Source organism: Carboxylicivirga fragile (assembly GCF_050589805.1).
GTDB lineage: Bacteria > Bacteroidota > Bacteroidia > Bacteroidales > Marinilabiliaceae > Carboxylicivirga > Carboxylicivirga fragile.
Window position 1 is genome coordinate 57,672 of sequence record NZ_JBNGOY010000010.1, and the last position, 57,671, is coordinate 115,342.

Annotated in this window: 45 protein-coding genes (1 of these 45 only partly in view); 28 read left to right on the plus strand and 17 right to left on the minus strand. The window is 38.3% G+C overall.

Translation table 11 applies throughout. The features are described from left to right. On the minus strand, positions 1-1,195 hold the 5' portion of the coding sequence (locus ACRD7B_RS05885) for a TonB-dependent receptor (protein WP_430823549.1). Its footprint begins 1,118 nt before the window's first position; 1,195 of the gene's 2,313 nt are visible here — the first part of the coding sequence; its start codon is at positions 1,193-1,195; its stop codon lies off the left edge, out of view. A 479-nt stretch (positions 1,196-1,674) separates the two neighbouring features. On the opposite strand from ACRD7B_RS05885, the gene ACRD7B_RS05890 reads away from it, so the two are divergent. The 3 genes from ACRD7B_RS05890 (at position 1,675) to ACRD7B_RS05900 (ending at position 5,244) form a co-directional block, all read left to right on the plus strand. Then, positions 1,675-1,890, plus strand: a complete 216-nt coding sequence (locus ACRD7B_RS05890; protein ID WP_430823550.1) for a hypothetical protein — start codon at positions 1,675-1,677, stop codon at positions 1,888-1,890. 146 nt (positions 1,891-2,036) lie between these two features. After that, positions 2,037-3,722 (plus strand): gamma-glutamyltransferase, encoded by a 1,686-nt coding sequence (gene ggt, locus ACRD7B_RS05895; protein ID WP_430823551.1) that lies wholly within the window; start codon positions 2,037-2,039, stop codon positions 3,720-3,722. A 133-nt stretch (positions 3,723-3,855) separates the two neighbouring features. Beyond that, positions 3,856-5,244: a sensor histidine kinase gene (locus ACRD7B_RS05900; protein WP_430823552.1), complete on the plus strand. Its 1,389-nt coding sequence runs from the start codon at positions 3,856-3,858 to the stop codon at positions 5,242-5,244. Here the strand turns inward: ACRD7B_RS05900 and ACRD7B_RS05905 are convergent. The 4 genes from ACRD7B_RS05905 to porW all read right to left on the minus strand — a co-directional run bounded on the left by ACRD7B_RS05905 (position 5,241) and on the right by porW (position 11,988). After that, the gene (locus tag ACRD7B_RS05905; protein WP_430823553.1) at positions 5,241-6,452 is read right to left on the minus strand and encodes an alanine dehydrogenase; all 1,212 of its coding nucleotides are present in this window, start codon (positions 6,450-6,452) and stop codon (positions 5,241-5,243) included. The two genes, ACRD7B_RS05900 and ACRD7B_RS05905, sit on opposite strands and share 4 nt — an antisense overlap. An 80-nt stretch (positions 6,453-6,532) precedes the next feature. Beyond that, positions 6,533-6,955 (minus strand): tRNA (adenosine(37)-N6)-threonylcarbamoyltransferase complex ATPase subunit type 1 TsaE, encoded by a 423-nt coding sequence (gene tsaE / locus ACRD7B_RS05910; protein WP_430823554.1) that lies wholly within the window; start codon positions 6,953-6,955, stop codon positions 6,533-6,535. 52 nt (positions 6,956-7,007) lie between these two features. Next, positions 7,008-8,561: a T9SS response regulator signal transducer PorX gene (porX, locus tag ACRD7B_RS05915; protein ID WP_430823555.1), complete on the minus strand. Its 1,554-nt coding sequence runs from the start codon at positions 8,559-8,561 to the stop codon at positions 7,008-7,010. A gap of 25 nt (positions 8,562-8,586) precedes the next feature. After that, complete coding sequence (gene porW / locus ACRD7B_RS05920) at positions 8,587-11,988, minus strand: type IX secretion system periplasmic lipoprotein PorW/SprE (protein ID WP_430823556.1); 3,402 nt, start codon at positions 11,986-11,988, stop codon at positions 8,587-8,589. A 175-nt stretch (positions 11,989-12,163) separates the two neighbouring features. On the opposite strand from porW, the gene ACRD7B_RS05925 reads away from it, so the two are divergent. The 7 genes from ACRD7B_RS05925 (at position 12,164) to ACRD7B_RS05955 (ending at position 22,618) form a co-directional block, all read left to right on the plus strand. After that, positions 12,164-13,507, plus strand: coding sequence for a sigma-54-dependent transcriptional regulator (locus tag ACRD7B_RS05925; protein ID WP_430823557.1), 1,344 nt, complete (start codon positions 12,164-12,166; stop codon positions 13,505-13,507). 34 nt (positions 13,508-13,541) lie between these two features. Beyond that, on the plus strand, positions 13,542-13,976 hold the full coding sequence (locus ACRD7B_RS05930; RefSeq protein WP_430823558.1) for an SRPBCC family protein: 435 nt from the start codon (positions 13,542-13,544) through the stop codon (positions 13,974-13,976). A gap of 4 nt (positions 13,977-13,980) precedes the next feature. Beyond that, positions 13,981-14,997, plus strand: a complete 1,017-nt coding sequence (locus ACRD7B_RS05935; RefSeq protein WP_430823559.1) for an AbiH family protein — start codon at positions 13,981-13,983, stop codon at positions 14,995-14,997. 480 nt (positions 14,998-15,477) lie between these two features. After that, positions 15,478-17,112, plus strand: a complete 1,635-nt coding sequence (locus ACRD7B_RS05940; protein ID WP_430823560.1) for a patatin-like phospholipase family protein — start codon at positions 15,478-15,480, stop codon at positions 17,110-17,112. 162 nt (positions 17,113-17,274) lie between these two features. Next, positions 17,275-20,058, plus strand: a complete 2,784-nt coding sequence (gene leuS / locus ACRD7B_RS05945) for a leucine--tRNA ligase (protein ID WP_430823561.1) — start codon at positions 17,275-17,277, stop codon at positions 20,056-20,058. Between the two features lie 283 nt (positions 20,059-20,341). Continuing rightward, entirely contained in the window at positions 20,342-21,211 is an 870-nt protein-coding gene (locus ACRD7B_RS05950) for a YitT family protein (RefSeq protein WP_430823562.1), read from the plus strand. Positions 21,212-21,349: 138 nt separating this feature from the next. Next, positions 21,350-22,618, plus strand: a complete 1,269-nt coding sequence (locus tag ACRD7B_RS05955) for a M23 family metallopeptidase (protein WP_430823563.1) — start codon at positions 21,350-21,352, stop codon at positions 22,616-22,618. Here ACRD7B_RS05955 and ACRD7B_RS05960 read toward each other — a convergent pair. From ACRD7B_RS05960 to purN, 3 genes are all read right to left on the minus strand, one after another. Continuing rightward, positions 22,615-23,514, minus strand: a complete 900-nt coding sequence (locus ACRD7B_RS05960) for a cation efflux transmembrane domain-containing protein (RefSeq protein WP_430823564.1) — start codon at positions 23,512-23,514, stop codon at positions 22,615-22,617. The genes ACRD7B_RS05955 and ACRD7B_RS05960 overlap by 4 nt on opposite strands. A 115-nt stretch (positions 23,515-23,629) precedes the next feature. Next, positions 23,630-24,193 (minus strand): DUF4136 domain-containing protein, encoded by a 564-nt coding sequence (locus ACRD7B_RS05965; RefSeq protein WP_430823565.1) that lies wholly within the window; start codon positions 24,191-24,193, stop codon positions 23,630-23,632. A gap of 111 nt (positions 24,194-24,304) precedes the next feature. Next, complete coding sequence (purN, locus tag ACRD7B_RS05970) at positions 24,305-24,868, minus strand: phosphoribosylglycinamide formyltransferase (RefSeq protein WP_430823567.1); 564 nt, start codon at positions 24,866-24,868, stop codon at positions 24,305-24,307. Between the two features lie 176 nt (positions 24,869-25,044). On the opposite strand from purN, the gene ACRD7B_RS05975 reads away from it, so the two are divergent. The 11 genes from ACRD7B_RS05975 (at position 25,045) to glgP (ending at position 40,325) form a co-directional block, all read left to right on the plus strand. Beyond that, the gene (locus ACRD7B_RS05975) at positions 25,045-25,281 is read left to right on the plus strand and encodes an acyl carrier protein (protein ID WP_430823568.1); all 237 of its coding nucleotides are present in this window, start codon (positions 25,045-25,047) and stop codon (positions 25,279-25,281) included. Between the two features lie 28 nt (positions 25,282-25,309). Then, the gene (gene fabF / locus ACRD7B_RS05980; RefSeq protein WP_430823569.1) at positions 25,310-26,557 is read left to right on the plus strand and encodes a beta-ketoacyl-ACP synthase II; all 1,248 of its coding nucleotides are present in this window, start codon (positions 25,310-25,312) and stop codon (positions 26,555-26,557) included. Between the two features lie 10 nt (positions 26,558-26,567). Continuing rightward, positions 26,568-27,299 carry a ribonuclease III gene (rnc, locus tag ACRD7B_RS05985; RefSeq protein ID WP_430823570.1) on the plus strand — a complete coding sequence of 244 codons (732 nt, stop codon included), beginning with the start codon at positions 26,568-26,570 and terminating at the stop codon, positions 27,297-27,299. A gap of 302 nt (positions 27,300-27,601) precedes the next feature. Further along, the gene (locus ACRD7B_RS05990; protein WP_430823571.1) at positions 27,602-29,158 is read left to right on the plus strand and encodes a sensor histidine kinase; all 1,557 of its coding nucleotides are present in this window, start codon (positions 27,602-27,604) and stop codon (positions 29,156-29,158) included. Positions 29,159-29,161: 3 nt separating this feature from the next. Further along, on the plus strand, positions 29,162-29,845 hold the full coding sequence (gene rprY, locus ACRD7B_RS05995) for a response regulator transcription factor RprY (RefSeq protein ID WP_430823572.1): 684 nt from the start codon (positions 29,162-29,164) through the stop codon (positions 29,843-29,845). 112 nt (positions 29,846-29,957) lie between these two features. Beyond that, positions 29,958-30,938, plus strand: a complete 981-nt coding sequence (locus tag ACRD7B_RS06000) for a GSCFA domain-containing protein (protein ID WP_430823573.1) — start codon at positions 29,958-29,960, stop codon at positions 30,936-30,938. 201 nt (positions 30,939-31,139) lie between these two features. Beyond that, positions 31,140-33,068, plus strand: coding sequence for a glycogen debranching enzyme N-terminal domain-containing protein (locus tag ACRD7B_RS06005; RefSeq protein ID WP_430823574.1), 1,929 nt, complete (start codon positions 31,140-31,142; stop codon positions 33,066-33,068). 10 nt (positions 33,069-33,078) lie between these two features. Further along, entirely contained in the window at positions 33,079-34,365 is a 1,287-nt protein-coding gene (locus ACRD7B_RS06010) for a glycosyltransferase (protein WP_430823575.1), read from the plus strand. Positions 34,366-34,380: 15 nt separating this feature from the next. Beyond that, complete coding sequence (locus ACRD7B_RS06015; protein ID WP_430823576.1) at positions 34,381-35,676, plus strand: glycoside hydrolase family 57 protein; 1,296 nt, start codon at positions 34,381-34,383, stop codon at positions 35,674-35,676. A gap of 53 nt (positions 35,677-35,729) precedes the next feature. After that, positions 35,730-36,044, plus strand: a complete 315-nt coding sequence (locus tag ACRD7B_RS06020; RefSeq protein WP_430823577.1) for an isoamylase early set domain-containing protein — start codon at positions 35,730-35,732, stop codon at positions 36,042-36,044. Between the two features lie 45 nt (positions 36,045-36,089). Then, positions 36,090-40,325, plus strand: coding sequence for an alpha-glucan family phosphorylase (gene glgP, locus ACRD7B_RS06025; protein ID WP_430823578.1), 4,236 nt, complete (start codon positions 36,090-36,092; stop codon positions 40,323-40,325). A 693-nt stretch (positions 40,326-41,018) separates the two neighbouring features. Here glgP and ACRD7B_RS06030 read toward each other — a convergent pair. The 4 genes from ACRD7B_RS06030 to kdsB form a co-directional block, all read right to left on the minus strand. Continuing rightward, positions 41,019-41,477 carry a hypothetical protein gene (locus ACRD7B_RS06030; RefSeq protein WP_430823579.1) on the minus strand — a complete coding sequence of 153 codons (459 nt, stop codon included), beginning with the start codon at positions 41,475-41,477 and terminating at the stop codon, positions 41,019-41,021. 62 nt (positions 41,478-41,539) lie between these two features. Beyond that, positions 41,540-42,094 carry an REP-associated tyrosine transposase gene (locus tag ACRD7B_RS06035; RefSeq protein WP_430823580.1) on the minus strand — a complete coding sequence of 185 codons (555 nt, stop codon included), beginning with the start codon at positions 42,092-42,094 and terminating at the stop codon, positions 41,540-41,542. A 124-nt stretch (positions 42,095-42,218) separates the two neighbouring features. Beyond that, positions 42,219-44,225 carry an alpha-amylase family glycosyl hydrolase gene (locus ACRD7B_RS06040; protein ID WP_430823581.1) on the minus strand — a complete coding sequence of 669 codons (2,007 nt, stop codon included), beginning with the start codon at positions 44,223-44,225 and terminating at the stop codon, positions 42,219-42,221. Between the two features lie 6 nt (positions 44,226-44,231). Next, positions 44,232-44,990 (minus strand): 3-deoxy-manno-octulosonate cytidylyltransferase, encoded by a 759-nt coding sequence (gene kdsB / locus ACRD7B_RS06045; protein ID WP_430823582.1) that lies wholly within the window; start codon positions 44,988-44,990, stop codon positions 44,232-44,234. Positions 44,991-45,164: 174 nt separating this feature from the next. Between kdsB and ACRD7B_RS06050 the strand changes: the two genes are divergently transcribed. The 7 genes from ACRD7B_RS06050 (at position 45,165) to lepA (ending at position 52,928) form a co-directional block, all read left to right on the plus strand. Further along, positions 45,165-46,415, plus strand: coding sequence for a sigma-54 interaction domain-containing protein (locus ACRD7B_RS06050; RefSeq protein WP_430823583.1), 1,251 nt, complete (start codon positions 45,165-45,167; stop codon positions 46,413-46,415). 47 nt (positions 46,416-46,462) lie between these two features. After that, complete coding sequence (locus ACRD7B_RS06055; protein WP_430823584.1) at positions 46,463-46,972, plus strand: LptE family protein; 510 nt, start codon at positions 46,463-46,465, stop codon at positions 46,970-46,972. 8 nt (positions 46,973-46,980) lie between these two features. Continuing rightward, positions 46,981-47,934 carry a tetratricopeptide repeat protein gene (locus tag ACRD7B_RS06060; protein WP_430823585.1) on the plus strand — a complete coding sequence of 318 codons (954 nt, stop codon included), beginning with the start codon at positions 46,981-46,983 and terminating at the stop codon, positions 47,932-47,934. A gap of 9 nt (positions 47,935-47,943) precedes the next feature. Then, positions 47,944-48,291 (plus strand): preprotein translocase subunit SecG, encoded by a 348-nt coding sequence (gene secG, locus ACRD7B_RS06065; RefSeq protein WP_430823586.1) that lies wholly within the window; start codon positions 47,944-47,946, stop codon positions 48,289-48,291. 358 nt (positions 48,292-48,649) lie between these two features. Beyond that, positions 48,650-48,928 carry a co-chaperone GroES gene (locus tag ACRD7B_RS06070; RefSeq protein ID WP_430823587.1) on the plus strand — a complete coding sequence of 93 codons (279 nt, stop codon included), beginning with the start codon at positions 48,650-48,652 and terminating at the stop codon, positions 48,926-48,928. A 122-nt stretch (positions 48,929-49,050) separates the two neighbouring features. Next, the gene (gene groL, locus ACRD7B_RS06075) at positions 49,051-50,694 is read left to right on the plus strand and encodes a chaperonin GroEL (RefSeq protein ID WP_430823588.1); all 1,644 of its coding nucleotides are present in this window, start codon (positions 49,051-49,053) and stop codon (positions 50,692-50,694) included. Positions 50,695-51,140: 446 nt separating this feature from the next. Further along, entirely contained in the window at positions 51,141-52,928 is a 1,788-nt protein-coding gene (lepA, locus tag ACRD7B_RS06080; RefSeq protein ID WP_430823589.1) for a translation elongation factor 4, read from the plus strand. An 83-nt stretch (positions 52,929-53,011) separates the two neighbouring features. Here the strand turns inward: lepA and aspA are convergent, their stop codons facing one another. The 5 genes from aspA to ACRD7B_RS06105 all read right to left on the minus strand — a co-directional run bounded on the left by aspA (position 53,012) and on the right by ACRD7B_RS06105 (position 57,568). After that, positions 53,012-54,418: an aspartate ammonia-lyase gene (aspA, locus tag ACRD7B_RS06085; protein ID WP_430823591.1), complete on the minus strand. Its 1,407-nt coding sequence runs from the start codon at positions 54,416-54,418 to the stop codon at positions 53,012-53,014. Positions 54,419-54,930: 512 nt separating this feature from the next. Next, positions 54,931-55,599 carry a tetratricopeptide repeat protein gene (locus ACRD7B_RS06090; protein WP_430823592.1) on the minus strand — a complete coding sequence of 223 codons (669 nt, stop codon included), beginning with the start codon at positions 55,597-55,599 and terminating at the stop codon, positions 54,931-54,933. A 67-nt stretch (positions 55,600-55,666) separates the two neighbouring features. Continuing rightward, complete coding sequence (gene queG / locus ACRD7B_RS06095; RefSeq protein ID WP_430823593.1) at positions 55,667-56,596, minus strand: tRNA epoxyqueuosine(34) reductase QueG; 930 nt, start codon at positions 56,594-56,596, stop codon at positions 55,667-55,669. Positions 56,597-56,617: 21 nt separating this feature from the next. Next, complete coding sequence (locus ACRD7B_RS06100) at positions 56,618-57,067, minus strand: hypothetical protein (RefSeq protein ID WP_430823594.1); 450 nt, start codon at positions 57,065-57,067, stop codon at positions 56,618-56,620. Between the two features lie 183 nt (positions 57,068-57,250). After that, positions 57,251-57,568, minus strand: coding sequence for an iron-sulfur cluster assembly protein (locus tag ACRD7B_RS06105; RefSeq protein WP_430823595.1), 318 nt, complete (start codon positions 57,566-57,568; stop codon positions 57,251-57,253). Positions 57,569-57,671: the final 103 nt, after the last annotated feature.

Consider the following 57,671-nt stretch of genomic DNA (forward strand, 5'->3'; position numbering starts at 1 on the left):
CATCGGATCCAAATTTCATAGTATTGTTAGCATTGGCATATAAAGTGAAGTCTAGTTTTAATCCGTAATCTTTAATGCCCGAAGACATACTTCCCTTATCTCCAAAATTAAAACCGTAATTGTAATTGCTGTAGATAAATGTTGCATTAAAAAATAGCTTATTACTGAATAAATGGTTCCATCGTAGTGTGCCAGTTGTATTGCCCCAGTTCATCCCCATGTCCTCAAAGCCAAAGTCGTCGAGGCCAAAATAGCCTGAAAGAAACAATCTGTTTTTATCATTTATTTTGTAATTAAGTTTGGCATTTAAATCGTAAAAATAAAGATCAGCACCCGATTCGATAATGCCGGCTGATTTGGCCGCTATGTCGGCATAACTGCGGCGACCCGATACAATAAACGAAACTTTGTCTTCTACGATGGGGCCTTCAAGGGTTAAGCGAGATGAGATTAAACCGATGCCGCCCGATGCTGAGAAATTTTTACTGTTTCCATCGCGCATGGTTATGTCGAGCACCGATGCGGCTCTACCACCATAATTAGCTGGGATACCTCCTTTATAAACTGTCATTCCTTTGATCGCATCCGGATTGAAAACGGAGAAGAAACCCATCAAATGCGATGCGCTATAAACCGGAGCTTCATCTAATAAAATCAGGTTTTGGTCGATGGAGCCACCGCGCACGCTAAAACCATTACCACCTTCCGATACAGTGCTTATGCCTGGTAGAAGTTGGATGGTTTTTAGTACATCTCGCTCACCAAATAAAACAGGTAATTTACCAACATCTTTCATGTCAAGCTTTTCGACACCCATTTTCGTTGCACTTAAGTTCTCATCTTTCTTTTCGGCCTTAACAACTACCTCGTTAAGTTTTGTATCGGCATTGCCTAGTTCAACATTGATTTGTTGGTTGCTGGTTAGGCTAATGCTTATAGTTTGTGTTTGATAACCAATGAAACTAAAAAGAATTTGATAATCACCTTCGGGTAGTGTCAAAGAGTAGAATCCATAAGTATTAGTCATTGTTCCGTTGGCTTGATCGGAAGTGTATATGGTTACACCTATTAAATCTTCACCAGTATCAGCTTCGCTAACCCTTCCGCTAATTGTGAATTTGTTTTGGGCATTTGCTATGAATGAAAGGCAGGTAAATAATGTGAGTAAGAAAAAAGAATGTGTTGTTATGCGCATCGCTATATGTATTGTATAAGGTGTGCAAATGTACTTTTATAATGCTATTTCTTCTAATTCGTCATGGCGAAACAGTAATTTAATGTAATGAAATCATGATTTTGGCTAACCAATCAGGAACAAATTTAGAAATCGCATTGGAGTAATTGTTGTTTTTTATTGATAAAACCACGTAACCTTGAGGTGAATCTATGGTCAAGGTATGTATATAAATAAATGAATATGTGGTTATGTATCTGATATCAAGGCGTTAGGATTGCATTTTTGCCCATATTGGCTTCGTTTATCATTGTTTTTAGGGTGTTTATGTAAGTGCGTTTATTTTTATCTACATGAACAGTTTATTTGTCACCTCAATGTCCTGAACTCGTGTAATAGCCTCTCTTTTGCTTGGTTACAGTCGTGATCTGTTCTACTTTTACATCGAACAAAAAACAAAACAGTGGACGGTTTTATACAATCAAAAAAATAGGGGAAAGATGGTTTTACAATTGATTGCAGCACTGGGGGAAATAAGAACACACAACAAAGTAGGAAGTATTGACTTTCCGAAGAAAAACGAATTGCAAATTTCTTTTAAAGACACATTTGTAGATTTGGTGATACCAATCCGACCGGATATGGATAGTCATTTATTAGTAGGGATTTTTTATAATTACATAAATCGTCCTGAAAGTAAGTTAGCGAGAGCATAAGTGGTTGATTCTTATGATATGAAACTGCAGAAGAAAAGTGATTGGACTTTTTCTTCTGCAGTTTTTTTATACTTTTAAAGAAGAATATATTTGTGTTTAATGGATTGTAATTTTGTTGTCCATAAATCCGCATAAATTAACTCGCTATGAAACTCACATTATTGCTTTTTTTAAGTTTGACGATTGCTAACCAACTGTTTTCTCAAGATCGTATAACAGGTAAGAATTTTGCTACGCGAAGTGAGGTGATTGCTAAAAATGGGATGGTCTGTTCCTCGCAGCCTTTGGCAACACAGATTGGCTTAGATATTCTTAAACGTGGTGGTACAGCCGTAGATGCTGCCATTGCAACTAATGCAGCATTAGGCCTGATGGAGCCAACAGGTTCAGGAATTGGGGGTGATATATTTGCCATAGTGTGGGATGCAAAAACACAACAATTGTATGGTTTAAACGGCAGTGGTCGATCACCAATGGCACTTACATTGGATTATTTTAAGAAGGAGGGGTATTCCAAGATTCCTGCTTTTGGACCATTGCCAGTAAGTGTGCCAGGCTGTGTTGATGGATGGTTTGAATTACACGATAAGTTTGGATCAATGCCAATGGCCGATATTTTGGCCCCAGCTATTGATTACGCTGAGCAAGGATTTCCTTTATCTGAACTTATCGCCTACTATTGGGGACGATCATTTGAGAAGTTTAAAGACTATCCTAATGTTGTTGAAACATATGGAATTGATGGGCAAGCTCCGGAAAAGGGTGAGCTCTTTAAAAATAAAGGATTAGCAAATACGTATCGATTACTTGCTAAAGATGGTCGCGATGCTTTTTATAAGGGCGAAATAGCCAAGCTTATTGAAGACTTCATGGAGGAGCAGGGCGGTTTTCTTTCCAGGGAAGATTTAAAACGACATAAAAGTGAATGGGTGACACCTGTTTCAGTTAACTATCGCGGCTACGATGTATGGGAATTGCCACCAAACGGACAAGGTATTACTGCGCTTCAGATGTTGAGTATCCTAAAAGGGTATGAGTTTGAAGAGCATGAATATGGAACAGCTCGCCACCTTCATTTGGCAACTGAAGCTAAGAAATTGGCTTTTGAGGATAGAGCCAAATATTATGCTGACATGAACTTTGCGAATGTGCCAGTTGATGAATTAATTTCAGATGCTTATGGAGAAACCAGGCGGCAATTGATTGATGAAAATAAGGCAGCTTTTTATGATGCCGGAAGTATAAGTAAAGGTGAAACCGTTTATTTAACGGTAGCTGATCAATGGGGAAATATGGTGTCGCTGATACAAAGTAATTACAGAGGCATGGGTTCGGGAATGGTGCCTTCGGGTTTGGGTTTTATGTTGCAAGATAGAGGTGAGCTTTTTTCTTTAAATGAAGGAGATGCCAATGTATATGCACCTGGCAAAAGACCATTTCATACAATTATTCCAGCCTTTGTTACGAAAGATAATAAGCCTGTGATGAGTTTTGGAGTGATGGGCGGTGATTTTCAGCCTCAGGGGCATACGCAGATTATCATGAATATATTAGATTTTGGTATGAATGTGCAAGAAGCTGGTGATGCGCCGAGGTACAGTCATGATGGCTCATCCAAGCCAACAGGCGAGGCTAAAAAGGGAAAGGGAGAAATACACATTGAAACAGGCTTTGATGCTCAGCAGATTTTAGAATTGACCAAAATGGGGCATCGCGTTTGCTTTTCACCTGGCGAATATGGCGGTTATCAGGCTATTTGGTACGATGCTAAAAATGGCGTTTACGTAGGAGCATCAGAGTCGAGAAAGGATGGTCAAGCGGCTGGTTACTAAATAAGTTTTCCAAATCTTATGATTCATTTATGGTTAAGAATAAGGCGTCAGACTAGCAATTTAAACAACTGGTCAAAAAAACTTTGGTAGCTAATGTCTTTTACCTAATTTCTCGGATAATTAATGATTAAGAATGAGTTGGAAGAAGTGGTTTTATAAGAAAGAAACAGCCTTGAAAAGATTTCAAGCAGTTGAGTCAACTGTTTATGAAATTTTTGCACCTAATAATAGGTACATCGGAAGGCAGTTCTTTCAGCACATCGCACCTCGCTTGTGTGAATTGACCGGCGCCAATTATGTTTTAATCGGAAAATATCTTAAGAATACCAATCAGGTATCAACTTTGGTATTTGCCAATGGTAAACTGTTAAAAGAAAATTTCATTTACGATCTTTCTGATAGTCCTTGTGAACGTGTGATTGGCAAGAAGACTTGTAGTTTTCCAAAGTCGGTTGCTCAATTGTTTCCAAAAGATAGGGCTCTTGCTAAAAATGGAGTGGAGGGATATATTGGTGTTCCGCTTTTTAATTCAAGTTATGAGCCTAATGGCATATTAGTTGCGCTTTTCAAAAAGCCATTGAATAAAAAGCTGGTGAAAACCATTGAGTCACTGATGTACTTGTATACAGCCAGAATGAGTACAGAGATCGAGCATTTATCAGCAAAAGATGAAGTTGAAAAGCGCAATATCGAGCTGGAATTAATGCATCGTGCGCTTAAAGAGAAGAATAAAAAGCTGGATGAATCACTAGGTGAACTCAATCGAATTCAATTGAAATCGCAGGAGTATGATCAGTTAAAGTCCACCTTCTTGGCTAATTTGAGTCATGAGCTTCGAACTCCTATGAATGTTATTCTTGGATTCTTAGAGTTGCTTCGATCAGAAGAATTAAGTTCCGAAGAGCGCGAAGAATATATTAATATCATTAATGTTAATGGACTTCAGTTGCTTAAGGTGATGGATAACTTGATTGATATATCCAAATTACAGACACGCCTACTACAAGAAGGCCCAAGTAGGTTTAGTTTGAAAGATTTAATGACTCAGCTGTTGATTCATTATAGAAATGAGGCAAATACGCTTCAGAAAAATGTGAGAATTGAGTTTACTGAGGAATCGCTTGAGAAAGTAAAAGAGGTATATACTGATCAGGATGCTTTATTAAAGGTGTTAAATCACTTATTGGATAACGCTTTGAAATTTACCAGTACTGGTGATATTAGTTTCGGATGTTCGTATGAAGCCGATTACTTACATTTCTATGTTAAGGATACGGGTATTGGTGTACCTGAAGGTAAAGAGAGTGTTATATTTGATATGTTCAGACAGGTTTCTACAAGCTATAATCCTGAGTTTGGTGGAAATGGCCTTGGTTTGGCTATCTCCAAAAAATACATTGATACACTTGGTGGTCAAATTTGGTTAGATAAAAACTATACGAAAGGTGCCTGTTTCCGATTTACCATTCCCTACGAGGTAGTTCGGGTAAAATCGGAGGTGTCCAATGCTGCATTAGATTAAAACGCAGCCATTAATAAGCCAATGTCTTTCGACGGTATGTTAAATCGATTCCCAATTAAATCGTTGGTTAATATTCCTTTGTAGATATAAATACCATGGCTTACTCCAACTTCCTCTTTAATAAGGTTTTGAATGCCACCTACTTCACCTAAGCGTAAAAGGATGGGTGTAAAAATATTACTCAATGCAATGGAAGCTGTTTTTGAAACACGAGAAGCAATGTTTGGTACGCAATAGTGAATGACACCATGCTTATTAAAAGTTGGTCTGTCATAGTTTGTACACTTACTGGTTTCAATGCAACCGCCTTGATCCATACTTAAATCAATAATGATAGATCCCTTTTTCATTTGTGAAACTTGCTCTTCGCTTACCATAAAAGTATGTCCACGCTGGAGATAACGAAGGCTGCCAATAACTGCATCTGCACTTTGCAAGGCTTTGGTAAGTGACTGAGGGTGTAAGACTGAAGTGAATATGCGCTGTCCCAAATTTCGTTCTAACTCTCGTAGCTTGTGGTACGAATTGTCAAATACCTTAACGGTAGCTCCTAAGCCAAGAGCGGCCCGGGCGGCAAACTCTCCAGCAGTACCTGCGCCTAATATTACTAATTCCGATGGAGATATTCCAGTGACTCCGCCTAACAGTACTCCTTTCCCATTAAAGGCTTTACTTAAATATTCACTTGCTATCATTACAGATGCAGCTCCCTCTATTTCACTCATGCTACGTACTACAGGGAAGCAATCAAAGGCATCTTTTAGTATTTCAAAACCAATGGCATTAACGCGTTTGTCCATTAAATGTTGAATGGTTTCACGCGATTGATTATACATGTGTAACAAGGAGATCACAACCTGGTTGGGTTGTAAAAAGTCAATTTCCTCACTCGTTAGAGCTGATACCTTTAGAATAATATCAGCTTTGAAAACTTCTGTTTTTTTAGATATGATTGCACCACATTCTGAAAAGTCATGGTCAAAAAAATGGCTACGATCACCAGCCCCCGATTCCAAATATATGGTATGCCCATTTTCGGTTAGCAATTCTACGCCTTGAGGTGTAAGCGGAACGCGGTTTTCGAAAGTAGAAGAGTCTTTAGGTATTCCAATTGTTACCTTTTTCTTTCTTCTTCCTGTCTCCAACATTTCTTCCCTTGGTAAAAGGTGAGTCTGACTCATTGGAAAATAAGGTGATTTTTCGCCCATCTGGATATCTAATTCGTATAAAACCTTTCCTAGTTATGCGTTTCAATATAGTGAAAAAAAACTTGAAATATTACAACGGTTTATTGTTTAGTAACAGTTAGTTTGCGTCTGCCATCACTTTCTTCAGTTAAGTGCAAATCAAGTCTTCCGTTTGGTAGTAAAGAGCTTATCTTTTCGGGCCATTCAATCATGCAGAAGTGACCTGAATATAAATAATCTTCGTAACCCATATCGTAGGCTTCACTTTCTTCCTTTAAACGATAGAAATCAAAGTGATAAACAATATCTTCTTCTGGAGTATGGTACTCATTAACAATCGCAAAACTTGGACTGTTAACCGTGTCTTCTACTTGTAAATTTTTGCACAATGATTTGATGAAGGTGGTTTTGCCAACTCCCATCTCACCATAAAAAGCAATCACTTTTTCATTTTTATAATGCGCTAGGAATTCTTTAGCTACCTCATCAATGGTTTCAAGTGAATCGATGTAAAATGTATTCATGTTTAATAATTATATGCTGCAAAAATAACAGAAGCCAGCGAAATTTCATCTATTAATTACGACCTTTTAATGTCACGCAAGGAATAATCATCTCCTCAAGTGAAACGCCACCATGTTGAAAGGTGTCGCGATAATAGCTGACGTAATAGTTATAATTATTTGGATATGCGAAAAAATCGTTGTTGCAAGCAAAGATGTAAGAGCTAGAAACGTTTGGCCTTGGCAAGAATGCTTTTTTAGGATCCTTTATCTCAAATACCTCTTTTGCTTTGTAATTTAAGTTTTTACCCTGCTTGTAACGTAGGTTGGTATTCACATTGCGATCACCAATTACCTTCACTGCATTTTGAACCCGAGTAGTACCATGATCGGTGGTTAATACAATTGTAACGTCTTCCGATTTTAAGCGTTGCAATAATTCGTGAAGAGGCGAATGGTTATACCACGATTGTGTGAGAGAACGATAAGCTGCTTCATCACGCGCCAGTTCTTTTATCATCTTCACTTCGGTGCGGGCATGCGATAACATATCTACAAAATTAAAGACAACCGCATTTAAATCATTATTCATCAGCTCGTGTAAGTTGTCGAGTAAGTTTTTACCACCAGCGCTGTCCGATATCTTGTGATAGCTATAATTTACTTTCTTGCGAAAGCGATCGAATAAGGTGCCAAGCAATTCTGATTCATACATGTTTTTACCTTCTTCCTGATCGTCGTCGACCCAAAATTGAGGGAACATTTCTTTTATCTGAGAGGGTAGTAGGCCTGAGAATATTGAGTTTCGGGCGTATTGTGTTGCCGTTGGTAATATGCTGAAGTAGGGATTGTCATCTTCAATCAGGTAATCTGCCGAAATGACTTTTTTCAATACTTCCCATTGGTCGTATCGAAAATTGTCGATCACGATAAAGAATACTTTCTTTTTTTGCTCAAGCAAAGGTAAAACGGATTGCTTTACCAGTTGATGCGATAAGAGAGGTGCATCTTCACCAGCAAGCCAATCTAAATAGTTATTCTTTATAAATCGCGTAAAGCTTTGGTTGGCCTCAGCTTTCTGCATGCGCAATACTTCATCCATTGCGCCATCGCCTTGTTCCAGTTCCAATTCCCAATATACCAAACGCTTGTAAACTTCTACCCAATCTTTGTGAGTAAATGAGTCGTTTATTTTAAGGGCGATTTGCCCGAATTGCGATTGATAACCAGAGGTGGTTGTTTTGGTAACCAATTCCTTTGTATCCAGATTCTTTTTAATGGAAAGCAAAATTTGTCTTGGGTTGACAGGCTTGATGAGGTAATCGGCAATTTTATTACCAATGGCCTGATCCATGATGTCTTCTTCTTCGCTCTTGGTGATCATGATGACCGGTATCTCGGACCGCATCTCTTTCAAATGATTCAGTGTTTCAAGCCCAGATAGTCCCGGCATGTTTTCATCCAAAAATATTAAATCGTAAAACGATGTTTCAACCATCGATAGAGCATCTTGTCCATTCGTAGCTGTTTCAACATTATATCCTTTCTCCTTCAGAAACAGAATGTGCGCACGCAAATGTTCTATCTCATCATCTACCCATAAAATCTTAATGTTGCTATCGCTCATGTATAAGATACTTGAAGATTAATAATTACTTGTAATTGCTTTTGTAAAAGTTGTCGTATTCTTTAACAAGAGATTTAGTCATTAGGTTTTGTAAGTTATCAGATGAGACAGGCCATAGGTAATGTTCTTTACGAATTATGTCTCTCGTTAAGAAACTATTGTTTTTAACATCGGAGATATAGGCCGTTGCTTCGTTAGCGTTTTTAAAACCATCTACCTGAATCGCCCGGTAATCCTCACCAATATCAACCATAGTAACACTTAGTTTGTCACCATAATCGTTTCGTGTAAAATTGGTAAATATAGTTTGAAAACGCTTGTAGTCCATGCGTGTTTTTTTAACTACAATTAAAGCGTGATGTGCTTGCTCTGCATTATATGTATATAAAGGCGCTTCTTCAACCTTTTCAACAACAGGTTCGATAGCTTCCTCCCTTTGAACACTGTTTTCCTGAACATTTTGGTCTACTTCTGCCTTTTCAGGTCTTGTTTCTTCAATGACTTCGGCCTCAACAGGATCAGGTACATTAGCAACTGGTTCTATCGTTTCAGGAACGGCCTCGCTCTGTTCTAATTCCGCAGTGCTTGTAGCTTGTTCCTTTGTTGGTTCTGCAAATACCTCATCTGGTTTTTGGGTCTCCTCAGGTTTAACGCTAACCTTTTCCAGCTCTGATTTTTCAACAGGTGCCAAATAATAGGTCGCAAAGAAGAGTGTGTATTCTTTGATTAAACCCGACAGATAGAATTTGTTCTGATTCGAAGTTGATATCGCAAGAATATTGTCCTTAAAGAAATCAAATTTGAAAAACTCAGGGCGCTCGCGCAATGAATAGAAGTAATCCATTGCTTCCGACTTGTTCTTGAATCCAGAAATGACAATCGCTGTTTCTCCATTGATAAGTACTTTTTCACTAATGCCAAAATCGTGTAATAGATAACGCGAGAAGTTGTAGTCAGCCACATTATATATGGCTCTGTTAAGGTTCGTTTTATCAATAGATAATACCACTATGTCGTAGGCTTCATTCTCAACATAAACAAAGCCTTCACTCGAAATGTCTCCTTCGCTTTCGTCGGAGGTATCATCTTTAGTTAATGATTTCTGACTGGTGCTTGGAACACTTGAATAGGTAGTGCCTTGAACCGGTTGCATACCATCCGCTAGTAGCTTAAGTAATTGGCTTGCAAGAGCGGCTTCTTCACTGTTCTCATCTCTTCCTACAATGGTTTCCAAATCTGCTTTGAATGCTTCGTTATTGCCTGTTTTACCTTCAGACAAGGCACGAATTAATAAATACTTGTCGGTAAGAGGGTTTTCTTTATCAGTAAGAACTATTTCGTTGGCCTCATTTATTACCTCATTGTATTTTCCAAATAAGAAATTCTCATATGTATTCTCATAGGCTAATTCCTGTTGTTTCTTCATTTCAATCATCTTATTGAAGAAATCAGGATCGTTAAGTGAAGCTACAAATCGACTGTCAGGGAATTCTTGTTCTAATCGGTTTCGGGCAGAGGTCATTCCTCCCGTATCGTTATTAAGGCGATAGGCATTGTATAAGGCTACCAAAACTTGCTCACGCGATTTGGCTTGTGGATAGCGGGATAATAAATCTTCGAAGGACTCAATGGATTTAGGATAATTTTCTAATCCATCCATAAATATAAGTCCCATTTCCATTAACGAATTTTCGGTCAGCTCATCTGATGCCACTCGTTGTTCTTCCGTTTGCGGAATATCAGCTAATAGTTGCGCTCGTGTTGGAATTGCAGTTGCATTATTTGCTGGTACATCCACTTTGTTTGCTGGTTCATCGGCAGATTTAGTGTCTTGCTCCGGACTGTTTAAATCAGGCAAAGCTGATGGATCCCCAAAATCATCTTCCTCTTCTTGAACCTTGCTTTTATCACTTCGCCTCCAATTATCTTCAAGTTTACGCTTACCCCATCGTTTCTGGAACTCCATTTTTCCCATTCCCATGGAGGCTTGATTGTAGAAATACCATTTGCCACCACTCTGATTCATGGCAGAATTACTTCCTGAATTTTGATAGAAAAAAGGATCGTTGAAATTATCTTCTTCTTCGCGCTCTTTGGCCAAACGCTGTTCTTCTTCCTTGGTTTCGATTATGCCATCGAGATAGGCCAATAAAACAGGTTCGCTCATATCTGCCAATCGCTGCAAACTGTCTTCGCGTTGTACAATCAAAATGTGATCAACAAGACCGCTCAATCCGTTATGGCGCTCCTCAAGTTGGTCGTACAACTCGTAATCCTGATCAATTACTGTTAGGGCGCTATCGTAATAAAAGTAGGCATTAGGGAAGTCCATTCTGTCATAATAAATCTCACCAGCCTCTCTGTATGAAATACCTTTTTGGTTTTCATTGTCAACACTGCTTGCTACAGATTTTTTATAATAATGTAGTGCTTCGTCAGTATTTCCTTCACCTTCAAAAACTTGTCCGAAAGCCCAATAAATACGATCTAAATAGTCCTTGTTCTTCTTGTCTTTTCTCAGCTTGTGCAGTTGCTTTTTTACTTCTTCAATGTTGGCATCTTCATAAATAATTGATGCGCGATTGACTTTTGCATTAAAAGTCATTTCATAATCGGTACTAACTTTGGCAACATAAGCAAAGGCTTCAGTGGCTTGCGACTTTTGATTGTTGGCAGCATAGAGTTGGCCAAGAATGTAGTTGAAGCGAACACGTCTGTGTTTTTTTGCTGTTGTCAGGCTGTTCTTAATGTAGGGAATCGCATCAGCGTATTTTTCTTGTTTAAGAAGAAGATTGGCATAAACGGCCATGAATTCACCGTATAGTTCTTCGGGCGCATTGCCGCCTAAATCGTAACTCTCCAAAGCCGAGAGTGCCCCAATGTAATCGTTGTATTCGGTATAGGTTCGAGCTAACCAAATAAGCGCCTCGTACTGTGCAGGTGTATTATTAAACTCTCGGGCAACATATTGAAACGTTCGGATGGCAGGTAAAAATTCATGCTTGTAAAGCTGAGCTTTACCAATCATCAGATAGGCATTGTCAACCCAGTCATTGTATTCTTTGCGATTATAAAATTCGGCAGACCGACTGTTTTTTGATCCTGATCGTTTTTTAGGTTTGGCCGTAATGGAATGTTTCTTGATTAATTTTGTTCCTTTCTCGATAGCCCTATCCATATCGCCAGTTGCAATCGAAATGGCATCAGCATCCGACGATTCAAAAAGTGGTAGAATGTCAGAATAGTCGTTCTGACAATTATCTTGAATGGCTTTAACTCCGTTTTTAAGACTTTCACGGCCGTTGTAGTAGACATTATAGTAGGCGGTCAGATTATGATAGTTGCGACTTAGCCAAGTGTTTTTTTTTGTGCTACACCCAACCAAAAGAACCAAACTAAGTATTATAGTAATTTTTCGAAAAATCATGGAATATCAACGTAATTCTTAATCAAGATATAAAACTCATTTCGGCTAAAAATATTTCATAAATCATTAAAAATAGCCTTATAGAGTTAAAACAATTTTTAAATTTACCAATTATCAAGTCAAAACCAATTATCGCAAAGGTAATGCTTATTGGAAATGTTTAAAGTGTAGAGGTATGAAGATTAACGTTATTGAGGATGATAAGGTGTTTAATAGGTTGATTGAACATACGTTAAAGCTGAATCCTGATTATGAGGTGGTATCCTATTTTAATGGTAAAGATTTTATTAAAAATTTAGGCGACGACCCTGATGTTGTTACACTTGATTTAGGATTGCCTGATTTAACCGGAAACGAAATTCTTAAAAAGATCAAACGCTTTAATCCTGAAATTGATGTGATTGTCATATCAGGACAGGATGACATCTCAACAGCCGTTCAGTTATTGAAAGAAGGTGCATACGATTACATCACCAAAGATGGTAACATTAAGGAAAGGTTACTTCATAGCATTCAGAACATTAAAAAGCAAAAGAATCTTAAGAATGAGATTACCCAGTTAAAGACAGAGATTGGGCATAAGTACCAATATAAAAATGCGATTATTGGAGATAGTCCGGCCATAAAAGAGGTGTTTGCCTTGATCGATAAAGCCATTAAAGTGCCAAATATAAATGTTTCGGTATATGGCGAAACAGGTACAGGTAAGGAGTTAATAGCCAAAACGGTTCATTATAATTCGCCTAGAAAAAGTAAACCTTTTATTGCGGTGAACATGGGAGCCATTCCGCGCGAATTGATCGAAAGCGAATTGTTTGGTCACGAAAAGGGAGCATTTACCGGAGCCATTACAACCAAGAAGGGTAAGTTTGAAGAAGCCGATGGAGGTACCGTGTTTCTGGACGAGATTGGCGAAATGGATTTCAACCTTCAGGTTAAGTTGCTCCGTGTATTACAGGAGCGTGAGATAACCCGCGTTGGTGGAAGTGGCGTGATAAAAATTAATACGCGTATTATTACCGCTACCAATCGTGATTTGGCCGATGAGGTACGTCAAGGTAATTTTAGAGAAGACCTCTATTATCGTTTGCTCGGTTTGCCTATTCAGTTGCCGCCTTTGAAAGATAGACGTAACGATACAATATTATTAACCCAGCATTTTATTAAGGCCTTTTGTAAAGAAAATGGCTTAAAAAAGCTGGAGTTAACACCAAAGGCCAAGAAGAAAATATTGAATTACCGTTTCCCGGGTAATGTGCGCGAGTTAAAAGCTGTTGTTGAATTAGGCGCAGTGTTGACCAATGGTGAGATTATTGATGAGGAACACATTGTGTTTAATTCAACCCAAGGCGATACTGAGATATTCTCAGAAGAACTAACACTAAAGGAGTATACCGAGAAAATAATCCGTCACTACCTGAAAAAATACAACAACAATGTATTGAAGGTGGCTGATAAATTGGATATGGGTAAATCAACCATTTACAATCTGATTAAAAAGGATAAAGAAAATGAATAGTTAGCCTATTCGATATTCTACTTATTAGCTAATTATGGCAAAGCCAATTATTGTCAAACAAACATTTAATATTTCACGAGATCGTCTTTGGGAGATCATCACCGAGCCTACTTTAATGCGTCAATGGTTCTTTGCTGAAATACCCGATTTTAAAGCTGAAGTGGGTTTTAGTACACGTTTTAATGTGGATGCTGGTGAGCGGCAATTTATGCATTTGTGGGAAATAATAGAAGTAGAGAAGATGTGTAGCATTACTTACGATTGGCGTTACGAAGGCTATACAGGACAAGGTATTGTTAAGTTTGAATTAGAAGATTCGAATAACGGGACTTTATTAATAGTTACAAGTACCGGCATGGAAAGCTTCCCGCAAGAGATGCCAGAATTCTCTCGGGTGAGTTGCGAAGGCGGCTGGAAGTATTTTATAAATGAGAAATTGGTGGGGTATGTTGGTATAGAAACTATATAATGATATGAGGAATCTAATAATTATTGGAAATGGTTTTGATTTAGCGCATGACCTTAAAACTGCTTACTATCATTTTTTAAGTGATATAAAAGAATCTAGTGATAAATATGAGGCTTCGAGTATAAGGAGTAATACTAATATGTTGCTTGAAGCTTTTAATTACAGTGAGGCCGGAATTTGGAGTGACATTGAAAGTGTATATTTTGATATTTTGAAGAATATCAAAGATAAAGCATATTTGCAAAATAAGTATCGGTACGCAAACCGCTATAATACCTCGAAAGAATTAAATGAACATTTTGAAGATATTAAGCAATGTTTACATCACTATTTGCAGGGTGAAGAAAAAAGGTTTGTTAGAAATGAAAATTATACAAATTTCTTCGGGAGCTTCTCAGGCAAGAATACGGTCATTGTTAACTTTAACTACACAAACACAGTCAAAGAATATTTGAGTGAGACAAATTCAGATATTGAGTTAATACAGATACATGGTGAGCTAAATAATATAGATAATCCAATAATCTTTGGATATGCTGCAGATGATAAAGAATCTAAAGACTTATTAAATGAAAATGACAATAACTTCGTTCGAAACATCAAGAAGTTTAACTATTTATTCACAAAGAATGAAGAGATATTAAAAAAGCACCTAAATTCAGAAGAGTTTAATGTTTTTGTTTTGGGGCATTCGTGTGGTATTTCTGATAATTTAATATTAAGTCAAATATTGAATTCAAAAGCAATTCATAAAATCTATCCTTTTTATTACAAAGATCGCGATGGATATTTTAACACAATGGTTAATATTGATAGAATAATTGATGATTATTCAAAGGAGGTAAATGAACTTAAAGTTTTCTCCAAATTAGTCTCGTTCCCAAATAGTCATGAGATGCCTCAATTAGATTATGATGAAAAATTAGGTGTTTACTTAGAGTCAATACTAAACTCACGATTACCAAAAGAACATAAGAGAGCTGGTGAAAAATTAATATTAGATGCTGCTTCTAGGAGGTGATTTATGACGCGAGTTTAGCCCGAGCCGAACAATTAAAGATAGGACAATTTGAAAACAAGTGGCATTTTTACTTTTCCCATTTGTGTCGATACACGGTGTACCTGCTTCTCTCCGAAAATATTAAAGTACACGATGTACTTGCTCCTTTCCATCCGGAATTGCAAACGACACGGTGTACTTGCTTGTTTCCATTCGGAAATGTAAAAGTACACAGTGTACAATGGTGTTTTTATCCAGAAAAGTGAAAGTACAGGGTGTACTTGCTTGTTTTACTCCTGAAATACGAAAGTACACGGTGTACAATGTTGTTTCAGTGCTGAAAAGTAAAAGTACACGGTGTATCGATTAATTTCCATTCGAAATTGAAAAAATAACAAGGTATTTGATGCTTGATTTGTGCTAGAGCAAAATAAAACTTGCTGTATTATCAGAATACTCTTAGTTTTATAATCCTATTTATCGTTAATAGATTATTGGATTATGGAACCACAAAAACTTAAAATTGGTCTGGCCTTTTCGGGAGGTGGCTTTCGCGCAGCATCGTTTAGCTTGGGTGTGCTAAGCTATCTGAATCATATAAAAATCAAGGATCAACCACTATTAGATAGTGTGATTGCACTTTCAACTATTTCGGGAGGAACCATTGCTGGTGCGCGCTATTCTGTAGGCATTAAGCGGGGCGAAAGTTTTGAAACGATTTATGAGGATTTGTATGGTTTCATGAGTCGGCTCGATTTGATTGAACATAGTCTCGATAACCTGATTAAAAGTAACGACTGGGATAAAAAACGCAGCAATGGTTTGATCGAAGCATTTGCCGATTTGTACAATAGTGAATTATTTGCCGAAGAGAAATTCTCGCGAATTTTAGAAAGCACACCCGATATTCATCTCAAACATATCTCATTTAATGCAACCGAGTTTGACAATGCCTTGCAATTTCGTTTTCAGGTAAGCGAAACAATGAAACAGACTTCTGAGGAGAAGCCCGATAAAGGCATTATTGGAAATTATTATTACCGAATACCAGAGCAGGTGGCAAAGGATATTCGCATGGCAGATATATTGGCGGCTTCCTCCTGTTTTCCGGGTGGGTTTGAACCAATTGTTTTTCCTGATGATTTTGATTTGGAAGCAAGTGATGCTTCGCGTATTTTCTTTGAAGAGAAAAAAGATCCCATTGGATTAATGGATGGCGGCATTGTAGATAATCAAGGGATTGAACCTTTATTGTTGGCCGAGGATCGAATGAAAAAGAACGAGGGCAAAAAGCCAGATGATGCCAATGTAATGGACTTATTAATTATGTCGGATGTGACGAGTCCCTATATGGAAGATTATTCGCCTTGGAAAACCAAGAAGAGTTGGTGGCGCAGAATGACGCCTCGAGCTATATTAATCGTTAATTCTCTGGCTTTGCTTGGCTCCATAGCAGGCTTATTTTTTAGCTTAAAAAATGAACTGACTGGATGGAGTGCAGCAGCATCTGCGGTGGTAATTTTTAATTTAATCGTGTTTTTATTGTCTCACTTTTTGCTCAAGTTGCCCAAGAAGTTTGATGTGCCTCAAGCTTTTCTTAAACCTATCAGGAAATTGTTGAAACTTCGTCTGGTAGTGTTTGAGAACATGATAATGAATCGCGCCAGCTCACTCTTACAAATGAACATGGACGTGTTTTTGAAGCACATTCGCCGTTTGAATTACAACCGCATTTATCAGGATAAAACGTGGAAGAACCGCCGTATAATGAATGCGATATATGAATTGCGTCATGGCGAAGAGAAGCTGCTATCCAAAATTAAAAATAACACCATTCCAAAGGAATTAATTCCGTCAGAAGCAATGCAGAACGTTGCTGATACGGCATCAAGCATGGGAACCACCTTGTGGTTTACCAAGGATGAGTTAGAGAAACAAGACATGCTCAATTCTATTATTGCATGTGGGCAATTTAGCATGTGTTGGAATCTACTTTGTTACATCGACGAAATCACCAAGAGTAATGAGAATTTGAGTACTAATCACGTTTTGTTGGTTGATGTCAAAGAGCAATTGATGGCGCAATGGTTGCAATTTAAGGAGAATCCATTTTGGATGCTTGAAGCGAGTTCTTAATAAAGATTTTTCTTCATTACGTTTAACTAAGTTCTGATATGTATTGAACTTCTAGTTCTTTGTGTTTAAAATCACGATTTTCAGTTCTGTAAAAAGGATAAGTTTTAGTAATTTCGCAGGCTGAAAGAAAAGCGAAGTATTTACGACCATTCAATAAATATCATGGAATACAATTTTAAGGAACTAGAACAAAAATGGCAAAAGTATTGGGACGATAATAAAACGTACAAAGTTGAGGTTGATAACAGTCGACCAAAATTTTATGTGCTCGATATGTTTCCTTACCCATCGGGAGCTGGATTACACGTTGGTCACCCGCTCGGATACATTGCCTCTGATATTTACAGTCGATACAAGCGATTGAATGGTTTCAACGTGTTGCATCCAATGGGCTACGATGCTTATGGTTTGCCTGCTGAGCAATATGCCATTCAAACGGGACAGCACCCGGCCATCACCACCGAAAATAACTTAACGCGCTACCGCGAGCAACTAGATAAAATTGGTTTTTGTTACGATTGGGATCGTGAAGTAAAAACATGTGACCCTGATTATTACAAGTGGACACAGTGGGCTTTTATCCAAATGTTCAACCATTACTATTGCAATCAGGCCAAGCAAGCGCGTCCGATTTCTGAGTTGGCCGAAGCATTTGCATCTGTTGGAACCAATGGTTTGAATGTGGCTTGCAGCGAAGAATTAGAATTTACTGCTGAGCAGTGGAAAGCTAAAACAGACAAAGAACAACAAGAGATATTATTAAATTACCGTTTGGCTTATTTGGCCGATACAATGGTAAACTGGTGTCCTGCTTTAGGCACTGTATTGGCCAACGATGAGGTGAAAGAAGGTCTTTCGGTTCGCGGGGGTCATCCGGTTGAGCAAAAGGTGATGCGCCAATGGTCATTGCGTGTTTCGGCTTATGCCGAACGTTTGTTAACAGGCTTGGATAAGGTTGACTGGAGTGATTCGTTAAAAGAAATTCAGCGAAATTGGATCGGTCGTTCCGAAGGTGCTGAAATGACTTTCAAGGTGAAGGATTCGGATGTTAACATGGAAATCTTTACCACACGTGCCGATACGGTTTATGGTGTAACTTTTATGGTGTTGGCGCCAGAGAGTGAGCTGGTTGATCAATTAACTAAGCCAGAACAGCGTGCTGCTGTTGATGCCTACATTGTTGAGACTAATAAACGTACCGAGCGTGAGCGATTGGCAGAGGTTAAAAAAGTAACTGGAGTATTCTCAGGATCGTATGCCATTAATCCATTAACAAACGAAGAAATTCCGGTTTGGATTAGCGATTACGTATTAGCTGGTTATGGAACAGGTGCTATCATGGCCGTTCCTGCGCACGATTCGCGCGATTTTGCCTTTGCACGTCAGTTCGATTTACCAATCCGTCAGGTGGTAATACCTGTTGGAGCCGAAGAAACAGATACAGCTACATGGGAAGATTCAATCGACTCCAAAGAAGGTACAATGGTTAATTCCGATATCTTAAACGGATTAGACGTAAAAGAAGGAATTGCCAAAACAAAGGAATACATCAAAGAAAAGAACATAGGTAAGGTTAAAACCAATTTCCGCCTGCGCGATGCAATTTTTAGTCGTCAGCGTTATTGGGGTGAGCCATTCCCAGTTTATTACAAGGATAACATACCTTACATGTTAGACGAGGAAAAATTACCATTGACTTTGCCTGAGATTGATAAATATTTACCAACCGAACAAGGAGAGCCACCATTGGGGCGTGCTAAGGATTGGCAAACGGAAGACGGCTATCCTTTAGAATTAAATACCATGCCTGGTTTCGCAGGTTCATCAGCGTATTATCTACGTTACATGGATCCAAAGAATGATAAGGCATTGGTTGGTAAAGAAGCTAACGAGTACTGGCAAGATGTTGATCTTTACATCGGTGGAACCGAGCATGCAACGGGTCACTTAATTTATTCGCGATTCTGGAATAAGTTCTTGTTCGATATGGGTAAGGTGATTAAAGATGAGCCTTACAAGAAGTTGATCAACCAGGGAATGATCCAAGGGCGTTCAAATTTTGTTTATCGAGTTAAAGGCACAAACAAGTTTGTGTCGCATGGTTTGCGTAAGGATTATGATGTGACAGACATTCACGTGGATGTGAACATTGTACGAAACGATGAGTTGGATATGGAGGCTTTCAAAAAGTGGAGTCCAGATTATGCCGATGCTGAGTTCGTACTTGAGAATGGAAAGTATGTGTGTGGATGGGCTGTTGAGAAGATGTCAAAGTCGATGTACAACGTGGTTAATCCAGATGATATCATTGCTGATTACGGTGCTGATACACTTCGTTTGTACGAAATGTTCCTTGGTCCTTTGGAGCAAAGTAAGCCTTGGGATACAAATGGTATCGACGGGGTTCATAAGTTCTTGAAAAAGACATGGCGCTTATTCTACGATGGTGAAACTCTGAAAGTAAGTGACGAAAAAGCAACGCCCGATGAGTTAAAAGTACTACACCGTACCATCAAAAAGATCAGCGATGATGTGGAGCGTTTCTCGTTTAATACTTGTGTAAGTGCCTTCATGATTTGTGTAAACGAACTGAACGACTTAAAATGTAATAAACGCGAGATTTTAGAGCAGTTATTGGCTTTATTGGCACCATTTGCACCACATATAAGTGAAGAGTTATGGCATGCATTAGGTCATGATTCAACAGTTTGCGATACAGCTTGGCCTGAATTTAATCCTGCTCTAGTGGTTGAGTCATCTGTAACTTATCCGGTTTCATTCAATGGTAAAATGCGCTTTAAGCTTGATTTACCTGCTGACATGAATCCAAAGGACATTGAAGCAACTGTTTTGGCACACGATTCGTCAGCTAAATGGTTAGATGGGAAAACGGTTCGTAAAGTAATCGTTGTTCCTAAAAAGATTATCAATATAGTAGTGGGCTAAAAACAATGCTGATAGCTATCAGCTTTTGGCTATTAGCTTTTTAAAATAAGGAGGATTGATTTTCTCAAAAAATCTCAAAGCCCGCAAGGATTTTTTCTTGTGGGCTTTTTTTAAATAGCTCATCGGATGAATATAACTTATCACCTTATATTCATCCGATGAGTAAATAATATGAACATATGAAACGAGCCATGAGAAAAGTTTTCTCACACAGGAGAATGACTATGGTGGCGAGTTCCATCCCGATAGCTATCGGGAGACAATTGAAAGAAAATATAATCATATGAAAAATAAAACTACTGTATTAAAAGAGATACGAAGTTACGTGATGCTTACCATTGGCTTAGGTGTTGGAACTTTGGGTTGGACCGGTTTCTTGATTCCGGCTAAAATTGTGGGTGGAGGTTTAACAGGTATTGCTACCATTATATACTTTCTTACGGGCTGGGATGTTGGTTTAACAACCTTGGTGATTAATGCTGGTTTGATTCTTCTAGCCATCCGCATTTTGGGGGCTTCCTTTGGTATTAAAACCATTTATTGTGTCCTGGTGTTTTCGGGCTTTTTATCCTTTCTAAGTCCAATGTTTACTGAGCCAATTGTTTCGGAGCTCATGATGAATGCTATCATAGGTGGTATTCTTGGAGGTCTTGGGGCAGGTATTGTGTTTGTGAATGGAGGTAGTACCGGCGGGGTTGATATCATTGCCATGATCATTAATAAATATAAGAACATCAGTCTGGGGCGCCTTTTGCTCGGCATGGATGCCATTATTATTTCTTCTTCTTATTTCTTACTTCAATCATCCTCAATCGAGACGGTTGTTTACGGATTTATGACCATGGCAATTTTGGCGTATACGGTGGACATGGTTATATCGGGTAATAAGCAGACCGTGCAGTTTTTTATTATCTCATCCAAACCCGATGAAATACGTAAGTCGGTTATTTTTGATGCTAATCGCGGCTTAACTGTACTAAATGGTGTTGGCGGGTATTCAGGTGAGGAACGCAAAGTATTGATGGTGATAGCACGTAAGAGCGAAACCCAAATGATTTTTAAGGTGGTTAAGCAGATTGATGACGAAGCTTTTATTACGGTTGGTACCGTTATGGGAGTGTATGGTCAAGGTTTTGATAAGATCAAGATATAAATGAAATATTGGTTTGGGACAAAATATATTTTTCGGATTAAAGTTATAAAGTATATCTTAGTGCATCCATCGGATTTTAGCGGCAGAGACGAGTGTTTTTGCCTTTAGTCCGATAAAAATATTACACCTAATTTTGTCATGAAGAAGCGTTCTGTCTATTTAATTGTATTGGCTGTTTTAGTATTAATCCCAGCTATCTATTTTGGTATCCATCGATATAAGCACCCCCGTTCGATTGTAACGGACGAAACGATTGATTCATTAGCCATTATTGAATTACCCGAGCCAGAATTGCTATATGGATTGCCATTGGACACCTTCGAGATTGTTGCGAATAAGGTGAAACGAAACCAGTTTTTAGCCGATATTTTCCTAAAAGCCGGAGTGGATTATCCTACCATCCATAAAATTGTAGAAGCCTCAAAGCCTGTTTTTGATGTTCGTAAAATAAAAGTCGGTAACAACTATTCAGTATTTTACTCTAAAGATAGTTTACGAAGTTTACAGCACTTCGTTTATGAGATTGATAATACCGATTACATGGTGGTTTCGCTAGCTGACTCTATTGATGTGTATCGCGACATAAAAGAAACTGTGGTTGTTCCAAAGGTGGCTTCGGGTGTTATTAACTCTTCATTATGGAATGCCATGTCGGATAATGGGGTAAATCCTTTATTGGCCATTGAATTGTCGGAGATATTTGCGTGGACAGTTGATTTCTTTGGAATTGAAAAAGGGGATAATTTCAAGGTATTGTACGATGAGCAATTTGTTGATAGTGTAAGTATTGGAGTAGGTGAGATTCGTGCTGCACTGTTTCATCATCGAGGCAAAGATTACTATGCCTTTAATTTTGAGGAAGACAGTGTTTGGAACTTTTTTGATGAAGATGGGCAGAGTTTGCGAAAAGCTTTTTTGAAAGCTCCTTTGAAATTCTCGCGTATTAGTAGTCGCTTTTCGCATAGTCGTTTACATCCCGTTCTGAAAATACGACGTCCGCATCATGGCATCGATTATGCCGCACCTTCAGGTACGCCAGTTTACGCTTTGGGCGATGGACGTATCTCGGTAAAAGGTTATCAGAAACGAGGTGGAGGAAACTACCTAAAAATAAAGCATAACAGCGTTTATACAACCGTATATATGCATCTAAAAGGTTTTGCCAAAGGAATGGCTAAGGGTGTTCATGTGCAACAAGGTCAGTTAATAGGATATGTTGGTTCTACCGGTTTATCTACTGGACCGCACCTGGATTTTCGAGTGTTTAAAAATGGTAAGCCTGTCGATCCTTTAAAAATTGATGCTCCACCAGTAAATCCCGTTAAGGAAGAGAATAGAGATACGTTTAATGTATTTATTCAGCCTTTAAAGCTCCAACTTGATAGCATTCCGTTAAATCAGTTTTAAGCTCTTTCGGTCAGAATAATCTCAACATCAACATTTGAATAGAATGTTGAGATGGCTTTCGTTATTCTACCTTTTAGCTTATCGCTATAAGTCAGTTGTAGGTTTTTTTGACTTGGAGTCAAATATACTGTAACCCACCTTCTACGCCCGGTTTTTAATATGTACGCTTTGTAGCGTTCAATTTTATCGTGTTCCAATTCATTATCGATTAGTTTTTCAATATCAAGTTGTGTGGCCTCATCTTGACCACTGAGTAAAAGTTCCTTTGTTCCAGTATTCATTGCTCTAATCGGAACCGATATTGTAAGTAATCCTACTGCTATTACTACTACTTGATCCATGTATTTAATGTAGGGGCTTAAAAAGCCATCTTTCAATAGGAATGCCGCAACAAAAGAGGCAGCAATACTGGCTGTAATCAAAGTATTAATCATCCAGTTTTCCGTTTCAATTAAAACGATAGGCGAGTCCGTTTTTTTAACCTGAACTTTAAGATATAGATAGGTTATTATATTGCCAACTAGTGCAACTAGCAAATAAATGATAATAGCGCCAAGTTTTAGTTCGTTGCCGCCATTCAAGAGCAGAATGATATTACTAACAACAACAAAGGATGTTAAGCCAAATACTATAAAGCCTTTTATAAGTATATATAACGGTTCGAGCGCTACGTAACCAGCGGGTCGTTTAAATGAAATTGGTGCATTAACCAGATTAGATATTTTAAGTCCAAAGAATACAGTTACTGCCGATATCAGATTAAACGCAGCATCCAATAAGACAGCTTGTGATGATGAGAATAAAGAAAACCCAAATCCTAAAATAGAAAAGGATAAAGCACTAAGCATGGAGACCGTAATTGCTTTTTTTTCGATGCTTGTATCTGATATGCTCATAAAGATGTTTTTAAGTAAGATATTTAAAGTGAAGATACTTTAAAAAAAAATAATTCCGTCAGAGATTAAATGTATTAATCAATGACGGAATTAGTGTGCTTGTTATATAGAGTAATTATCTCTTACCTGGTTTGATAGGGTATTTGTACATGATGTTTCGTGCCACGTAAGGTATCTTAGAGGCACGTTTTTTTGGATTTTCTTCAACGGTGTCGGAACCTACACCTTGCCAAATAAGTTGTTTCGATTGGCCATCAAAAACATCAACCACTAAGGTGCCAACATTGTAATCATATTCTTCAATAGTGGTGTAGGATGTGCCCATACCCATTCCCCAACCCCAGCCATAACCGTAGCCATAGCCACCGCCAATGTGGGTTGTATAGGCATTCTTGCCTGTTTTTGCATCTACAACAAGAAATAGCGAAACCACAATCTCCCCATTGTCTTCAACATATTTATAGCCTCTTTTTGTAAACTGCTCTAAAAATGCTTTCTCCCAACGGTCTCTTTCAAATTTGTTGACTATTTCATCGCTGTCTTCGTGCCACCCTAAGAAACTAAATGTTTGATGGGTGTTGAAATCAACTGAGTGGTCATAGTCTGTGGTGATACTCATGCTATCGCAACCCATTAGTATTAAAGCTGCAATAAATGCTGTTGGAATTATTTTCTTCATAATGTGTGTTTTTTTATTTGTTAGGTTAATTTGCAAATATTAGTCCATTTTTTTAGAGTAGAAAATTCACGCTTGATCTTCTATGTTTAAAAATAAACTAAAAGAGTGATTTTAATTTAGGATTTCATTTATAGTTGCAGGAAAATGGGAGTATTCCAACTGATGCACCTTCTCAGCAACATCATCAGCGCAATCTTCTCTTGTTATACTGCATTTCACCTGTTTTATCACCTGGCCCTCGTCGTATTTGTCGTTAACGTAATGGATTGTTATTCCCGATTCCACTTCATTGTTTGCAACAACAGCCTTGTGCACATGCGATCCGTACATGCCCTTGCCTCCGTATTTTGGTAATAGGGCGGGATGTATATTAATTATCTGTTTTGGAAATGCTTCAACATACGCCTTTGGGATTAACCAAAGGAATCCGGCAAGTACAATAAGGTCTGGTTTTAGAGTCTTTAATTCGTCTAAAACGGCAAGATTCTCCACAAACTCTTTTCGACTGAAAATTGAGCAGGGTAGTCCAAGTTTTCCGCAACGTTCAATAACATAGGCTTTTGGATTGTTTGTATAAACCTTGATTATTTCGACCGTTTCATTTTTTTTGAAATAATTAACAATGTTTTCGACATTAGAGCCTGAACCCGAAGCGAAAAGAACTATCTTTTTCATTATCTGTTATTTAAAGCTAGTGTTTTGATCTGATATTTTACACAAAAATAGGAAAAAACATAGGTGAATTTGCATTTTTTTTACACGAAGTTTGAATTATTATCCACAAATGTATTTCTTTGCAAAGTTGTTTAAGAACATTTTATTAGTATTAATTTAAAAAAAAACTTAGAGCTATGTCAGACATTGCATCAAGAGTAAAAGCAATCATCGTAGACAAGTTGGGAGTTGACGAAACTGAAGTTGCACCAGAAGCTAGCTTCACCAATGATTTGGGAGCTGACTCACTTGACACTGTAGAATTGATCATGGAATTTGAAAAGGAATTCAACATTGCTATTCCTGATGATCAAGCAGAGAATATCGGAACTGTAGGTGATGCTATCTCTTACATCGAAGAAAACGCTAAGTAAGAACGAGTAGGATAACTTAAGAGTAGTTATGGAGTTAAAAAGAGTAGTTGTTACGGGGCTTGGTGCCATTACACCACTAGGTAAGACAGTTGAAGAAACATGGACTAACCTAGTTAATGGAGTAAGTGGTTCTGCACCTATTGCTCGATTTGACACCTCAAAGTTCAAAACTAAATTTGCGTGCGAGGTTAAAGACTATGATCCTAAAGAGTATTTTGATCGCAAAGAAGTCCGAAAATTAGACATCTATGCTCAATTTGCTTTAATTGCTGCCGATCAGGCTGTTGCTGATGCAGAGCTTGACTCAGAAGGCATTGACCAAAATGAGGTTGGTGTTATTTGGGGTACAGGAATTGGAGGTATCAAAACGTTTTTAGATGAAGCGGTGGATTATGCAAAAGGGGACGGAACTCCGCGTTTAAGCCCTTTTTTCATTCCGAAAATGATTGCTGATATTGCCCCTGGTCATATTTCTATGAAATATGGTTACAGAGGTCCTAATTTCGGTACCGTTTCGGCCTGTGCTTCATCAACCAACGCAATTGGCGAGGCGTATAATTTAATACGTCTTGGTAAAGCAAATGCATTTGTTACTGGAGGTTCTGAAGCTGCAATTAATGAAGCCGGTGTGGGTGGATTTAACTCTATGCAAGCTTTGTCAACACGTAACGACGATCCACAAACTGCATCCCGTCCATTTGATAAAGGGCGTGACGGTTTTGTGATGGGCGAAGGTGGTGTTTCATTAATTCTTGAAGAATATGAGCACGCTGTTGCACGTGGGGCGAAAATCTACTGTGAAGTAGTTGGAGCTGGCATGACTGCAGACGCACATCATCTTACTGCACCACATCCTGAAGGATTGGGAGCAAAACGAGTTATGGTAAATGCGCTGAAGGACAATGGCATTGATCCATCCGAAGTAGACTATATTAATGTTCATGGTACCTCAACACCTCTAGGAGATATTGCGGAAACCAAAGCTATTAAAGAAGTTTTCGGTGATCATGCTTATAAATTGAACATCAGCTCAACAAAATCCATGACTGGACACCTGCTTGGTGCTGCCGGGGCAATTGAGTCCATGGCATGTATCTTAGCCATTAACAATGATATTGTACCGCCTACTATTAATCACTTTGAAGACGATCCTGATATTGACAATAAGCTCAATTTCACTTTTCATAAAGCGCAGGAACGTAAGGTAAAAGTGGCTTTGTCCAATACATTTGGATTTGGTGGTCACAATGCATCTGTGGTATTTAAAGCATTGTAAAAAAGTAGTTTTGAGTAAAACACTTTTGCACATTATAAAACTTCTTCCTTTTAAAGGGAAGAAGTTTTATGGTTTTATATGGAGCCTAACAGGAATTAGGCCAAAGCGTATGGATGTTTATCGGCTTGCTTTTGCCCATAAATCAGCCATGCAAAAGTCAAAGAGAAAAGAACTTTTAAATAATGAGCGCCTCGAGTTTTTAGGTGATGCGGTTTTAGGTGCAGTAGTTGCCGAAGAACTGTACAATAAATTTCCTCATAAGAATGAAGGATTTCTTACCAAAACACGATCTCGAATAGTAAATCGTTCTTTATTAAATAATATTGCCTTGCAAATGCACCTCGATAAGTGGGTGAAAACACAGGCGCAAATTGATGTGGCACACACAAGCATATTAGGAGATGCACTCGAAGCCCTTATTGGTGCCCTTTATGTTGACCGTGGTTATGGTGCATGTCGTCGGTTTATTACGCGACGTTTAATTCCAAAGTACATCAATCTGCAAAGAGTTGCTCGAAAAGATACCAATTACAAATCCTTGCTAATTGAATGGGGGCAGAAGAATAAGGCCGATGTTCAATTCATTACCGAAGAACAACATGATGCGGATGGCCTGGCTACACGATTTCATGCTAAGATTTTAGTCAATGAAAACTATTCTGGTCAAGGCGAGGGGCTTTCCAAGAAAGAAGCACAACAGCATGCGGCCCATCAGGCATTATTAAAAATAGATACTCCGTAATTATTCAGTATTCCTTCACGTATCTACCTAATTTATCACACTATTACGGGGATTTTAATTTCAATTAGGAGTTGTTTAAGCGAGAGATTCTGGCGCAGATTAGTTTGACATAGCTCTTGATTCAAGGAAAATTATTACATTCACATGAACTTCATGAATGGAAAAGGGTTTTACGTATTAGGCGGTGAATTATTTTAGCTTGAAGCGGCGGTATTGGCCTATAAATGAATAAAGTGAAATAAAACGCTGTTAATTAATGTTAAACGGCTCAATTAATTAAGTTAGCCTGCTATTTTTGTTTTATGAGTAAAAAGTTTATTCTTGCATTAACTATTGTAATGGCCATTGCCCTGATTGGATTAACCTACATCCAAACGCTGTGGATTATGAGTGCGACAAAACTTAAGGAGGAGCACTTTGATCAATTGGTCAGTCTTGGTATGGATGAGGTAATAAATCGCCTCGAACAGGATGAATTGAGTCTTTTAACTCGAAACTCTTTAACCAGTGCTGGTACGAGCAAACTGCCTCCAAATCTTCGTCCGGATAATAAGTATTTTAATCGTAATCAGAATGAGGATCTTTTTGCAGCTGAAGAGGGTTTAAATATTTCTTTAAATCTAAATTTATCAACGCGTCAATATAGTTATTCAACGTATCAGCATGATTCATTGGCTATTTTCAGAGGTCGAGGATCCTTAAGTTCTTATGGAAGAACAGATCCTCTATCAGGCGCAATGCGAGCTATTCAAAATGAAATCCGTGAGCGGATGGATGCCAATAGGAATGAAATGATTAAAACATATCTTCAGGATATTCCCATTGAAAAGCGAATTGATAATTTACGATTGCAGCAATACTTTTTTCAGATATTTGAAGATAAGGGTATTCCTTTTTTATATGAGTTTGCCATCGTAAATTCGAAGAGTGAAACGGTTTTTCAGACCGAAAACTTTGATGCGGAGGGAGCTAATAAACTATATCAGAAGCGTCTTTTTCCTAAAGATATACATGCGAAAGCCAATTACGTTTATGTGCATTTTACTCAAAAACCGAATCCTTTGCTTGAATCCTTGGGGTTGGTAATTCCGTCAGCAGCTTTTACCTTGATAATGATATTTTTATCAATCATTACCATCATAATTATTGTCCGTCAAAAACGATTGGATCAGATAAAGAATGATTTTATCAACAACATGACGCATGAGTTTAAGACACCCATATCAACTATCTCTTTAGCATCTCAAATGCTTAAGGATGGAAGCGTTACAAAAACGCCAAAAACCCTTCAGCACATATCTAGTGTAATACAGGATGAGAGTAAGCGTCTGAGTTTTCAAGTAGAGAAAGTTTTGCAGATGGCCATTTTTGAAAAAGGTAAATCTGGCTTGAAATTGAAGAAAGTGCATGCCAATGATGTGATACATCATGTGACAAATAATTTCAGAATTAAGGTTGAAAATAAACAAGGAAAGATAATTGAGCGCTTAGAAGCAAAAAATAGTATTATATTCGTTGATGAGGTGCATTTTACGAATGTTATTTATAACTTGCTTGACAATGCTGTTAAATACCGAATGGGGGCACCGGTACTATATGTTAAAACATGGAATAAAAACAATGGTATAGTTATATCTGTTAAGGATAATGGCATGGGTATATCAAAGGATAACCTAAAAAGAATTTTTGAGAAGTTTTATCGTGTTCCAACTGGAAATGTTCATGATGTTAAAGGTTTTGGTCTTGGCTTAGCTTATGTGAAGAAGATAATCGAAGATCATGATGGACAAATATCAGTAGAGAGTGAACTTGAAGTTGGCACAAAATTTGAAATATTCCTACCTCTAAAAAATAATTAACGAATGGAAAAAGAATATAGAATACTCCTATGCGAAGATGATGAGAACCTAGGAATGCTTTTACGTGAATACTTGGAAGCAAAAGGTTTAAAAACTGATTTATTGCCTGATGGCGAAGAAGGCTATAAAGCATTTATGGCTAATAAATACGATATCTGTATTTTAGATGTCATGATGCCAAAAAAAGATGGCTTTTCTTTGGCCAAGGATATTCGTATGGTTAATGCTGATGTGCCTATTGTTTTCTTAACGGCAAAATCGTTAAAAGAAGATATTTTCCAGGGGTTTAAAATTGGAGCTGACGATTACTTGACCAAGCCGTTTAGTATGGAAGAATTATTGTTCCGTATCGAAGCTATTTTGCGAAGAACAAAAGGTGGAAATGCTGCTCAAGAATTCTATCAGTTAGGAAAGTATAAGTTTGATACACAAAAGCAACAATTATTATACGATGATGCGGTTATCAAACTAACAACTAAGGAATCGGAGTTATTAAAATTGCTTTGTACGAATGCCAATAAGGTACTTGAGCGTAATTTTGCGCTTAAGACCATTTGGGTAGATGATAATTATTTCAATGCACGTAGTATGGATGTTTATATTACGAAGCTTAGAAAGCACCTTAAAGATGAACCAAGTGTGGAGATTATTAATGTGCATGGAAAAGGATATAAGTTGGTAATGTAAGTATTACTAAGCAAAATTATTTTTTGAACCGCTGCATTATTGTAGCGGTTTTTTGTTTAAATAAAGCTATTTCGTTAACATTGCTTGTGCAGTAAGAATAATAAAGATTTGAATGGATAATTTCAGGACAGAGATTGAGCCTACACCTAGTGATTCAAAATTAAGTTACGATGCTCATATGTTTTTCATGGGTAGTTGTTTTGCAACGAATATTGGAGCGTATTTTCAGCAGACTCAATTTAATGCCTTAGTTAATCCATTTGGAGTATTATATAATCCATTTTCTATAGCTAATGCTCTAGATCGAATGATGGATGAGGATGGACAGTATAAGAAGAGTGATTTGTCGTTTAACAATGGTCTTTGGCAAAGTTTTGATCACCATGGTCAGTTTAATGAGGTAGATGCTGATGCATGCTTAAATGGTATTAATGAGAGTCTTTTGATAGGGCATGACTTTTTGAAAAAAGCAAATATTCTGTTTATTACCTTTGGTACGGCTTGGGTGTATCAATTGGCCGAGAGTGAAAAAATAGTTTCCAATTGTCATAAATTCCCGGCTTCGCATTTTAACCGTTTTTTATCTAAGGTAGATGATATTGTTGGGCTGTATGAAAGACTTGTGTTAAGATTAAAAGAATTTAACCCATCAATTAAGATTGTATTAACAATTAGTCCTGTTAGGCATTGGAAGGATGGGGCACATGGTAATCAATTAAGCAAGTCGATATTGCACCTGGCAGCTGATAGTTTAGTCAATCGATTCGATAATATCACCTATTTTCCTGCCTACGAACTATTGTTAGATGATTTACGAGATTATCGTTTTTATGCCGATGATTTATTGCATCCGTCGAAATTAGCCATTGAGTATATCAAGAATAAATATATTGAGGCATGGCTTGATGATGATGCAAAACAATTTATAAAGAGAATTAGCAAACTGAATAAAGCGCTAGCTCATCGGCCATTTAATAAATCTACCGAGGCTTATTCGCAATTTATTAAAAAAACAGCCACTCAATTAAAGTCATTACAAAAAGAATATTCGAATATTTCTTTGAATAAAATGACTGATTATCTCCCTGAATAAATTACGATTCGAAGGTAATGATGTAAAATAAATGTTAATTTCCTGCAAAGTTGATTTGTTTTACAATGATTATTCATAAATTGCGAATGCAAGTACCAATTAGCAGAATATACTTTAATTGGTAACCTTTAAATTCTTTTCGATTTCAAGTTGAACTTTCCCAAAAAGGGAGTTAACTTTTTGTACCTAATATTTTAGTTTATGAGTATTGAACATTTGGATAAAACCCGATTGATCAATCTGGAGTATTCGCTTTTTAAAGAGGTGCTTAGAACCAATAGAGCTGGAGCCTACTCGAGTAGCTCTATAATTGGCTGTAATACTAGGAAGTATCACGGCTTGCTGGTTGCTCCTATTGAAGAATTGGATAATGAAAGACACGTTTTATTGTCTTCACTTGATGTATCTGTGGTACAACATAACAAGTCGTTTAACCTTGGAATTCATAAGTATGGGGGTAGCCATTATGAGCCTAAAGGGCATAAGTATATGCGCGATTATGAGTTGTATCCTATTCCAAAAGCAACTTATCGCGTTGGTGGAGTTGTGTTGAAGCAAGAGCTTGTATTGGTTGAGCAAACATCGCAAGTGTTACTTCGCTATACTTTATTGGAGGCTAAGTCAGAGACTAAATTGCGATTAAAACCATTTCTGGCATTTCGACATATTCATGATTTAACGCGTCAGAATCTAAATGCTAATACACGTTATGCTTCGGTTGATAATGGTATTAGTTTGTGTCTTTACAAGGGTTTTCCTAGTTTATTTATGCAAGTGAGTAGTGATAACGAATTTGTTGCTAATCCGGATTGGTACAGAGATATTGAATATTTAAAGGAAGAACATAGGGGCTATAATTTTGTTGAAGATTTGTATGTGCCTGGGTATTTTGAATTTGATATAAGTAAAGGTGAAAGCATCGTATTTGCTGCTGGAACTGAAATGTCAGCTGTTAAAGGTTTGAAGGCTAAATTTACGAGAGAAGCTAAGAAAAGAGTGCCTCGTAATGGTTTGCTAAATAATTTACTTAATGCTGCCCAGCAATTTATTATTTGTAATGGTAAAGAGTGCAAGTTGATGGCGGGTTACCATTGGTATGGGCCGCGTTTGCGCGATACACTAGTAGCTTTACCAGGTCTTACAGTGTTTCAGGAGGATAAATCAAATTTCGCTGCCATTCTCGATAGTGCAGTAAAGGATATTAAAAAAGAGTATCTCGAAAATGATTTGTTTGCTGCGAAAGATATTGATGTGCCATTGTGGTTGTTTTGGACACTCCAAAAGTGCATAGACTATTGCGGAGTGGCTGATTTATGGGAACAATTTGGGCCAGTATTAAAAGACATTTTAAATCTATATAGAAACTTACAAACTGAGCAATGTCATTTAACTAGCAAAGGACTCATTTACGCTAAAGTTGAAAATGTGCCTTTAACCTGGATGAATGCTATTGTAGATAATCAACCGATAACGCCGCGTTACGGCATGCCAGTTGAGGTAAATGCCTTATGGTACAATGCTTTGATGTTTTCTTTAGATCTTGCCAAAGCCAACGGGGATTCAAACTTTGTTGATGAATGGCAAGCTCTAGCCGAGAGTGTTGGTAAAGCCTTTATTCAAACTTATTGGATGGAAGATGTAGCGTATCTAAAGGATAGTGTTGATGGAGATAGCTGGGAGATGGAGATTCGTCCGAACCAGATTATTGCAACTGCCTTACCTTATTCTCCATTGAATTTGGATCAAAAGAAAGCGATAGTTGATGTGGTTAAAAAAGAATTGTTGACGCCAAAAGGTATCCGAAGCTTATCGCCACAAGATCCAAAATATAAAGGTGTTATGGAGGGCGATGTTAGGCAAAGAGACCTTTCGTTGCATCAGGGAACTGTTTTCCCATGGTTAGTTTCATTCTTCATTGATACTTACTTATTTGTTCATAAGCGTGGAGGCTTGACTTTTGTACAACGCTTATTGGAAGAGTATGAAAGGGAATTAGGAGAACATTGCTTAGGGACGATATCAGAAGCTTATAATGGGAATCCGCCACATACCGCTAAGGGTTCGGTGTCAATGGCTTGGAATGTTGCGGGGATTTTGAGAGTGCTAAAAGAATTAGAAACTTACGAATAAAATTACTTCTATGAGGGTACTCATGTTTGGATGGGAATTTCCTCCTCATATCTCAGGAGGATTAGGTACGGCCTGTTACGGTCTTACCAAAGGTATATCACATATATCAGATTTGGATGTGATTTTTGTTGTTCCAAAAGCGTTTGGTGATGAAGATCAATCATCCATGAAATTGGTGGGTGCAAACGATATATCTATAAAGCATCGACAGATTGAAGTAAAACAATATTCGAAAACACTGGAGTACATTGAAGTGAATTCAAAATTAGTTCCCTATGTTGATCCTGAAGAGTTTTGGACACTCAATAGTTCCGAAGTTAGTAGCTCGCGAAAGTTTGTAAAAACAGATGAGCATGGAAGAGTTGCCTTTACAGGAAAGTACGGTGCCGATTTGCTACAGGAAATAGCCAATTATGCCGTAGTAGCTAATGTAATTGCTCAGGATAATACGTTTGACTTGATACATGCGCACGACTGGCTTACCTATCCAGCCGGTATTGCTGCTAAAGAAGCCAGCGGTAAGCCATTGGTAGTTCATGTGCATGCCACTGATTTTGATCGAAGTGGGGGAAGTGTTAATCCAACTGTTTTCGACATTGAGAAAAGAGGTATGGAAGCGGCTGATAAGGTAATTACAGTAAGCAATCTTACCCGGAAAACGGTAATTGAGAAATATGGCATTTCTCCGGAAAAAGTTGTTACGGTTTATAATGCCGTTGAGCCTACTGTTAAGAAGAAAGAACAGCCTTTCAAGAAAAATGTGGATGAGAAGATTGTAACGTTTTTGGGTCGAATCACCATGCAGAAAGGTCCGGAGTATTTTATTGAGGTAGCTAACGAGGTGTTAAAACGGGTAGATAATGTGCGATTTGTAATGGCTGGTTCGGGCGATATGATGGAAAAGATGATTCGTCGTGCAGCCAGTTTAAAGATCATGGATAAATTCCATTTCACTGGTTTTTTAAAGGGCGATGATGTGTTTTCGATGTTGCGCATGAGTGATTTATATGTGATGCCATCGGTTTCTGAACCATTTGGAATATCTCCGTTGGAAGCCATGCAGAGTTCTGTTCCTGTTCTTATATCGAACCAATCGGGAGTTGCCGAAATATTAACCTATGCCATTAAAACCAACTTTTGGGATATTGATGCCATGGCCGATGCCATACACGGAATTATTAGTTATCCTTCCTTGTCAGAAATGTTTGTTAAGCATGGGCGAGAGGAAGTGGACAATTTAAAATGGGAGAAGTCGGCTCGCGACGTTAAAAAAGTATATGAAAGTGTGTTAAATTGATTGAAACCATAGATTATGAGAAATGTTTGTCTCTATTTTCAAGTACATCAGCCTTTTCGTTTTCGACGTTATCGTTTTTTCGATATAGGTCAGGATCACTATTATTACGACGATTATACCAATGAATCCGTACTTGAAAAGGTAAAAACTAAATGTTATTTGCCAACCAACGAGTTATTGCTAAAACTTATTAAAAAGCACAAAGGGCAATTTAAAGTTTGTTTCTCCATTTCAGGTGTGGCCATTGATCAATTTCGACTGTATGCGCCCGAGGTACTCGATAGCTTTAAGGCTTTGGTCGATACCGGTCATGTTGAATTGTTAGCTGAAACTTATTCTCACTCTTTGGTAGCATTAAAAGATAAAGATGAGTTTAAGAAACAGGTTAAGCTTCATGTTGATACATTGGAAGAAACCTTTAATTATACACCAAAGGTATTTCGAAATACAGAGTTGATATATTCTGATGCCATCGGTCAGATGGTTAATGAAATGGGCTTTAGTGGTATGATTACTGAAGGTGCCAAGCACATACTTGGATGGAAGAGTCCAAACTTTATGTATTGCAATGCCATCAATCCTAAATTGAAGGTGCTGTTGAAGAACTTCATATTAAGTGATGATATAGCTTTTCGATTTGGCAATAAAGGTTGGTGCGAATGGCCACTCACCACTAAGAAATATGTGGATTGGTTGCTGAGAGTCGACGAGAAAGAAGAAGTTGTAAATCTCTTTATGGATTACGAAACCTTTGGTGAACATCAGTGGAAAGAAACTGGCATCTTTGAGTTTCTTGAGGGCTTACCTAAGGAGATACTTAAATCAAAGGAGCTTGAATTTGCAACGCCGTCTGAGTTAGTGAATGAGCTGCAGCCAGTATCAGCAATTCATGTACCCAACCCAATTAGTTGGGCGGATGAGGAGCGTGATTTAACAGCCTGGTTAGGGAACGAGATGCAACAAGAGGCATTTGATAAGCTCTATTCTCTTTTACCTAAAGTAAATCAGTGTTCGGATAAGAAACTACTTACTGATTGGCGCTACCTTCAAACGAGTGATCATTTTTATTACATGAGTACAAAATTCTTCTCAGATGGAGAGGTACATGCTTATTTTAATCCTTATGAAACACCTTACGAGGCCTTCATTAATTACATGAATGTGTTAAGCGATTTTTCGTTGAGACTAAATGCTGAGGTGCCAGAGTCAGGATCAGAGCAAGACATTGCTAACCTGACTAAAATAATTAAGAAAAAAGACGAAAAGATTCAGAAGCTTGAAAAGCGCCTTAAGAAAACAGTCAAAAAGTAATTTGAAAACAACGCACACATAATCAACCTTATTATTCCTTTAAAATTATTGCGATGAGTATCAAGAAACAATTTTTGAAGAGTCGTCCTGAGTGCAAAGTGACTTTTAAGTTAGACAGTACTGAGGCCGTAAAAAATGCGGAGTCAATTAGTATCGTTGGAGATTTTAATAATTGGGATGCCAATGATATTGCGATGGATAAATTAAAGAATGGAACTTTTACAAAGGTTTGTTATTTAGAACAAGGCAAAAGCATTCAGTTTAGGTATTTGATTGATAATGAAATTTGGGTGACCGAAGAGGAAGCTGATGGCTACGCCGATACTGGTATGGGCGACCAGCAAAAAAATGCTGTAATTGATTTATAGTTTTTGGCAATAGTGTCTTATTTCTGATTGATAAAAATGGTAGGTATGATAAGTAGCTTTTTAAAGCCTGACTATGTATTTGAGACGAGTTGGGAAGTGTGTAACAAGATGGGTGGAATACATACGGTATTGGCCACTAAAGCACAAACATTGGTGCAGGAGTTTCAGGATAAGGTCATTTTTATCGGCCCTGATGTGTGGAGAGGAAGTACTACAAATCCTGAATTTATACAAGATATTAAACTGTTTGCCGATTGGCGAGAAGAGTTAGCGCAGGAAGGAATTTCGGTTCGAATTGGCCGATGGAAAATTGTGGGCGAACCGGTGGTTGTGCTAGTCGATTTCACACCTTTTGTGCAAATGAAGGATGATATCCTGGCTAAATATTGGGAGTGGTTTAAAGTAGATAGTTTAAGCGGTCAGTGGGATTATATCGAGTCAGTTCTTTTTGGATACGCTTCAGGAAAGGTGGTTGAGAGTTTTTATCGTTTTAAATTAGGTTTGAATGATAAAGTAGTGGCTCACTACAACGAGTGGATGACTGGTTCAGGTGCTCTATACTTAAATAAGGCTTTACCACAGGTAGGTACTATTTTTACTACGCACGCTACGGTAATTGGTCGTTCACTGGCTGGTAACGGATATGCTTTCTACGATAGCTTAAGCGATTTTGATGGTGATGCCAAAGCACAAGATTTACATGTAGAGGCCAAACACTCTATGGAGAAGCAGACGGCACTTAATGTAGATTGTTTTACCACTGTTTCGGAAATTACAGCACGAGAGTGCCAGCAGTTTCATGGACGCCAAATAGACGTTGTTACTCCCAATGGTTTTGAAGAAGATTTTGTGCCGAAGGGAAAACTCTTTGATGAAAGACGAAAAATTGCTCGTGATAAATTAAAAGCCGTTGCGCAAGCTTTGTTAGGTTATGAATTAAAGCCCGACACAGTATTTGTGGCCAATAGTGGGCGATATGAATATAAGAACAAGGGCATCGATGTATTTATGGATGCTCTAAAAGAGTTAAATGAACCAAATGTTATTGACCGCGATGTTGTGGCCTTTGTACTTATTCCTGCCAATACCTATGGGCCTCGTAAGGATTTGATCGATAAACTGGAGAATCCGGATAATAATGATGTACTGGAGAATCCATTTTTGACGCACGGCCTAAATGACATTGGTTACGATCCTATCATCAATAAAATTCAGGATATTCATTTAAATAATGAGCAGGCCGATAGGGTTAAACTCATCTTCGTACCTGCCTATCTTAATAACGATGATGGCATCTTTGATATACCGTATTACGATGTGCTGATAGGGATGGATTTAACCGTATTTCCTTCTTATTATGAACCTTGGGGGTATACGCCTGTTGAGAGTTTGGCTTTTCAAATACCAACCATCACGACAAGTTTGGCAGGTTTTGGTTTGTGGGCTAAGCAGTTTTCGAAAGGGATTAATGATGGTGTAGAAGTGCTACACCGTAACGATGATAACCACATGGAAGTAGCTCACGGTGTTAGTGAGGTAATTCAAAAGTTTATTCATCTTTCCGATGATGATATAAAGATTGTTAGAGCAAAGTCACAACAGCTGGCTCAAACAGTACAATGGAATACTTTGATTAAGCATTATTTTAGTGCTTATGATATGGCTTTGAAAGCAGTAAGTAACAGAAAAGATAATTTAAGTCCAGTGTTAAAAGAAGCAAGGGTTAGAATAAAGCCACAGCCATCTGTGCAACCGATATGGAAAAAAATAATCGTTAAGTCAAAATTACCAGAGCGTTTAGCTGTGTTACATGAGCTGAGCCACAACCTTTGGTGGTCGTGGAATTATCAAGCGGCAGATCTTTATGAGGAGATTGACGAGGAATTGTGGATTGAAGTTAAGAAAAACCCTATGCTCTTGCTAGATAAAGTGTCGTATGAACGCTTGCATGAGTTGGCCGAGGATGAATCATACATCAAGAAAGTTGATAAAGTCTATGCCATGTTTCAGGCTTATATGAAACGTCCTTTTACTGATGGACCATCAATTTCCTATTTCAGTATGGAGTATGGAATTAACGATATTCTTAAAATCTACTCAGGTGGCTTAGGTGTTTTAGCTGGTGATTATTTGAAAGAAGCGAGCGATTGTGCTGTTAATATGGTAGCCGTTGGTTTATTGTACCGATATGGTTATTTCAAACAAAGTCTCTCGCTAAAAGGAGAGCAAATGGCATTGTACGATGCACAGGAGTTTTCGAACTTACCGCTCGAAGAAGTGCGAAATGAAGATGGTACTTCGGTTGAGGTGGAAATTAATATGCCAGGTAGAACTGTTTATGCCAAGGTTTGGAAAGCAATGGTGGGGCGTATTCCTCTTTACCTCTTAGATACTGATGTGCAAAACAACAATCAGGCAGATAAAGATATAACCCATAGTCTTTATGGTGGCGATTGGGAAAATCGTTTGAAGCAGGAAATATTACTCGGTATGGGTGGTATTCGAATGCTCAATCACCTAAAAATTAGGAATGAGATATACCATTGTAATGAAGGTCATGCGGCTCTGATTAATATTCAGCGCATGCTCGATTTGATGGGATGTAAATTCACCTATCAGGAAGCAATGGAATTGGTACGTGGCTCGTCTCTATTTACCACGCATACACCAGTGCCAGCAGGACACGATAAGTTTGATGAAGATTTATTACGTATTTACCTGCGTCATGTACCTGAAAAGCTTATGATATCGTGGGATGACTTTATGGATCTTGGTCGTGAAAATCCTGGTGATAAGCACGAGAAATTTAGTATGAGTAACCTCGCTGCCAAGACTTCGCAAGAAATGAATGGCGTGAGTTGGTTGCATGGTGAAGTGTCAAAAGATATGTTCCAGAATATGTGGAAGGGCTTTTATCCGAAAGAGTTGCACATCGGTTACGTAACCAATGGAGTTCATTACGGTACATGGACAGCTAAGGATATGCGCAAGTTTTATGAGTCGCAGTTCGATGATGATTTCATGAGTGATTTGGCTAATAAATCGTATTGGGAGCATATTCAGAGTATTTCGGATAGTAAGATTTGGAACATTCGCCTGGGTTTAAAAACCAAGTTGATGGATTATATAAAGGATCGAACCAATGAAAATATGGCAACGATCCATGCCGATCCGGCTACGGTTTATGAGGTGCTCGAGCGATTAGATGATAAGGCACTAACCATTGGTTTTGCAAGGCGTTTCGCAACTTATAAAAGGGCTCATCTTTTATTTACCGATACAGAACGTTTGGCTAAGATTGTGAATAATCCTGATCGTCCGGTTCAATTTATTTTTGCTGGCAAGGCACACCCTGCCGATGGAGGCGGACAAGCCTTGATTAAACACATTGTTGAAATATCGCGTCGACCTGAGTTTATAGGAAAAATCGTATTTCTTGAGAATTACGATATGGATTTGGCAAAGCGTCTGGTAAGTGGTGTTGATGTGTGGATGAATACACCAACACGACCATTGGAGGCGTCTGGTACATCTGGTCAAAAGGCTGAAATGAATGGAGTACTTAACTTTAGTGTGCTGGATGGCTGGTGGTACGAAGGTTATCGTGAGCAAGCTGGTTGGGCATTAACGGATAAGCGAACCTATAAAAATCAGGACTATCAGGATGAATTAGATGCAGCTATAATTTATAGCATTCTCGAAAATGATTTGATACCTGATTATTACAATCAGGATGAAGATGGTCTTTCAAAGACATGGTTACAGTACATCAAAAATTCGATAGCACGTATTGCACCGGATTATACTACCAAGCGAATGATGGATGATTACCGTTCGAAGTTTTATAATCCATTACAAAAACGTTTTAAATCCTTGGTTGCTGATGACTATAAGTTAGCGCGTGATTTGGCTGCCTGGAAACGTCGCGTATTAGTTGGCTGGGATGCCGTGGAAGTGCTTGATATGGAAGTGCCTGATATTGGCAAACAAGAACTGGGTATCGGCGATGCCTACCATATTCGTGTAGTGGTTGATTTGAAGCAGCTGGCCGATATTGATCTTGGACTTGAAATGGTAGTGGCCGATGCTGGCGAGGACGAAGCCTCAACCATGGTGCATACCGAGCCATTCGAAAAAGTTAAGGTTGAAGGTACCAAGGTGCATTTTGAACTCAATCACGTATTGAACTTGCCGGGCGTATTTAAGTTTGGTGTACGCATGTTCCCACATCATGAAAAATTGCCACATAAGCAGGACTTTGGCGTGATGCGTTGGTTGTAAGTTATTGTAGAAATTAAAAAAACAACAAAGCTTGCTTAATTAAGCAGGCTTTGTTGATGAATAGGATGTTATTGGGTGTTTTGCTGTTGTTTGGATTCATGTCAGAGGTGTTGGTGTCAGGTTCTAGGGGCATTGCTTTGTAACTGCCTCACATTAAATATCTAGCGCTCGAGTAATTCATGTCACGCGCTTGTGGAACCTTCTTGCACTGGTGTATGGGACTTTCCCGGCTTTGTGAAAGCTTCTAGCACTTGTGTAATGCCAATCCCAAACTTGTGAAACCTTCTTGCAGTGATGTATTATACTTTCCCATGTTTGTGAAAGCTTCCTACACTGGAGCAATACCCTTCATACGTTTGTGAAAGGTTCATGCACCCGAGTAATGACGATCACCTGTTTGCGATGCATTCTTACACTCGTGTTTTAGCGTTCTTCCATTAGCGAAAGTGCAAAAAGTAAAATTGCCGCTTTGATTATATATTAAAGAGGGCGCACAGCTCCTGTGCGATTTTTCCGCATTGTACTTTGCCTTACAACTAATTCAATATTCTAAACCCCTTCAAGCTTAAGTATTGAAAATTGGCGAAGTCAAATTTGTAGTTGCGGCTCATTAAATTTCATTGATTATAGAACGCGATGCAATCGCGCACTAGCTTAGGTGTATCTTTTTTAAAAGCGCGATATAAGGGCTTACTAGTGTTGAGTTAGGACTTCTTTCAGTCTTTTGTTTTCAGCTTTTAGGAATAGGTTTCCTAAAATAGTGATGCCTAAGAATATTGAAAATAATATAAGATTAAACTTATGAGATGTTTTTAATTCCCATCCTTCAATATAACTTACCATTGGCAATTGTTGATTGTACATTATGTTTAGACTTTCTTTATGTAGTCCAACTTTATCAGCAAATGATTGTTTGTCAACAATAAGCTCGTTAGTGTACAGCTTATCATTGATTTCATATTGGTAACTTATAATATAATTTTTAGAGTCGTTGTTTTTATTAGTATAGGAAACTGTAGATGTCGATATTTTGTTGAAAGTGAATGTTTCAATAAAAACATTTTGAGTAATAATTTGATACGATGTTTGTATCCAAAAATATCCAAATAGAATATATCCAAGGATAATAATTGTTGTAAAAATATATCTCATTCTCTTTTATGTAATTCTTTGCTCCCCTAGCTCCCGCGCGAATCTTTCGCGTGGTTTAAATGCTATCTTAAAACTACAATATTTTTCAAAACTCCTTGCTCCCCACTATAATCTCTTGCACTACTATACACATAGTCTTCTGGATAGAAAACTAGACCTTCTGCAACAGGGTTATTATGGATGTAATTTATTTTCTCATCAATTACTTTATTGCTCCAAAGCTCGATAGGTTTGTTGTCATGTCGCCAAAACTGATATCTACTAACATTCGATGTTTTGTTTCCAGCTTTTTCGAATTGCTCAAGCAACCAGTCTTTTCTACTTTCTTTAGGATTTTCTTTTATGGCTTTCACAATTACCTTGCTAGTGAACCGTTTAAAATCACCCAGTAATAATTCAGGTTTTTGATCTTTTATACTTCTGAAAACCAAATGAACATGGTTCGTCATTATGCACCACGCAAAAATCTCCATGCCTTTTTCCTTCTGGCAATAGTGCAGGCTGTCAATTAATATGTTCTTGTATTCATTTCTTGTAAATACATCGAGCCATTCAACAACGGCAAAGCTAACAAAGTACACTCCTTCTGGATTATAGAATTTGTAGTTACGGCTCATTGTTTATTGTTTTTTAAGAACGCGATACAATCGCCCACTAGCATTTTCTTTAAAAAAAAATGTTTGTTTCACTTTTGCTCGTAGCTCCCGCGCGAATCTTTCGCGTGGTTTATCAGTTATCTTTTTAATACACCCTCTTTATCTCCTGCTTTTTCAAAACCAAACAGGTTCGCGATGGCAGATACAGCAATATCTGATGTTGCTTGTTGTGTTGGTAGAGTTCAGATTTGTAGGTGTGGTATTTCGGAACCCGATTAAATCCCCCAAACTCGCCATCATCGCTTGATAATATTAACTGATGTTTGCCAGGAGCCACAGGTATACCGTAGCCTGTAAACGAACTCTCCGGGTTGAAGTTGTAAACAAACAAATAATCACCACGACTATAAGCCAATACCTGATCAGGATCATTGTCGAAACGATGAATTAATTCATGCTTTATGAGTTTTTCTTTTGCAAATAAACTGATGATGGCTTCATCGAAATTGTTGAGTTGTTGAAAGCGCAGTTCTTCATTTTCAATCAACGACCATTGACGACGCGCATATTTGTACGAGCTATTGTTGCCTGCTCTTGGGAAATCGATCCATTCGGGATGACCAAATTCGTTGCCCATAAAATTGAGGTAACCACCCGAGGCGGTTGATAGAGCTATTAAACGAATCATTTTATGTAATGAAATCGCTCTGTCGATGATGAGGTTTGGCTGATCAATAGCCATGTTGTCGTAAATCTCCTTATCCGCCAGGCGGAAGAAAATGGTTTTGTCACCCACCAAGGCCTGATCGTGCGATTCGGCATAGTTGATGGTTTCTTCTTCGATGCGGTGCTGGCTCAGTTCGTGGTATATCTGCCCAACCGACCAATCTTCGTCCTTCTTTTCTTTGATGAGTTTGATCCAGAAATCGGGAATACCCATTGATAGGCGGTAGTCAAAACCAATGCCGCCATCACTAATGTTTGCTGCTAAACCTGGGTAGGCACTCATTTCTTCAGCAATAGATAGGGCATATGGTTTTACCTCATGAATCAATTGATTGGCCAAGGTAAGATAGATGATGGCATGTGGATTACTCACTCCTCCAAAATAGTCGGCATATCCCGTAAAGTCTTTCTCCAAACCATGATCGTGGTACAACATACTTGTAACACCATCGAAACGGAAACCATCGAAGTGAAACTCTTCCAACCAATATCGGCAATTAGACAGAAGGAATTGCAGTACTTCATTTTTTTGGTAGGAAAAACATTTCGAATCCCATGCCGGATGATCTTCATCTTCGAAATACAGTGTGCGATTGCCATCGAATAAACCCAAGCCTTCCAATTCGTTTTTAACCGAATGTGAATGCACTATGTCCATTATTACAGCTATGCCTAGTTCGTGTGCTGCATCTATCAAGTGTTTCAATTCTTCAGGTGTTCCAAAGCGGGAGCTGACAGCGTAATAATTAGAAACATGGTAACCAAAACTACCATAATAAGGGTGCTCTTGAATGGCCATAAACTGAATGGTATTATAACCAAGTGCTTTTATTTTTGGAAGTATGTTAGTTCTGAATTCGTTGAAGCTGGCTACTTTCTCATCTTCAGAGGCCATACCAATGTGCGCCTCATATATTAGCGGAGTAAAGGTGTCACGTTGAATGGTGAAATCATCATCAGTCCATTGAAAATCAGCATCAGGTGACCAAACTTGTGCATTGTATATTTTCGTTTCCGGATCTTGAATGATTCGTGTGGCGTGTGAAGGAATACGGTGACCTTCACCGCCATCCCATTGAATTAATAACTTGTATAGGTCACCATGTTTCAGTACCGAACCTTTTATTTCTAACTCCCAAATCCCACCATCCTTCTGTATAAACTGATAGTTCTGATTAGCCTTCCAGTTAGATAATTCTCCAATTAAATAGATATGGGTTGCATTAGGTGCCCATTCGCGAAGCACCCAATTGTCACTTTTTCGATGTAAGCCAAGGTAAGAGTGTTGCGAGGCAAACTCGTAAAGGCTGCCGCGTAACTCGTTAATTTCGTCAAGTTTATTTTCGAAGCGAGTTTGTTGTTCCCTTAACTCTCTTTCATACGGCTTTAAATAATTATCAATTTTAATTAGATTCGGCGTGGTCATAGGCTTTTAGATTAATCCGGATTGTAATAGTTTTTCAAGATCCTCAGGTGTGTCTATCGATATGGCTTCCTGATTACTTTCTTCCACTCGAATTTGGTAGCCATTCTCCAGCCAACGTAGTTGCTCCAGAGATTCTACTTGTTCGAGTTGACCATACGGAAGTTGAGTTATTTCATTTAGTACGTCGGCTCTATAGCCATACAACCCAATGTGATTGTAGTATTGATGCTTGTTTATCCATTCATCCTTATCAACACCACGAAAAAATGGGATTGGAGAGCGACTAAAATACAAGGCTTTTTTATCGGCACTCACCACTACTTTTGGTTTGTTTTCGTTAAATAAGTCATCACTTTTGCCAATGGGTTTTACCAAGGTAGCCAGTTGTGTTTCTTTATCGTTAAAACATGCAGCCACAAGAGCAATTTGTTCAGGACTGATAAATGGTTCGTCGCCCTGAATGTTAAGCACCGCATGAAAGCTGAGTTGCTCAATAGCTTCTACTTTTTTCAAAGCTTCGGCGCAACGATCAGTTCCGCTTTGATGATCGACTGATGTCATCACTACCTTACCGCCAAAATTGATAACTGCTTTTTCGATTCGCTCATCGTCGGTAGCAACATACACATGTTCAAGTTCTTTTTTGGTTTGCTCATATACACGTTGAATCATGCTTAAGCCTCCAATGTCAGCCAAAGGTTTGCCAGGGAAACGAGTTGAACCATAACGGGCCGGAATAAGTCCTAATATTTTTTGTGTCGACATACGTTTTTAAATAATCTATATGAGGTAAATTTAAGTATAATTTTGTCTGAGCGAGTCTCTCAAAAAAAATGTTTTCTTTATTCCTGTAAAAAAGCTTGAGAATTGTAACTTTGTCAGGTTATACTGCAATTATTGCAGACTATTTTGTAGATCATGTTAAAAAGCAAATAAGTAATGGATATTCAACAAATCAAACAAAGGTTTGGCATCATAGGGAACTCATTTGGCTTAAACAGAGCCATTGATGTTGCTGTGCAGGTTGCTCCAACTGATTTAGCTGTTTTAATAAGCGGAGAATCCGGTACGGGTAAGGAAGTGTTTCCACAGATTATTCATCAGATGAGTGCGCGTAAGCATGGTTCGTATGTTGCTGTTAACTGCGGTGCCATACCCGAAGGAACCATCGATTCGGAATTATTTGGTCATGAAAAAGGCGCATTTACCGGAGCATTGACAGACCGGAAGGGTTATTTTCAAGAGGCAGATGGCGGGACTATTTTTTTGGATGAAATAGGCGAGTTGCCCTTGTCGACACAAGTACGCTTGCTGAGAGTGTTGGAAACAGGTGAATTTATGAAGGTAGGTTCATCTAAAGTACTAAAGACTGATGTGCGTGTAGTTGCTGCAACTAATGTAGATATGGATACCGCGATAAAAGAGGGCAAATTCAGAGAGGATTTATTCTATCGCCTAAATAGTGTGCCAATTAAGATGCCGCCTCTACGCGAACGTGCCGAAGATATCTATCTATTGTTCCGGAAGTTTTCAAGTGATTTTGCTAACCGTTATCGGATGCCGGCTATTCGCTTAAATGCTGAGGCAAAGGATTTGTTGATGGGTTATCGTTGGCCAGGTAATATACGTCAGTTAAAGAATATAACTGAGCAAATTTCGGTGATTGAGCAGAAGCGCGATATTGACGGAGAAGCGATAACACAATACTTACCATATCATTCAGGCGATAATTTACCAGCCATAATTAACTCGAGTGGAGATAGTAAAGCAAAATCTGCTGATTTTAATACGGAACGAGAGATTCTGTATAAGGTGCTTTTTGATATGAAGAAGGACATGGGCGATTTGAAGAAGTTGGTGCATGGATTAATGCAAGAGGGTAATGTTACAGCTCAACCCGAGCATGCCAATATTATTCAGAAGCTTTATCAGAGTGAAGATGGTGATTTTGTTCCTGAAAAGAATGTGCAATCAATAGGTTATCCGTCAGCTGCTCCAGCCGAAAGTAATGTGATTGAAGATACCGAGGAGTTTGTTGAAGAGTCATTATCTCTGGCGGATAAGGAAATAGAATTAATAAAAAAGGCACTTGATAAATACAATGGCAAGCGCAAGCAAGCGGCTAAGGATTTAGGTATTTCGGAGCGTACTTTGTATCGTAAGATCAAAGAATATAAGATAGAAGGATAGATAAGATATATAGTTTGAGCTCATTAGCTCTTGAAAAATAAAATTAGATGGCATATTTAAAAACAACTTTGATCGCACTTTTAGCTGTGGTACTCCTGAAATCCTGTTCAGTAAGTATGACAATGAGTGGAGCATCAATCCCCGAAAATATTCAATCATTCTCTGTTCAGTATTTCGATAATAGGGCGCCCTTAATTAATCCGACTCTAAGTCAGGAAATGACCGAGGGCTTAAAAGATCGTGTAACCAATGAATCCAGATTGAAATTGGATGCAAACACTGGAGATGTTGATTTCTCGGGACAGATTACGAATTACAATGTACGACCAATGGCTATTCAGGCCGATGCCTTGTCGGCTGAAACACGTTTGACAATGACCGTTAAGGTGCGTTATAAAAACTACAAAGATCCTAAAGCTAATTGGGAATCGTCGTTTTCTGCGTTTCGTGATTTTGAATCGTCGCAAAACATCAATGCAGTTGAGGCAGACTTAACCAAGGAAATGATTGAAGAAATTACCGAAAACATCTTTAACAAGGCTTTCGCCGATTGGTAGTTTAGTATATGAACAAAGCCCAGTTTTTTGACCTAGTGTCGCAGCCCAATAAGGTAGATGAAACAACACTTTCGTCGCTTAGCGAAATCGTAGATGAATTTCCATGGTTTCAGTCGGCTCGTATGCTAAGGGTTAAGAATCTGCATGTACTCGATCATGTTCGTTTTAACAGTGAGCTGAAGCAAACGGCGGCATACATAGTTGATCGGCAGCGCTTATATGATCTGGTTCATCAGCAAGAGCTGGAGCCTGAATTAGAGGATGCGGGCAGTAAAGAGCTTGATGTTGAGCCAAAAGATAAAAAGGAGTCTGTTGAAGCAACAAGAGAAGAAGTTGTTGTTTCTGATAAGCGCTCATCTTCCGTAGGTTTAACTACAAATGTTAGGTCGGTAGCCGATTATTTCCAAACAGACGATGTGTTTGAAACTAATGATGGAGTTGGTGTCGATTTTTCTAAAATTTCGGCTGCAGATAAGCCAGAAGAAGATGAGACAGAAATGGTATTGCCAAGTGCGGATTTTTTAGGATACGATTCGTCGGATTTTACGAACTATCAATTAAAAGAAGCGCTTGATCCGGAAGAGATTGAAGAGGAGAATCGCTCATTTTCTGGTTGGTTAAATGTATTGCGCCATGCGCCAATACCAAAAGATGAGGCAGAAGAAAAGCCAGTTCCCAAGAAATCGCAACAGTTGATTGATAATTTCTTAAATGTTGAAGCGCCTCGTATTGTTGCGAAACCGGTTGAAAAAACAAAGCCCGAAAGTAATGATAGGCACGAGAATAGCATTCAAGAAAACGATGATTTATTATCCGAAACATTGGCTAATATCTATATCAAGCAAAAACATTACGACAAGGCGATTGGGATTTATGAAAAGTTACGTTTGAAATATCCCGAAAAAAATGTTTACTTTGCCGAGCGAATTAGCGACCTAGAAAAATTAATTAATAATCAATAAATCGAAGATATGTCATTTATTACTATACTAATCGTTTTAGTTAGTGTCTTTTTAATTCTTATCGTATTGGTACAGAATTCTAAAGGTGGAGGATTAGCCTCAAACTTTTCAGCTTCTAACCAAGTGATGGGAGTTCGTAAAACGACCGACTTTCTTGAGAAAGCAACTTGGACTTCAGCTGGTGCACTGCTAATATTGTGTTTTGTTGCTGTTATGTTCGTTGATAAAGGAACCATTGGAGCTGCCGAAATTGATGAGAAGGTAAATGCTTTACCAACTCAGCAAGAAATGCCTGCTTTCCCAACACCTGCTCAAGGAGAACAAACGGAAGGTGATGCAACTGAAGACGGAGAATAGTTTTTAGAAGTATAAGATATTAAAGAGTGTCAAACCTAAGGGTTTGACACTTTTTTTATGTCTTTTTTTTAAGTTAAATTAAGGATCGCATCTTTATAGCCCACATTGCTATAAAGATGCGATCCTTAATTTCGGACCTCGGACTATAGGCTTCGGACTAATTAAGCAAATTCAATCTGTCAGGTAGGAGCGTTAAACTCGCTCAATTTTGTCAGTGTTAATGGCATAAATTGTCAGCCGACTGCAAAAAAGTCAGTGATTTTATTAAAAAAGCTTTATATCCTGCTTTGGCATACTTTGTGAGAAAAAGCCATCGTGAATTAATTACAAATTCGTTTAAACTTAAAAATTAATAGATATGTCAGATTTAAAAGGTAAGGTCCTAGCCGGAAAAATTTTGGTGAAGCCACAGGAAGCTGAAACAAAAACCTCAAGTGGAATCATTATTCCTGATTCAGCAAAAGAAAAACCATTGCAAGGCGAAGTAGTATTAGTTGGTGCTGCAAAGCAGGACGAAGCTATGGAAATCAAAGCTGGAGATACTGTATTGTTCGGAAAATATGGTGGTACTGAAATAAACATTGATGGTGCTGACTACTTGTTGATGTCTCAGTCTGATGTTTTGTATATCCTTTAATTAATATAATAAGTAGCAAGATTTGAGATAAAAGAATCAAGACATCGACCAGCTCTTAATGAAAAGGTTGAATCTTGATACTAGCATCTTGATGCTTGATACTCTATTTAAATAATAATAAAATGGCTAAAGAAATAAAATTTGATATTGAAGCTCGCGACCTACTTAAAAAAGGTGTTGATGAGTTAGCTAATGCAGTAAAAGTAACATTAGGCCCTAAAGGTCGCAATGTAATTATTGATCGTAAATTTGGTGCTCCAGCTATCACTAAGGATGGTGTGTCTGTTGCTAAAGAAGTTGAGTTATCTGATCCTTATGCAAACATGGGTGCGCAGATGGTAAAAGAAGTAGCTTCTAAAACTGGTGATGATGCCGGTGATGGAACAACTACAGCTACAGTATTGGCTCAATCAATCATTAGCGTTGGTTTGAAAAACGTTACTGCCGGAGCTAACCCTATGGAATTGAAAAAGGGTATTGACAAAGCGGTTAAAGCGGTTGTTGCGAGCATTAAAGAGCAAAGCCAGGAAGTTGGTGAGCACAGTGAAAAAATCAAGCAAGTAGCTACTATCTCTGCTAATAACGACACTGAAATAGGAACTTTGATTGCTGAGGCAATGGAAAAGGTGAGTAAAGAAGGTGTTATCACTGTTGAAGAAGCTAAAGGTACTGATACAACTGTTGAGGTTGTTGAAGGTATGCAATTCGACCGTGGATATATTTCTCCATATTTCGTTACTGACACTGAGAAGATGTTAGCTGATATGGAGCATCCAATGATTTTGATCCACGATAAGAAGATTTCAACAATGAAAGATCTTCTTCCGGTATTAGAAGCTACAGCACAAGCTGGTAAACCTTTGGTTATTGTTGCTGAGGATGTTGATGGTGAAGCATTGGCTACATTGGTAGTTAACCGTCTGCGTGGTTCATTAAAAGTAGCTGCTGTTAAAGCGCCTGGTTTTGGTGATCGTCGTAAAGAGATGTTGCAAGATTTAGCTGTTCTAACTGGTGGTACTGTCATCTCAGAAGAAACAGGATTGCAGTTAGAGAATGCAACACTTGAAATGCTAGGTCAAGCTGAGAAAATAACTATCGATAAAGAAAATACCACTGTTGTGAATGGTGCAGGTTCAAAAGAGGCTATCGAAGCTCGCGTGAACCAAATCAAATCACAAATTGCAAATACAACTTCTGATTACGATCGTGAGAAGTTGCAAGAGCGTTTAGCTAAGTTAGCTGGTGGTGTTGCTGTACTATATGTAGGTGCTGCTTCTGAAATGGAAATGAAAGAAAAGAAAGACCGTGTTGACGATGCATTGAGTGCAACTCGTGCTGCTGTTGAAGAAGGAATTGTTCCTGGTGGTGGTGTTGCTTTTATTCGTTCTATTAAAGCGCTTGAAGGATTAACTGGCGAAGTTGAAGACGAAACAACTGGTATCGAAATCGTAAAACGTGCCATCGAAGAGCCTTTGCGTCAAATAGTATTTAACGCAGGTAAAGAAGGTGCAGTAGTTGTACAAAAAGTGGCAGAAGGTTCAGCTGACTTTGGTTACAATGCACGTTTCGATCGTTACGAAAACCTATTGGAAAGTGGTGTAATCGATCCTGCTAAAGTAACTCGTATCGCTCTTGAGAACGCTGCTTCTATTGCAGGTATGTTCTTAACTACCGAGTGTGTATTAGTTGAAGAAAAAGAAGAAGCTGCTCCAGCTATGCCTCCTATGGGTGGTGGTATGGGTGGCGGCATGCCAGGAATGATGTAAAAAAGTTGATAGTCCCGATAGCTATCGGGATAGTCAGAAGGCAGTAGATTATATATCTTACTTATACTATTGCCCAATGTAACTACTCATATATGAAAGAGGAATCGCTTGCGGTTCCTCTTTTTTTGGTATATCAAGGGAGCGGCTCTCTTTTATCGCTTGTAAATAAAGAGCCGCTCCTTATCCACATTCGTGGTTTGTTATGGAAGGAATCCTGAAAGGATTTAAAATGAATCGAAGATCAGCGAAGCTAATAGCCCTGTACGCCGTGCAGGGGGAGTAATAATGAATTATTAAAACAACCACAACGTGGTTGAATTTTAAAAGCAATTTCCCTGTTCTCTGTGTTTTAATTTAAAGAAAATTCAAGGAAATGAGTATCTTTGCAGACTTGAAAAGTGAGGTTGAGTGAATTGGGGTGGAACGAATAGGTTAACAGGTAGTAGATGAAGAATATACGTAATTTTTGTATTATAGCCCACATTGATCATGGGAAGAGTACTCTGGCAGATCGTTTGTTGGAGTTTACAGAGACGGTTATGGGCAAAGACGCGCAGGCACAGGTTCTGGATGATATGGATATTGAGCGCGAGCGCGGTATTACCATTAAGAGTCATGCCATACAGATGGATTATGAGCTTAATGGCGAAAAATATGTGCTTAACTTGATTGATACACCTGGACACGTTGATTTCTCCTATGAGGTATCGCGTTCCATTGCTGCCTGTGAGGGTGCTTTATTAATTGTAGATGCTACTCAAGGTATACAGGCCCAAACCATTTCTAACCTTTATCAGGCCATTGAAAATGATTTAACCATCATTCCGATCTTAAATAAGATGGATCTACCAAATGCCATGCCCGAGGAAGTGGAAGATCAAATAATTGATTTGATTGGCTGCGATCGGGAAGAGATTATCAGAGCCAGTGGAAAAACTGGTGAAGGAGTAGATGATATTTTGGAAGGTATAGTGGGACGTGTTCCGGCTCCCGAAGGTGATGTCGACGGGCCTTTTCAAGGTTTGATCTTTGATTCTGTTTTTAACTCTTTCCGAGGTATTATTGCTTATTTTAAAGTGGTAAACGGCAGTGTAAAAAAAGGTGATCACGTTAAGTTCTTCAATACTGAGAAACAATATTTTTCAGATGAGCTTGGTGTATTACGTTTGGATATGGAACCTCGTAAGGAATTAAAAACAGGTGATGTTGGTTACATAATATCAGGTATTAAAACCAGTAAAGAGGTGAAGGTTGGTGACACCATCACACACGTGAAAGACGGTTGTAAAGAGGCTATCGGTGGCTTTGAGGAAGTGAAACCAATGGTTTTTGCTGGTGTTTATCCAATAGATGCCGAGGATTACGAAGATTTACGGGCCGCTATGGAAAAGCTGCAGTTGAATGATGCTTCTTTGACTTATGAGCCGGAATCTTCTGCAGCACTTGGCTTTGGCTTCCGTTGTGGCTTCCTTGGCTTATTGCACATGGAGATTATTCAGGAGCGATTAGATCGTGAGTTTGATATGGCTGTGATTACTACGGTTCCTAACGTGCCGTACATTGCGCATACAAAGAAAGGTGAGCAGATTAATGTACATACACCTTCAGAGCTTCCAGAACCTACCATACTTGATGTGGTGGAAGAACCATATATCAGAGCATCAGTTATAACTAAATCAGAATTTATCGGTCAAATAATGACACTTTGCCTTGGTAAAAGAGGTGTGCTTATGAAACAGCACTATTTAACTTCTGATAGAGTTGATATGGAGTTTGAGATGCCTTTGGCCGAAATCGTATTCGATTTTTACGATAAGTTGAAGAGTATTTCAAAAGGATATGCTTCTTTTGATTATCACCCAATAGGATTTAGAGCAGCTAAATTAGTGCGTTTGGATATCTTATTGAATAGTGAGCCGGTAGATGCCTTGTCATCTTTGATCCATTTCGATAATGCGCAGATTTTTGGCCGACGCATGTGTGAGAAGCTCAAAGAGCTAATCCCACGTCAGCAATTCGACATTGCTATTCAGGCCGCAATTGGAGCTAAAATTATTGCACGCGAAACGGTTAAGGCTGTGCGTAAGGATGTAACCGCTAAATGTTATGGTGGTGATATTTCGCGTAAGCGTAAACTGCTCGAAAAGCAGAAAAAAGGTAAGAAACGTATGAAGCAGGTGGGTAACGTTGAAGTGCCACAAAAAGCCTTCTTAGCTGTACTGAAATTAGATTAAGAAATTTTTAGTTAGATAGAAAAAGCGCATCAAAACAAATTGATGCGCTTTTTATTATCCCTCTTTATGGGACGGATGTGCTACTACTCACATTTCTTCTTTGCCGGACCAATCATGTTTTCTGGCTTTAATATTTCTTTAAGTTCATCTTCTGATAAAATGCCCTCTTCGAGTACAATTTCATAAACGCCTTTGCCGGTTTTTAAAGCCTCCTTGGCAATGCGTGTACTGTTTTTGTAACCGATGTGAGGATTAAGTGCTGTTACGATACCAATGCTTTTTAGTACCATATTTTCGCAAACATCTTCGTTAGCGGTGATGCCATCAATGCATTTGGTACGTAGTGTATCCATTCCGCGCATTAAAAACTGCATCGATTCTAATATGCTGTAGGCCAATACTGGCTCCATTACATTCAACTGTAATTGTCCTGCTTCGGCTGCAAAAGTTACCGTAAGATCGTTGCCAATTACCTTGAAACAGATTTGATTCATCACTTCAGGAATAACCGGATTTACCTTACCTGGCATAATTGATGAACCTGGTTGCATAGGTGGTAGGTTAATCTCGTTTAATCCGGCACGTGGTCCTGAAGATAATAAACGAAGGTCGTTACAGATCTTCGAAATCTTAACTGACATACGCTTTAAGGCCGATGAATAGATGACATACGAACCAGTATCAGGTGTTGCCTCAATTAAATCAGTCGCCAGCACAATTGGATAACCCGTTATTTCACATAGAAACTTAACACACGAATCAGAATAACCATCAACGGAGTTAATGCCTGTTCCAATAGCAGTAGCTCCCATGTTAACCTCGTTGAACAGGTTAGCATTCTGAGTTAGGCGAGCAATCTCTTCGCTTAATGTACATGCGTAAGCGCAAAATTCTTGCCCCAAGGTCATCGGTACGGCATCCTGCAATTGGGTACGACCCATTTTTATAACATCAGCAAATTCGTTACCTTTTTTCTTGAAGGAGCTAACCAATGCTTCCAGATGTTCAATCAATATGTAATTCATTCGAATCAACGAAAGCTTGATGGCCGTTGGATAGGCATCATTAGTTGATTGCGAAAGGTTCACAATGTCGTTTGGTGAGCAATGTTCGTATTGTCCTTTTTCGTAACCCAGTATTTCCAAGGTGCGATTGGCAATTACCTCATTGGCATTCATATTGGTTGATGTGCCAGCGCCACCCTGTATCATATCGATTGGAAATTCCGCATCGAATTTTCCATCCATCACTTCTTGACAAGCTTGAACAACCGCATCTTTCATTTGATCATTCACTAATCCCATTTCATGATTGGCTTTAATAGCGGCCATTTTGACGACTCCTAAAGCCCATATAAAATGACGGTACTGACTCAGCTGTGCCGTAGAAATGTTAAAATTCTCAACCGCGCGTTGCGTTTGTACACCGTAATAGGCGTTAATCGGAACTTGTAGTTCTCCTAGTAAATCACTTTCAATACGTGTTGCCATGCGTGACAAATTTTAAGTAATAAATTATAGCAAATGTGAGTGTTTTTGTAGGGGGGAAACATGATATATTAACGTTTTTAAAAAGTTGACATGCTTGTGTGAAAGCATTTCTTAAGCGAAAAGTGTATTTAGAGGTAAATCCCCAATTGGAAATCCCCAAGCTCTTTCAATTTGAAGAAAGTATTGCGCTTTGGCTTTAAGTTTAAAAGTAGTTATAAAGGTGCTTTTGTTGGTAATTTAGGATTGTTCTAAATAAGAGTAATGAGTCGAATGAACCACTGATTTTATCCTCATGTTTATCGAGATTATTGTAAGAATACTTCGGAAACCTGCGCCTGATGCCATTAATGAATATTAACGGCCTATTTTCTCCTCAGGGAGCTCATTAATGTATGTTAATGGGGTGTTTTCTTCTCGGGCAGCTCATTAATGTGTGTTAATGGCTGAGTTTTATTGAGAAGTGAAGTTATGCCAATAATATTAGGGCTATTTTTTCACATAAGCCATTTATCTTAAGGTTGACGATTCGAGAGTTCATCAGCTTTTTCGAATTGACCTAGGTGTTTATATAGTTCTATTAATTGTTTAGCATACTTTGGGTGTTGATCTTTTTCGTAAAGTAATACTAATTCTTTTATTGCTTTGTCACAATGTAAACCTTTATGCATGCATGAAATGCATAAGACATTCACGAGTGCTTCTTTTGCTTCAACTTTCTCGTTACTCATGAGTACCAATTGTTCAAACTGAGTAATGGCTTGATCGTATTCTTTATGCTTTAAATGGTTATTGCCCGAATAAAGTATGATCTGATAGGCTTTTTCAATTTCAAGGCTTTCACGAAGTTTTATTTTTTCTCGTCGTAACTCTTGTTTAGCGGCATAGTCATTTTTCTTTATGTTAAAATCAAGTGCGAACCCTATGAATAAAGCGATTGCAAAGATGCCAGCAGCATATCTAAAGAGTAAACGGTATCGCGTTAAAATTGTACTTTGTTTTTCTTCTTCTTCAGTAATATCTTCGTTAATGCGCCCACTTAATTTAATAGAATCTTTTGTGTATGCGTTAACATGTTCATGCTTATCGAGTGTATTGCCAATAGGTTTTCTGTCTTTCGAGAAAGGTCTTCTTGGCTTAATGGAATAGATCCACTTTTGCATGCCGAATCCCATATATCCCATAGTTAATATAGATTAGGTTTTAGATTGAATTTAAGCTTATGAAGATAATAAAAAGAGTTGTGACGTGCTATTTCAAAAAATCCAAATTGCGCTTCAATCCTTTATACTTGGTGCGCTTTAAGGCTGATTTACGAAATACTTCTTGAAACTGATCCAGTTCCATATTGTGCCAATCATCCTTACTCAATAATAGCAGGTCGGCATGGGGTGTAAATTCAGGTTCTTTGGTAGGGCGTGCCTTCCAGTTCCAAGGGCATACTTCCTGGCAAATGTCGCAACCAAAAGCCCAGTTCTCCATTTGGCCTTTAAACTCTTCTGGTATGTCATCGCGGTGTTCGATGGTGAGGTAGGAAATGCACTTGTTTGAATCTAGCTGGTAGGGGCCAATGAGTGCTTTGGTTGGACAGGCGTCAATGCAACGTTGGCAGCCGCCGCAGGCATCTTTAATTGGTGTATCTGGTTCTAATTCCAGGTTAATAATTAGCTCGCCGATCAGTACAAAGCTGCCTAGTTTTTTATGCAATAGGTTCGTGTTTTTACCTATCCAACCCAAGCCACTTTTAACTGCCCAGGCACGATCCAATAAAGGAGCCGAATCGGTAAAAAGTCGCCCATCCAAATCGGGGTATATTTCTCTCTGGATATAATCAAAGAGATCTTGCAATTTGTCTTTAATCACAAAATGGTAATCCTTTCCATAGGCATAACGGGCCAACTTAGGTGCCTCGGGATCTTTTTGAAGTTCCTTGGGTTTGTAGTTGAGCAAAACCGAAACAACGGTTTTAGCACCGTCCACCAAAAGAGCCGGATCAAGTCGTTTCTCAAAATGATTAGCCATATAGGCCATGTCCGCATGATAACCCTTATCCAACCAGGTTTTTAGATGCTGTTCATCTTCTTCAAGCTTTTCCACCTTTGCAAAGCCAATGTCCGAAAACCCCAGCCGCAGTGCTTCATCTCGTATTAGTTGTTTAGTTGCGGCAATATTGGCTTGCATCAAATTAGTTTTAGCTGATTATTAGGCCAGTTCAATTTTCTTTTCTTTACAGATGCTAACGATGGCTTGTTTTAATTTTTGAATAGATTCGACATCCATTTTCTGATAGTCAAACTCCAAGGTGCCTGCATTATTTTCCGAAAAACGTATGCTCGAAACGTTAATGTTTACCTGCTTGCAATTTTGCCATTGCAGGGTTGTTGGCTTTTTCAGGATCGAAGGTTTAAATTCAATGGCTTCAGTGCTGATATTGATGTAAGCCTTGCCCCAGAAAGTAAAAGGGTTGAAACCAAAACCCATTAGTATGTAATATAAACTGGCTGCACTAAAAAGTATTAGATGCATTGGTTTAAAAAAGTTCTCTCCTTTATACAGTCCATAAATAACCATGCCTAATAAGATGAATCCCATTGTTACTCTTAGGTAGTTAACCTTGTATTTATGGCGAAGATCGATGTGTATTTGTTTCATTGTGTTTTATTTAGATGAGAGATGTTTAGATAAGAGATTATAGAAAGTGAATTCTAATATCTTCTTTTCTAATTATACTCTGATACCTTTTTGTGTAAAGCTAAAAAAAGCCCTCGAATCGAGAGCTTTTGTATTTGAGTTTTTTTATTTGTCTTACTGTCTCCTGGTTCAACAGTCTTTTATCTATAATAAACCTAGTTCCAAAAGGGCTTCTTCCGAAAGCATATCCTTCGTCCATGGCGGATCAAAGGTAAGGTTCAAATCAACATGTGTAATGCCATCAATTGCAGCTGTCTTTTCTTGCACCTCTGCAGGCAGTGATTCAGCAACAGGACAGTTAGGAGAAGTAAGTGTCATCACAATTCGAGCCTTCCCGTCATCATCCACATCAATCTCATATATTAAACCTAAATCATATACATTAACAGGTATTTCAGGATCAAATACTGTTTTGATAGCATCAATGATTTGCGTTTCAAGTTGTAAAAATTCAGTTCCCATTTTATTCTTCTTTTTTCAATTAAACAGCTAGTGTCGCTTAATGTTTATTGAACGTGTATAGTGCGCAGTTCTTAGTGCACAGTGCCTCGTTTTTATAGATTTT

Excerpts from the sequence above, each read along its gene's own strand:
- ACRD7B_RS05890 (WP_430823550.1), top strand. The coding sequence starts at position 1,675 with ATGGTTTTACAATTGATTGCAGCACTGGGGGAAATAAGAACACACAAC.
- ggt (WP_430823551.1), top strand. The coding sequence starts at position 2,037 with ATGAAACTCACATTATTGCTTTTTTTAAGTTTGACGATTGCTAACCAA.
- ACRD7B_RS05900 (WP_430823552.1), top strand. The coding sequence starts at position 3,856 with ATGAGTTGGAAGAAGTGGTTTTATAAGAAAGAAACAGCCTTGAAAAGA.
- ACRD7B_RS05905 (WP_430823553.1), bottom strand. The coding sequence starts at position 6,452 with ATGGGCGAAAAATCACCTTATTTTCCAATGAGTCAGACTCACCTTTTA.
- tsaE (WP_430823554.1), bottom strand. The coding sequence starts at position 6,955 with ATGAATACATTTTACATCGATTCACTTGAAACCATTGATGAGGTAGCT.
- porX (WP_430823555.1), bottom strand. The coding sequence starts at position 8,561 with ATGAGCGATAGCAACATTAAGATTTTATGGGTAGATGATGAGATAGAA.
- porW (WP_430823556.1), bottom strand. The coding sequence starts at position 11,988 with ATGATTTTTCGAAAAATTACTATAATACTTAGTTTGGTTCTTTTGGTT.
- ACRD7B_RS05925 (WP_430823557.1), top strand. The coding sequence starts at position 12,164 with ATGAAGATTAACGTTATTGAGGATGATAAGGTGTTTAATAGGTTGATT.
- ACRD7B_RS05930 (WP_430823558.1), top strand. The coding sequence starts at position 13,542 with ATGGCAAAGCCAATTATTGTCAAACAAACATTTAATATTTCACGAGAT.
- ACRD7B_RS05935 (WP_430823559.1), top strand. The coding sequence starts at position 13,981 with ATGAGGAATCTAATAATTATTGGAAATGGTTTTGATTTAGCGCATGAC.
- ACRD7B_RS05940 (WP_430823560.1), top strand. The coding sequence starts at position 15,478 with ATGGAACCACAAAAACTTAAAATTGGTCTGGCCTTTTCGGGAGGTGGC.
- leuS (WP_430823561.1), top strand. The coding sequence starts at position 17,275 with ATGGAATACAATTTTAAGGAACTAGAACAAAAATGGCAAAAGTATTGG.
- ACRD7B_RS05950 (WP_430823562.1), top strand. The coding sequence starts at position 20,342 with ATGAAAAATAAAACTACTGTATTAAAAGAGATACGAAGTTACGTGATG.
- ACRD7B_RS05955 (WP_430823563.1), top strand. The coding sequence starts at position 21,350 with ATGAAGAAGCGTTCTGTCTATTTAATTGTATTGGCTGTTTTAGTATTA.
- ACRD7B_RS05960 (WP_430823564.1), bottom strand. The coding sequence starts at position 23,514 with ATGAGCATATCAGATACAAGCATCGAAAAAAAAGCAATTACGGTCTCC.
- ACRD7B_RS05965 (WP_430823565.1), bottom strand. The coding sequence starts at position 24,193 with ATGAAGAAAATAATTCCAACAGCATTTATTGCAGCTTTAATACTAATG.
- purN (WP_430823567.1), bottom strand. The coding sequence starts at position 24,868 with ATGAAAAAGATAGTTCTTTTCGCTTCGGGTTCAGGCTCTAATGTCGAA.
- ACRD7B_RS05975 (WP_430823568.1), top strand. The coding sequence starts at position 25,045 with ATGTCAGACATTGCATCAAGAGTAAAAGCAATCATCGTAGACAAGTTG.
- fabF (WP_430823569.1), top strand. The coding sequence starts at position 25,310 with ATGGAGTTAAAAAGAGTAGTTGTTACGGGGCTTGGTGCCATTACACCA.
- ACRD7B_RS05990 (WP_430823571.1), top strand. The coding sequence starts at position 27,602 with ATGAGTAAAAAGTTTATTCTTGCATTAACTATTGTAATGGCCATTGCC.
- rprY (WP_430823572.1), top strand. The coding sequence starts at position 29,162 with ATGGAAAAAGAATATAGAATACTCCTATGCGAAGATGATGAGAACCTA.
- ACRD7B_RS06000 (WP_430823573.1), top strand. The coding sequence starts at position 29,958 with ATGGATAATTTCAGGACAGAGATTGAGCCTACACCTAGTGATTCAAAA.
- ACRD7B_RS06005 (WP_430823574.1), top strand. The coding sequence starts at position 31,140 with ATGAGTATTGAACATTTGGATAAAACCCGATTGATCAATCTGGAGTAT.
- ACRD7B_RS06010 (WP_430823575.1), top strand. The coding sequence starts at position 33,079 with ATGAGGGTACTCATGTTTGGATGGGAATTTCCTCCTCATATCTCAGGA.
- ACRD7B_RS06015 (WP_430823576.1), top strand. The coding sequence starts at position 34,381 with ATGAGAAATGTTTGTCTCTATTTTCAAGTACATCAGCCTTTTCGTTTT.
- ACRD7B_RS06020 (WP_430823577.1), top strand. The coding sequence starts at position 35,730 with ATGAGTATCAAGAAACAATTTTTGAAGAGTCGTCCTGAGTGCAAAGTG.
- glgP (WP_430823578.1), top strand. The coding sequence starts at position 36,090 with ATGATAAGTAGCTTTTTAAAGCCTGACTATGTATTTGAGACGAGTTGG.
- ACRD7B_RS06030 (WP_430823579.1), bottom strand. The coding sequence starts at position 41,477 with ATGAGATATATTTTTACAACAATTATTATCCTTGGATATATTCTATTT.
- ACRD7B_RS06035 (WP_430823580.1), bottom strand. The coding sequence starts at position 42,094 with ATGAGCCGTAACTACAAATTCTATAATCCAGAAGGAGTGTACTTTGTT.
- ACRD7B_RS06040 (WP_430823581.1), bottom strand. The coding sequence starts at position 44,225 with ATGACCACGCCGAATCTAATTAAAATTGATAATTATTTAAAGCCGTAT.
- kdsB (WP_430823582.1), bottom strand. The coding sequence starts at position 44,990 with ATGTCGACACAAAAAATATTAGGACTTATTCCGGCCCGTTATGGTTCA.
- ACRD7B_RS06050 (WP_430823583.1), top strand. The coding sequence starts at position 45,165 with ATGGATATTCAACAAATCAAACAAAGGTTTGGCATCATAGGGAACTCA.
- ACRD7B_RS06055 (WP_430823584.1), top strand. The coding sequence starts at position 46,463 with ATGGCATATTTAAAAACAACTTTGATCGCACTTTTAGCTGTGGTACTC.
- ACRD7B_RS06060 (WP_430823585.1), top strand. The coding sequence starts at position 46,981 with ATGAACAAAGCCCAGTTTTTTGACCTAGTGTCGCAGCCCAATAAGGTA.
- secG (WP_430823586.1), top strand. The coding sequence starts at position 47,944 with ATGTCATTTATTACTATACTAATCGTTTTAGTTAGTGTCTTTTTAATT.
- ACRD7B_RS06070 (WP_430823587.1), top strand. The coding sequence starts at position 48,650 with ATGTCAGATTTAAAAGGTAAGGTCCTAGCCGGAAAAATTTTGGTGAAG.
- groL (WP_430823588.1), top strand. The coding sequence starts at position 49,051 with ATGGCTAAAGAAATAAAATTTGATATTGAAGCTCGCGACCTACTTAAA.
- lepA (WP_430823589.1), top strand. The coding sequence starts at position 51,141 with ATGAAGAATATACGTAATTTTTGTATTATAGCCCACATTGATCATGGG.
- aspA (WP_430823591.1), bottom strand. The coding sequence starts at position 54,418 with ATGGCAACACGTATTGAAAGTGATTTACTAGGAGAACTACAAGTTCCG.
- ACRD7B_RS06090 (WP_430823592.1), bottom strand. The coding sequence starts at position 55,599 with ATGGGATATATGGGATTCGGCATGCAAAAGTGGATCTATTCCATTAAG.
- queG (WP_430823593.1), bottom strand. The coding sequence starts at position 56,596 with ATGCAAGCCAATATTGCCGCAACTAAACAACTAATACGAGATGAAGCA.
- ACRD7B_RS06100 (WP_430823594.1), bottom strand. The coding sequence starts at position 57,067 with ATGAAACAAATACACATCGATCTTCGCCATAAATACAAGGTTAACTAC.
- ACRD7B_RS06105 (WP_430823595.1), bottom strand. The coding sequence starts at position 57,568 with ATGGGAACTGAATTTTTACAACTTGAAACGCAAATCATTGATGCTATC.